This is a genomic window from Saccharopolyspora taberi, from assembly GCF_039534165.1.
Taxonomy (GTDB): Bacteria; Actinomycetota; Actinomycetes; order Mycobacteriales; family Pseudonocardiaceae; genus Saccharopolyspora_D; species Saccharopolyspora_D taberi.
Window position 1 is genome coordinate 823666 of the sequence record NZ_BAAAUX010000014.1, and the last position, 57671, is coordinate 881336.

A 57671-nucleotide genomic window follows, 5' to 3' on the forward strand; every position below is an offset into this window, starting at 1 on the left:
ACGTGTGCACGGCGGTGATGAACCGGCTCGTCGGGGCCGAAACCTCCAGCGACGACATCGCGCTCCTGGTGATGAGCAGGCTCGCGGACCTGTCCGCTTCCTAGTCGGTGGGAAGGTTGACGCCAGCCGCGGACCAGGTTTCCGGCTCGGCCCCGCACCTCTGCGAAGTGCTTCCGTGCGCCTCAGGTCCGCCGCGACTCGGCCCCGGGGGTGAGGAAGATCAGCAGGAGGAGGGCGACGGAGAAGGTGCTGAGACCGGCGTGCAGGAAGTTGCCCGCGGTGTCGGTGTCCAGCCAGCTGCGCCTCGTCGTCCCCGCCTCGACGGCCGAGCCGTAGACGAAGAGCATCAGGTAGACCAGGAACTCCGCGGTGAGGAACCAGCGCAGGGGTCGCCGCCAGGCAAGCAAGGTCGTCGCACCGGCGCCGGTCACGGCGAGCAGGACGCTGTGCGGCATGTTCAGCTGCATCCCGAGCAACTGCGGAACCGGCGGGCCGGTGTTCAGCGCGATCCCGGCCACCCCGAGAGCCAGCAGGGCGATCCCTTGCAACCCGGCCAGGAAAGCGCACCACGCCCGCACCTTTTCCGGGTCTGGATCTCCCTGGCCACCCATCCAGCCATCCCTGAACGAACCCGTTCTCTCCCGTCCGGCCCCTGGTTAGCCGTGGAGCCAGGTGACCAAACCCGGTATGTGAGCTCGAAGTGACCTGATGCTCCCCGCGTCGTCACAGGAAGGAAAAACACCGTGCGCACACTTCCCCTGGAAGAAGTCGGCGCGCGGCGATGCGGCACCACTGCCGGCGTCTCCCGCACGTAGGTGTCAGCGGAGGCCCCAGGTCATGTCCTATCTGAACCCGCCGGAATTCGTCGCGAAGATGATCGACGCGGGCGAGGCCAAAGCGTTCATGTCCACCAGGGACACGGTGATCCGCGCCTACATGGCCGGCGCGATCCTCGCACTGGCCGCGGCCTTCGCGGTGACCATCAACGCGGAGACCGGGCAGCAGCTCATCGGCGCCCTCCTGTTCCCGGTGGGCTTCTGCATGTTGTACCTGCTTGGTTTCGACCTCCTGACCGGAGTGTTCACCCTCGTTCCCCTCGCCTGGCTCGACAAGCGCCCGGGCGTCACGCTGCGCTCCGTCCTGCGCAACTGGGGGCTGGTGTTCGTGGGCAACTTCGCGGGTGCGCTCACCGTCGCGGTCATGATGGCGATGATCTTCACCTTCGCCTTTTCCGTGCCTCCGAACGAAGTCGGCCAGATGATCGGCTCAATCGGCTCGAAGCGAACGGTCGGCTACGCCGAGCACGGGGTCGGCGGAATGCTCACGCTGTTCATCCGCGGCGTCCTGTGCAACTGGATGGTGTCCACCGGTGTCGTCGCCGCGATCATGTCGACCTCGGTGCCGGGCAAGGTGATCGCCATGTGGATGCCGATTCTGGTGTTCTTCTACATGGGTTTCGAGCACTCGGTCGTGAACATGTTCCTGTTCCCGTCCGGACTGATGCTCGGCGGTGACTTCTCGATCGCGGACTACCTGCTGTGGAACGAGATTCCCACGGTGCTGGGGAACCTGGTCGGCGGGCTCGTCTTCGTGGGACTCGCGCTGTACGCGACACATGCCCGTACCGGGCTGGCCCGCCGTCCGGCGATGCAGCAGGAAGCCAACACCACCATGGTCGGGTGAGTGCCCGCGACCAGCGTTACCGTTGGTTGCGATGTCCGGATGGGATTGGGCGGAGTTCACCGCGGCTGCCGGGACGCGGGTGCACGCAGCCGTCCTCGGGCCGTCCGGCGCGCCGGACGTGGTCTGCGTGCACGGGCTTGGTTGCTCGCACCGCTCCTTCCTCCCGCTGGCCCGGTGCCTGGCTCCGGAATTCCACGTGGTGGCGCTGGATCTCCCCGGATTCGGTCGCACGCCTGGCCCGCGCAAGCCGCTGGACGTGCGCGGCCTGTCCGCGGCCCTGGCTTCCTGGCTGCGCGCCACCGGCCGGCAGGGCGCGCCGCTGGTGGCCAACTCCGCCGGCTGCCAGGTCATAGTGGACCTGGCGGCGCACGAGCCCGGCCTGCTCGGTCCGGTGGTCCTCAACGGACCGACCATGGACCGGCGCGCCCGCTCCGCGGCCCGCCAGCTCGGCAGGCTGATCCGCAACAGCCCGCTGGAACCTCCCGCGCTGGTGGCGGTGCTGGCCCGCGACTACCTCGACTGCGGGCCGCGCCGGCTGCTCGCCACGTTCCGCTACCTGCTCGACGATCCGATCGAGCGCAAACTGCGCCACGTGCGCACACCGGCCGTCGTCGTGCGCGGCAGCCGCGACCCCGTCGCGCCACGAGCATGGGCGCAGGAGGTCGCCGCCGAGCTGCCCCGCGGCCGTTACGCGGAGGTTCCCGGCGCCGGGCACACCCTGCACTTCTCCGCACCGGCACAACTCGCCGACATCGTCAGATCGCTCGCCCGTCACGAGTAGGGATGGTCGTTTTCGGCCTGACGCGAGTGGTGGCTGGTCAGATGCTGATGGAGCCCTTCGCGAGCACACCGCCGTCGCAGACCAGCAAGGACCCGGTGATGTACGAGGACTCCCGGCCGAGCAGGAACAACGCCGCCCTGGCGGGCTCTTCGGCATCGGCCAGCCGTCCGAGCGGAACCTCGGCGCGGATGACGTCGCGGTAGCGGGCGCGGTCCTGTTCGGACACTCCCGCCCACATCAGCGGGGTTTCGGTCGGTCCGGGCACGATCGCGTTCACCCGGATCCCGTGCGGGGCGTAGTCGACCGCGAGCGTCCGCACCAGGCTGGACACTCCGCCTTTGCTTGCCGCGTAAGCGCTCGCGCCCCCGGCGGCGAACGCCACCGACGCGGCCGGTGAGGAGCACAGCACGAGCGAACCGGGGGTCGCCGTGCCGACCAGGTGGCGCAGAACCGCCTGCGCCACGAGGAACGATCCGGTCAGGTTGACTTCGAGGACATGGCGCCAGTCGGCCGGGCTCAACGTGTGCGCCACTCCCCCGATGTCCACTCCCGCCGCAGCCACCAGTCCGGTGGGCGGTGCTTCGAGCTCGGCGACCGCCGTGTCCACCGCCGCCCGCACCCGGGATTCGTCGGTGACATCGCAGCCCAGCCCGATCGCCGCGGGCGCGCCCTCGCCTCGGGCCCGGGCCGCGGTGTCGGCGGCGGACGCCTCGTCGAGGTCGAGGAGGCAGACCCGGTACCCGGCCCGCCCCGCCAGCAGTGCCGCGGCCCGGCCGATGCCGTGACCACCACCGGTGATCACCACGAGTCGCTGATCCATGGTCGGCGCTCCGTCAGGCCCGGATCAGCTGTTCGCCGGAGTAGCGGGCGAGCTTGTCCGGATCGAGCGCGATGCCGAGGCCGGGTGCGTCCGGGATCGGCAGCATCCCGTCGGCGTCGAGCCGGAAGGGCTCGGCGGTCAGGTCGTCGACGTAGGCCGAGCCCGTGCGGTACTCCACGAGATCGGTGCCGGGCAGCGCCGAGGCCAGGTGCAGGTCGGCCGCCAGCCCGACCGCGGTGTTCCAGCCGTGCGGGACGAGCCGGCAACCGTGCGCTTCGGCGAGCCAGCCGATCCGCCTGCTTTCGCTGAGCCCGCCCACCTTGGTCGCGTCCGGCTGGACGATGTCGAACGCTCCGGCGGACAGGTAGGGCTGGAACGACTGCCGCCGGGTCAGCACCTCACCACCGGAGATCGGCACCGGCGCCCGGCGGCGCAGCACCGCGAAGTCGTCGACGAGGTCCGGGGCGAGCGGTTCTTCGAACCACGCGACGTCGTGGTCCCGCAGCATCTCGGCGGTGTTCAGCGCCCATTTGAGGTGCCCGCGCCAGTGCGCGTCGCTGCCGCCCGCGTCCACCGCGAGCAGGCTCTCGGCTCCCACCGCCTGCCTCGCGGCGGCGACGATCTGCTCGTCGAGCTTCGCGCTGACCCGGCCGAACGGACCCCAGCCGATCTTGAAGGCCCGGAACCCGTGCTCCGACAGCTCTTCGAGGTTCGCCGCCAGCTTCGACGGCTCGTCGGCCAGCACCGAGGCGTACGGCCGGACGCGATCGCGGTAGCGCCCGCCGAGCAGCCGCCCCACCGGCTGACCGGTGACCTGCCCGAACACGTCCCACAGCGCGATGTTGACGCCGCTGATCACGTGCGTGATCGACCCGCCGCGGCCCAGCCAGAAGGTGTGCTGGTGCAGGTGTTCGGTCACCCGCTCCGGCTCCAGCGCGCTCTGGCCCGCCAGCAGCGGGGTCAGCACCTCCAGCGCCGCCCTGACCAGGTGGTCCGCGGTGAAGGCGCTGCCGATGCCGACCACGCCCTCGTCAGTGCGCACCGCGATCAGCGTGTGCACGACATCGCCGGGCGAGACCTCGGTCGCCCAGCCGTTCTCCGGTGTCGCACCGCGCAGACCCACGGCGCGCACTTCCTCGATCTTCACCAGTGCTTCCTCCCTGTCGGAGGCCCACCGTAAGTCGATTATCGATAATCGACAAGACTCCGCGAAGAGCTGGTCGGGTAAACTATCGATAATCGGCGAAGGAGGACCGTGCCCCCGAAGACATCCGACGCGGCCCGTTCGACCAGGGCGTACGTGGTCGAGCTGCTGCGCGACGCGATCATCGAAGGACGTCTGGCCCCGGGTTCCAGGCTCGGCCAGGACCAGCTGCGGGCCGAGTTCTCGGCCAGCGCGGCACCGGTGCGGGAAGCCCTGCGCGAGCTGGAGAGCGAAGGACTGGTCACCCACTACCCCAACCGCGGGTCCTTCGTGGCCGAGATCGACCCGGACGAGTTCCGCGAGGTGCTGCTGCCGATCCGCCTGCACCTGGAACGCCACGCCGCGCACAAGGTGCTCGCCGATCCCCCGGCCGGGCTCTGGGACGACCTCGACGAGATCGTCACCGGCATGCGCGGCGCTGCCGACCGCGGAGACCTGCGCGCCATCACCGAGGCCGACGTCCGGTTCCACCGCACCCTCGTGGAAGCCGCGCACTCCGCGCACACCGCCCGCATCTGGGCCGGGATCGAGTCCCGCGTCCGGATGCAGTTCAACCGCCTGGGCCGGCCGGAACGACGGCTGAGCGCCATCGCAGACGAGCACCGGAGCCTGCTCGACCAGCTGCGCGGCGGCGACCGGGAGAGCATCGACGCGGAACTGGAGGCGCACATCGTCACCGCGGCCGAACGGCTGCTCAGCGACGCGGAGACGTCCTGACGTCAGCTCCGCGCGGTCGCGGGCAGGTGGCCGTAGTCGGGCAGGTCGATGCCGTTGATCACCTGGAGCATCTTGCGCATGATCAGCGCCTTGCCCGGAACGTGCGGCAGCATCCGGATCATCTGGTGCTGCGCCCAGATCCCGAAGCGGCTGCGCGCGGCGAAGCGCTTCGCGTTGTCCGCGCCCATCTTCTGGTTCGCGGTGACGTAGTCGCGCATCCGCTTCTCGTATTCGGCGAAGGCGATCGCGTGGTCGCCGCCTGCGGCGGCCAGTTCCCCGGCGAGGACGTACGCGCCGATGATCGCCAGCGTGGTCCCCTGCCCGGAAAGCGGTGACGAGCAGAACGCGGCGTCGCCGAGCAGGGCGACCCGGCCCGCCGACCAGGTCGGCAGGTGGACCTGGCTGCACGAGTCGAAGTAGAAGTCCGCGGCGTTGTCCATCTGGTCCAGCAGCCAGGGAACTTCCCACTTCATGTGCCGCATGTGCTTGCGCAGCAACGCTTTCTGGCCTGCGGTGTCGCGGTGGTCGTAATCGGACCGGTCACCGCGGACGCTCAGCATGGCCATCGCCTCGCGGTTGTCCCGGATGCTGCGGACCACGGCCGAGCGGTCCGGCTCGGCGTAGCCGGTCATCCAGTGGTCGAGGCCGAGGCGGTTGGGCACGGTGAAGAACGCGAGCAGGTGGCCGAGGTCGCGCAGGTACCGCGACTCCGGCCCGAACACCAGCGAACGAAGCCCCGAGTGCAGCCCGTCCGCTCCGATCACCAGGTCGAACGCCTCGGACGTACCGCTGTCCAATGTGGCCACGACCCCGTCCCGGGTCTGCTCGACACCGGTGATCGTGTCGCCGAAGCGGTACTCCACGCCGTGCCTGGTCGCCTCGAACAGCACCGCGGCGAGGTCGCCCCGCAGGATCTCGATCTCGGCGATTATCCCGTCGCCGCCGAACATCTCCGCACGCATCCGCGCACGTTCCCGGTTGCTGCTGTCCACGTAGGACACTCCTCGGGTGTCCGTGCAGGCCGCGCGGACCCGCTCGTCCAGCCCCATCCGCCGGACGACCTCCTTGCCGACACCGCGGATGTCCACGGCCTGGCCGCCGGGACGCAGCCGCGGCGCCCGCTCCACCACGGTCACCTCGAACCCGTACCGGTGCAGCCAGTGCGCCAGCGCCGGACCGGCGATGCCGGCCCCGGAGATCAACACCCGCTTGGTCATCGTCCGCCTTTCCACCGGAGCACCGGTTGACCGGTGCTCACCCCCAGCAGGTGCGACCGTACAGCCATCTAGGACAACTGTGCAAGACGTCCGTCTCAGACGGTGCGGTTAGACTGCGGGCCATGGGCAACCGGGAGGACCTGCTGGACGCGGCGATGCAGTGCCTGCGCACCAAGGGCTACGCGCGCACCACGGCGCGGGACATCACCGAGATCGCCGGCACCAGCCTCGCCGCGATCGGCTACCACTACGGCGGCGTCCAGAACCTGCTCAACCAGGCGGTTTTCACCGCGCTGGAGCAGTGGAGCGACCAGGTGCAGGAGCGGCTCCGCACCGAGGCCGCGCCGGAGCGGAGCTACCTGGACCGCTTCGCCGACATCTGGCAGCGCACGATCGAGGCGATCAACACCGACCGCGCCGTCTGGGCCGCGTCGATCGACATGATCGCCCAGATCGACCACGTGCCCGAGATCCGCGACATGCTGCGGCAAGGGGTGCACAGCGCACGTACCGGCAACGTCGCCATGTTCGACGCGGTGGACGAGGACACCGTCGACGAGGAACAGGCCAGGACCGTGGGCGCGCTCTACTACGCGATCCAGGCGGGCGTGGCGATCCAGTGGCTGCTCGACCCGGACAACGCCCCCACCGCCGACGATCTCGTCGCCGGACTCCGCGCGATCACCGCGCGGGCCGCAGCCGACGACGCGTGACCAGGGCCGTCACCATGCGAGCGGCGCGGGTTCAGCGGGCGGCGACGAGTCCGTCCACAAAGGACCGGAGCCCGTCGAGGTAGGTGTCCTCGGCGGTCAGCGGTACCCAGCGGTCCGCCAGCTGCGCCAAGCGGGGCAGCTCGCTCGGGTCGAGGTCGGCGAGGACTCGCTCCCGGTAAGCAGGACGGTCATCGTTCGCGCGCTGGCGGGCCGCTGCCGTGCGGACCACGATCTCCCCGGCGGTGTAGTACCAGATCGCGCGGTACCCGTGCGCGGCCCGCTCGGGGTCAGGCCGCATTCGACCAGGCCGTCGACGATCTGCTCGACGAACCACAGGGCGGATGCCGACATCAGGTCGTCAGCGGTCAGCACCTCCACGATCCAGGGACAGGCGGCGAGCGCGTCGTGGATCGCGGCGGCGGCCAGGACGATCCGCTCGCGCGGCTGGGCAGGCGGATCGGTCCGGCGCAGCGCCCGCTCGGCGTAGTCGTCCAGCAGCAGGACGAGGAGGCCGCCACGATCCGGCGGGCCGTGCCGATGACCTCCTCGCGGGAGATGCGGGGAGGTCGGCCGGGGGCCTTGCGCGGGGTACGCGGACGGTGCTGGCGGCGGTGGCGGTCGCCCAGTTCGCCGTCGCCCTGGACCTGTCGGTGGTCAACGTCGCGCTGCCCGCGATGCGCACCGCGCTGGGCTTCGCGCCGCTCGACCTGTCGTGGGTCGTGCACGCGTACGCGCTCGCGCTCGGCGGTTTCCTGCTGTTGGGAGGCCGCGCGTGCGATCTGTGTGGAACTTGGTCATAGCCCCGATCGTCACCGCCGCGACCACGGGCGTCGCCCCGCACGAGGCCGGTATGGCCTCCGGTCTCATGAACAGCTCCCGCCAGCTCGGCGGCGCCGTCGGCCTGGCCGTCCTGGCCACCATTGCCGCGCACCGCACCGGCGCGGCCACCGACCCCGCCGCGCTCAACGGCGGCTACGCCCTGGGCCTGAGCGTCGCCGCCGGCCTCTTCGTCGTCGCGGCGGTGGTGGCGATCGTCGTGCTTCCCCGCCGCCGGACCGGGACCCCGGCCCCACGACCCGCCGCTCCGCTGGCTCGCAGGGGCTGATCGAATCCGGTCATCACCGGCAACGGAACCAGGAGCACGAGCCCATGACGTGGACCACCCTCGACCACCGACTCGACAGCGGAATCCTCACCGTCACGCTCGACCGGCCCGACCACCTCAACGCCTTCACCCCGACGATGGCCGACGAACTCGAGCAGACGTTCACCGAGGTCAACGACAACGACGACGTGCGGGCGATCATCGTCACCGGCGCGGGACGAGCCTTCTGCGCGGGGATGGACCTCAGCGCCGACGGCAACGTGTTCGGCCTCGACGAGACGCGCACGCCCACCCTCGCCGACATGGACGACCTGAGCAGCCCCGACCTCCGCCGGATCCGGGACACCGGAGGCAGGGTCACGCTGGCGATCCACTCCTGCCGCAAGCCGGTGATCGCCGCGATCAACGGTGCCGCGGTCGGGATCGGGGCGACCATGACGCTGGCGATGGATGCGCGCCTGATGTCGGCGACCGCGCGGTACGGCCTGGTGTTCGGGCGCCTGGGCATCACGCCCGAAGCCGCCTCGACCTGGTTCCTGCCCCGCCTGGTCGGAATGGCCAAGGCGCTGGACCTGGTGTACTCCGCCGACATCCTCGACGCCGAAGCCACCGAGGCCGCAGGACTGGCGAACGCGGTCCACCCGCCCGATCAGCTGCTGGACCGGGCCCGCGACCTCGCAGACCGCTGGACCCTCGGCCGTTCCCAGGTGGCGACCGCGCTGGCCCGGCAGATGCTGTACCGCAATGCGGCCCTGCAACACCCGGAGGACGCGCACCGAGTGGACTCGCTGGCCATGTTCTACACAAGCACCGGTGACGGCGCCGAGGGAGTCGCGGCGTTCCGCGAGAAGCGGTCCCCGGACTTCAAGCAGCAGGCGTCGGGCATGCCGCCGTTCTACGACACCTGGATCAACGGGACGACCCCCTGAGCGAAGCCGTCCTGACCGCCGGGAGGGCGAAAGCTCGGTCGCGGCCGTGAGCACGCGACCTGCCCGTCGCGGTCGTGTGCGGCCAGCAAAGGAGTAGCGCGTCGCGCGGATCAGAACCCCGGTGACCGGGCGATGAGGACCGGGCACGGCGCCACGTGCAGCAGAGCGCGGCTGGTCGAGCCCAGCAGCATCCCGGTCATCCCGCCGCGACCCCGGCTGCCGACGACGACCAGCTGCGCGTTCTCGGCGTGCTCGACCAGGTAGCGCACCGGCCGGTCCCGCTCGACGACCCGGCGCACTGCGACGTCCGGGTACTTCTCCTGCCACCCGGCCAGGCGTTCGGCGAGCAGCGCCCGTTCGGTCTCGTCGATCTCCGCCCACGCCCGGTCGTCCAGGCCGAACCAGGGCTCGGCCTCCACGTCGATCCAGACGTGCACGGCGACCAGCGGTGCGCGCCGGACCGACGCCTCCTCGAACGCCACCCCGACGGCGGCCTCCCCCACCCGCGAACCGTCGACGCCGACGAGGACCGGGCTCGCCGGCGCGGCCACCCGTCCGCGCACCACGGCGACCGGACACCGGGCGTGCACGGCGACGGCCTCAGCGGTGGACCCGACCGGCAGACCGGTCCGCTCACCATGACCCCGGACTCCCACGACGATCCGCCGGGCCTGCTGGGATTCCTCGACGAGAACCGCGCTGGGAACGCCCCGCCGCAGCTCCGAGGAAGTCTCGCAATCCGGAGCGGCCAGCCGCACGGCCGCCGACAACCAGCGGCTCCGCTCGGACTCGTCGGCCGCACGCGCCGCGGCGGGCAGGGACTCCGGCCCGACCGAAACCAGCCGCAGCGGGACGCGGTGCAGCGCGGCATCGTCCGCGGCCCACCGCACGGCATCGAACGCGGGATCGGAGCCGTCCACACCCACAACATTCGCTTTGCGCACAGCAGTTCTCCATGGGAATCACCGCCGGTCGACCAGGGCCGGGCGGCCTTATGTTCCGTTCCCGGCCGGGGTACCCAGAACTCGTAGGCCAAGCCGGAGCTCGCTGAAGGGGACGCCATGGTGGCACCGGACAAACCCGTTGCCGCGGGTGTGGACGGATCGGAAGGTTCCGGCCGAGCGGCGCTCTGGGCGGCTGCGGAGGCCGCCCGCCGCGGGGCCGGGCTCCGGCTGGTGATCGTCAACGACGACCCTGTTCGCGCCGACCACGCCGAGCAGGCGGTGCACGAGATCGCGACCAAATGCCGTGCGCACGCACCGGATGTCGAGGTGACCGCGGAGGTCGTCACCGGCCGTCCCGTGGAGGAGTTGCTGCGTCTCAGCGGCGCCGCGCAGCTGGTGGTCCTCGGCGCACGCGGGCGCGGCGGCTTCACCCAGGCCCTGCTCGGCGGGGTGAGCACCGGCGTTGCCACCCAGGCGTCCTGTCCGGTGGTCGTCGTACGCAGGGACGTCCCCGAGACCGCGGGCCCGGTGGTCGTGGGAGTCGACGATTCGGCGTGCAGCCGGGAAGCGTTGCGGTTCGCCTATGCCGCAGCAGCACGCCTGGGCGCCGACCTGGTCGCATTGGAGGCGTGGCACGAGGAGGGGCTGCTCGCGGTGCCGCTCGCGCCGCCCGATCGGGACCGCGTGCAACACGAGGTCGAGCAGTCGCTGGCCAAGCAGACCGCTCCGCTGCGCGAACGGTACCCGGCGGTCAGGACCCGCGAGGTGGTGCAGCGCGGTCACGCGGTGTCGGCGCTGACCGACGCCGCCCGCGACGCGCGGCTGCTGGTCGTGGGCCATCGCGGCAGTGGCGGGTTCGACAGCCTGTTCCTCGGCTCGGTGGCCGCCGGGGTGCTGCACCACGCCCCGTGCCCGGTGGCCGTCGTCCGCGGCGCGGGCTAGGTCATCAGGTGTTGCGCTCGTCAGCGAGATCGCGGAGGAGCCGGCGAGCGGGCCGCCTGGGGTTTCCGGCGGCCGGGGTGGCGGCCAGCCGACTCGGACAGCGCGCCCACCAGAGCGATCTCGATGTCACCCGGCTCCGCGGCATCGACCACCTCGACGCCGGCCAGCGGCCGGGGTCGCCGAGACTCGGCTCCCGGCGAACCCGCACCCACCAGCCGAGCGCCGCAACCCCGGCACCACGTCCGCCCCAGTTGCCGACAACATCGCTACAGCTTCCCACCGGCGGTGCGCGGGGCGGTCGATTCGTACCTGCTGTCACCGACGGGGTCTCGTTTGAGGTAATCCTCCAAGTCGAACATGTTGCCCTGCGAGCGGTCGGTGATGTTGAGCATCGTGCTCATCCGCGAGAGCTCGTCGACCTGCTCGGACAGGAACCAGCGCATGAACTGCTCCCCGAGGTAGTCGCCCTCCTCCCGCAGGACGCTCGACAACGTGGTGACCTCCTGGGTCACGGTCCGTTCCTGTTCAAGGGTGAGCGCGATCGGCTCGCGAGGATCGGAGAAGTCGTTGCGGACGGTCTGCACCGCCGGGATCTCCACCGCGATGTTGTTGTCCATCATGTACTGGACGACCCGCAGCGCGTGATTGCGCTTGCGCACCGACTGCCGGTAGAAGTAGGCCGCCAGCCGGGGCAGGTCCCGCTGGTCGAACCACACCGCGATCGCCAGGTACTGCTGCGACGCGTTGAGCTCGTTGCCCACCTGGTCTTCCATCAGGTTCTGGGCCCGCGAGGTGCGGGGTTCGATCTTCTTCACAACCGCATCCATGGGAAAACGCTACGACGGGCCGGGCGTGCGCGCGAAAGTTCGCCGCCGGCACGCCCGGGTCGTCTCAGCCGTGCGGCTGAACCGGATGATCAACGGAGGGACGCGGGTTGTCCTGAGTGGATCGTTTGACGACCATGCGGGCACGCCTTGATCGCCGAATCGCGTCCTCCCGCCAGGCGGCGGGCTCCTTCCCCAGGCTGGAGTGTCCGAGTGAGCGTGCTGCCGGAACGCCGGGACCAGCTGCTGGCCGCGTTCGTCACCGCGGGGTCCGTCTTCGGCGACACCGCCGCGCAAAGCGCTCTCGTGCTGGAGTTCCACGACACCGCGTCCCAGCCGTCGTGGGCGATCACGGCGCTGCTGATGGCCGCGGCGGTCCCCGCGGCGATCGTCTTCCCCTTCGTGGGCGCGGTGGCAGACCGGTTCGACAGCCGCCACCTCATGACGGTTTCCGCCGCCGCCAGCGCGTCGTGCTGTCTGGGACTTGCGGCGGCCGACTCGTTCTGGGGAGTCCTGCTGCTGGTTGCGTTGCTCAGCGTGCTGGCCTCGGTCGGCACTACGACCCTCAACGCACTTATGCCCGCATTGGCCCGGCCAGGACGTCTGGCGTCGGTGATGGCCGTGCAGCGCGGCGCCGCGCTGATGGGTGCGACCGCCGGGCTCTCGCTGGGCGGCGTGCTCTCCGGCGCGTTCGGCACCGATGTCGTCCTCCTGCTGGACAGCGCGAGCTTCGCTCTGCTCGGCGCCGGATGCGCCGCGATCCGAACCCGGCGCCGAGCAGGAACGTTGGCGTGCAAGGGTCCTCGTGCCGCCCGAGCTTCGCGGCGACCTGATGCGTCGGCGAAGCGGTTCTGGTCCGCGCACCCGCTGCTGCTGACAGCGACCGTCAGCTCGGGCGCGGTGAGCCTCTTCGCGACGACGACCAACGTCGTGCAGGTGTTCTTCGTCAAGGACGTGGTCGGGACCGACGACGCCGGTTACGGACTGGTCAGCGCGTGCTGGATGGCGGGCATGGTCGTGGCCGTGCCGCTGGCCGGGCGCGTCCCGGACCGCCTCAGGCCGCTGGTGGCCATGACCATCGCCTGCGAGAGCGCTACCGGCCTGGTCTTCCTGGTGTGCAGTGCCTGGCCCACCGTGCCGGTGACCGCGGCCTGCTACGTCGCGGGCGGACTTGCCAGCAGCGGCGTGATCATCGCGCGCGGAACCCTGGTGCAGTTGCTGAGCCGGGAGGAATCGCGTGGGCGAGTCCAGGCCGCAGCCGGCGCCGCGCGCCGATTCGCGGGCGCGGCGGCGCTCGCGCTTGGGGCGGTGTCGTTGGAAATCTTTGGTGCGCGGGGCACTTTCGCCTTCGCGGGGTTGGGTTCCGTCGTGATATCGGCCGTCTGCGGGCTACGTCTGGCCGTCGTTCTCCAGCGCGCCAGCGCCGAGCCCGCCGCCGCACACCCGATCCCGGCCAGGCGGGAACGCCTCTGATGCACTGTCCGCGAAGACGAGAACGGAGAAGAAAATGCTGGAACAGATGGTCGAGCGCGGCGCCCTGCCCGTCGCCGTCGACACCGATCGGGACGTCCTCGTCCTGAGTCCGCTGGCGGAAGCCCGCTTCGACGAACCGAGCTTCGACGGTACGGCCCGGGCCGGAGCCGACGGACGGCTGTACCGCTGGACCCTGGATGACTTCGTCGACCAGGTCGCGAAGTACCGGCCGACCCAGCCGCTCCGGCTGATCGCGCACACCTCGCGCTGCGGGTCGACGCTGCTGGCGAACCTCCTCGGACTCCGGCCGCACCACATGGTTCTCAAGGAACCGGGCTTCCTCGTCCACTCGTCCCAGCGCGCTCTCCGACGCGGGCCGAGCCGGGAGGACGTGCTCCTGCGCGCTCTTCTGCACTACTGCCGCGCGGTGGCGGACGCACACCACCGCAGTCTCGTCGTGAAGCTGACCAGTTGGACCGCACCACTGATCCTGCGCGCGCTGGAGGGCAGTCCCGACGTCCGGTGGCTGTTCCAATGGCGCGATCCAGCCGCAGTGGTCGCCTCCCAGCTGGCCTCCTCACCGCGATGGTGGACGCACGAAGACATTCGAAGCGACGTCGCTCGTTTGCTTGCGCACCAAGATGAAACCGACCCGGCGCGCTTCTACGCCCTGGTGTGGTGCGCAATCACCAACGCGGCCTTGTCGACGCCGATGCCCAGTCTGCGGTACGAGGATCTCGTGTCGGACAAGCTGCGGGCCCTGCTTGCCGCCGAGGAATGGCTTTCTCTGGGAGTGGCGCAGGCTGCCCCGGACGGCTTCGAGGAGCGGAAGTCCCAGTACTCCAAAGGATCCAGCTCTCAGCGTTTCGACCCGGTGGGCGCGCACCGGAGGCCGCAGCTGGAAGAACACCAAGCCACGGCCGTCCAGAGCCTGTCCGGGGAACTCCTGTCCGCCCTCCAGAACACAGCGGTTCCCTTGCTCGGGCCCGCAAAGGCCCGTCCCTGATCTCGGGTTATTCCGGACCTCGCAAGGCGACCAGTCCCGCCCGTGCGAGATCCACCAGCAACTCCCCCACCTGCTCCGAGGAAACGGTGCTTCCCGCCTCGGCAACCAGCTCGGCGAGCGTGACCTCCCTCCCGACGGCCAACCGCTTCAGGACCGGCGTGACCGCGACCGGGTAACGCCGTTCCAACCCACCGGCGCTCAGCAGGACCTCGGCCTGTTCCTCGGTCACGACCGCCCGCCGGGCGCGTAGCTGCGCGCGCATGCCGTCGTCGTCCGGCAAGTGCGGCTCCGCCAGAGCTGTGTGCGGCAGCGCGTATCCGGGGTCGGCCTGCCTGGCCGCGTCGCGGTGCACGGCCATCCGGTCCAGGACAGTCGGATCCTGCAAACGATCAAGCACCAGCCGCCGCAGCTCGGCGAGGTACGCGTGCTGCGTTTGGGAGTCCTCGAACCTCGGGAGATCCGCTCGCACCAGATCCTCGTCCCGCAATGAGCCGGCCACCCATTCCAGCAGGTCGGCACCGGTGGCCCGCCGAAGGCCGAACGTCAGGTGCAGCGACGGACCACTTGTCGCGTTGACCGCGTGCCACCAACCACGGGGCAGGTAGAGCACCTGGCCCGGTTCGAGCACGAACTCGGTGATCGGCTCCTCCGGCGCGCGGACCGACATCTCCATGTCGTCCTGCAGCGGAAGAGGATGCCGTGGGCCGAAGATCTTCCAGGACTTGCGCCCGGCGAGCTGCACGACGAGGACGTCGTGCGGATCGTAGTGCGTGTTGGAGCCGGGGATGTCGGTGCAGGAAGCGTAGAGGTTGACCCCGACGGACTCGCGCAGGTCCCGCTCCAGGGCCGCGGCGAGGTCGCGCACCGGCGCGGACAGCTGGTCCACATCGCGCAGTCGAAGAGTTGCTCCTGCGCGCAACTGCGTGGTCAGCGCTCCCGGGCGCAACCGCTGCCAAGTCTGGCGGAAACGGGTGATTTCGGGGGCGGTGTAGGCGTACTCGGGCACCAACCGTCCCCGGTTCAGCAGCCGCAGCTGGGTTCCGTCCAGCCGGTGTTCGGTCAGCAGGCGGTTGAGCGCGTCCCAGTCGAACAGGTCGGTAAACCGAGACGCGGAATGTTCGCCGAACACCTGGAAGTCGCGCCCGTACACGTTCGCGAAGAACTCCTCGGTTGTCTTCGGCGCCACGAGCCAGGCCAGCCCGGGGTCGTCGACGCGGGAACCCCGGTTCGGAGCACCAGTTCCGGCGGAGGGCTCCTCCAGGTCCGTGACCTCGTTCCTGGATCCGGTGGTCGGCTGTGCTGTCATCACATTGGTCCTCTCCATTTGTCGAACGGGTTTCTCGTTCGGCCCGCGGCAAATCTCTGGATACGATCTTTCCCATGTCTGATCACGCCCCCAGCAATTACGAGACCCGCATCGCCGACTCCTACGACACGTGGTTCCGGGGCCAGCCCACACAGGCCACTGTGGACCGTTTGGCCGAACTGGCCGGGGACGGCCCCCTTCTGGAGCTGGGCGTCGGTACCGGCCGGGTCGCGATTCCCCTGGCCCACCGGGGACTTCCGGTGCACGGTGTCGACGCTTCCGAATCGATGGTGGCCAGGCTTCGGGACAAGCCCGGAGGCGACGAGGTCGCCGTGACGATCGGCGACTTCAGCGAGGTCCCGGTCAGCGGCAGCTTCTCCGTGATCTACGCGGCCACCGCGACCTTCTTCGAGCTTCCGTCCCAGGAGCAGCAGGTGAGCTGCTTCGCCAACGTGGCACGTCACCTGACACCCGGTGGCTTCTTCGTCCTCGACGGTCTGCTGCCCGATGCGCACGTGGACAGCAGCGGCCAGGGAATGCGGACCATGCAGGACGCCGAGCAGTTGGTGATGAACACCCGCACCTTCGACCGCGCCACCCAGCGCCTGCAGTCGCGCTACGTCATCGTCTCCCCGGCCGGGATCGAGTTCATGCAGACCGCGTTCCGCTACGCCTGGCCGGGCGAGCTCGACCTGATGGCGCGGATGGTGGGGCTGGAGCTGCACGAGCGGTACGGGAGCTGGAGCGGAGCGCCGTTCAACCGCGCAAGCACGATGCACGTCTCCGTCTACCGTTCCGCCACCTGATGTCCGATCCGCACCGACGTCAGCCGAACGGATGCGGCGGCGGACGGTGTCCACCCGGTTCGGCCGGGACGACCGCCTTCCGCTCGTCTCCCGGCAGTGCGCGGGCGCCGGGCACGACCACCCGCAGGGCGACCGAGCCCTCCGGCCCCAGACCCGGAACTGTCGTGTCGACCACGACGGCGGCAGAACGCGTGTGCTCGCACAAGGAATCGACCAGCTCGCTCGTGTCGAGCGCCTGACCCGACCGTTCGCGCTCGCCCCCATGCTCCCCTCCGTCGAAGTCGACCACACCCCAAGCTTCCGACCGGCCCACCCGCCGGCACAGGCGACTCCACGGGTTCAGGCCCAAGCGCCCGTGGAACGCGGCCAACCCGTGCTCGACCGCGTTGCGCGGCGGTACCTGCGACGACGCGCCCCACTCGCGCCAGGCGATCTCAGCGGCCTTCGAGGACCGCATGCTCCACCGCAACATCAATGCTTCGTAGCCCGCGGCTTCGACTCCCCTGCACAGTTCGTCGGCGCTGGAATCCACCACGCAACGAGCACCGAAAGCCTGCTCACGCCCCTCGGGCGTGGCCAGGCAGACCACCACGCATCCGGTTCGAGCGGGACCGGCCAGCAACAGCGCACCGGCGCGGAGCCCCATTCCGTCCACTGTGGCTTCCAGATCTCGTGGCAGCGCGATTCGCCGACCGTCCGGGACGTCAGCACCGACGCCGTACCAGGCCCGCCAGACCAGATCCCGCTCCAGGGTCTCCAGCAGGGCATGCCGCACAGCGGAGTCGTGGTCGTGGTGGGCGGCCAGGCCCGTGGAACCCACGTTGATCACCGTCGGCGAGCGGTGCTGGAGGAAAACCGCCCCCGCCGGGACCAACGTCGGCTCGCCGGTGAGCAGGCACTCACCGTTCACCCATTGCAGACGGAACTCGCGGTCCTCGGCGCCTCCACTCCCGTGCCAGGAAGCCGGGTCCAGCGCCGTTCGCCCGGCCCTTCGGAGCTCCGAGAAGGACGCGACCGTCGCCCGGCCCTCCGCTGTGCGCCCGGCGATGATGTTGGCCGCCCGTTCGAACAGTTCGCCCCGGGTGCGCGGCACCACGGACTCCTCGCTGCGGCCCGCGGCTGATCCGACGACGACCTGATCACCGCCCGCTGCCGGGTTCCGCCCGAAAGCCGGGCTTCGGGCGGCGATCCGGCCGAACACGATCTCAGGATTCCCGGGGAACGGGTTGAACAGGTGAACCCGGGTCGGCAGTGCCGGTACCGCTTCCTGGGGCCGGATCGGCATCAGGCGGAAACCCCGTCGTTGACCCGCAGCGCCGCGCGAGCTCCGGCTTCGTCCAACACCAGGCAGCCGTGGTCCGACAGCGCCTCCCGGTGGCGGTGGAGCAGGTTCCTGGCCTGATCCGCTTGCCCGATCAGCTGATCGAGGCGGACCCGCAACGTCTCCCGCTTGGCCGGGAACGTGTCTTCGTCCGCCAGCAAGCGTTCGTAGAGCTCACAACACCGTTCCAGGACGACGAGCTGTTGGAAAAGCCCGGCGAGCGGGCGGGGGTCGGAACGCAGCGGAGTCTCCGACAGGGTTTCCGCAGCGTCGGCGACGAGGAAGGGCCGGACGGCGTTCGCCCCGTTGCACCGGTTGTGCGTTCCCTCGTGCACGAGCGCTTCGGCGCAATGCACCGCGGCTGGGAGTCCGCCCTCGCCGTCGGCGAATCGGCGGCGGTTCAGGAAGACCGCTCCATGAGAGGTGAAATCGGTGAATCCCGCGATCCGGTTGCTGTCCATGAGAACCACTTGACGGACGACCGCGGCCAGCTCGGCGAGGACTTCCGGCCAGAACTCGGCCAACAGGCAAGCCGTGGCGCAGAGAACCGCACGCTCGGATGCGCCCCAGTCGATCGCCTGGGCGGTCGTCGGCGAACCGTCTGCTTTCGGCGGGGTTTGCTTCAAAGCCCGCGCGAGACTGTCCCGCAGATGCGGTTCGGACGGGGCGAGATCCACCTGCCAAGCCGCGCACGCACTCTTCGACGCCCTTTCCGCACTCTCCTCGGACAAGGCGATCAACGTCGCCAGCTGGTCGTCCTGTCCCGGCGCGTGCCCCGAACGACGGGCCGTCTGCACCTGGTAGGCCCATGCACAGCTACCGGGATAGCGCAGATCCAGAAGTCTGAGGGACTCCTCATCTCTGGAGGTTCCGTCGCCGGAAGGGGGAATCCCCAGAACACCGCGGATCACGTCTTGGACCGCTGCCGACTCCCGTGCCGCCTCGCCTGCGTCGGGCTCTATGCGCACCTTGCTCTTCCTCCTGCTCTCCCCGCGGCCGGGCGGGGATCCGTCCAGAAATGCGGCGGGGAGCGAGGAAAGCCCCGCTCCCCGCCGGTCATGACCTCACTCGGCGCAGGACGCTCAGTCCCACGGAATGTCGATCATCAGGGCGTACTCCTGCAGCTCGACCGCGGGAACTTCCTCGATGACGGCTTCGTCGAGCGTGGGGGCGGCAGTCTCACTCATGTGAACCTCCATCGTGTTGGTGTTGCATTGCGAGGCTGACGCTAAGAGGCCGGGCATTCCCCGGCCACGGTCGCCACTCGATCGAATGGACCAGCGGATCACCCTGAACGCGTGCCACGCGGACCTGTGGCCCCGTTCGCATTCGATCAGGAGCCGTCACCGGCTGGATGTCCACACTGGACCTATTTGCCCTGCGCAAGGCCGCGGTCCGGCTACACCAGCCCCCTGCCCCTCAACATCGCGTGCAGCAGCTCCATCGACTCGGGCAGGCTCTTGACCTGCGTGTCAATCCTTAGATCCGGTTCGATCGGGATCTCGTAAGGATCGTCCACTCCGGTGAGGCCGACCAGCGCACCGGAACGCTGCCTGGCGTACAGGCCCTTGACGTCCCGCTGCGCGCACACCTCGACGCACGTGGAGACATGCACTTCCAGGTACTCGGAGCAGGACTGCTCATGACGTTTCCGCACGGCCTCGCGACTGGCCTGATAGGGCGCGATCACCGGTACAAGCGCCTTCACGCCGTTGGACGCAAGCAACTCCGCGACGAAACCGACCCTCTGGACGTGCGTGTCCCGATCTTCCGGGGTGAAACCCAGCCCAGCGGACAGGAACGCGCGCATGTCGTCCCCGTCCAGGACCTCCACCCGATGACCACCCGCCCGAAGACGCCGGGCCAGCGCGTTCGCGATCGTCGTCTTTCCCGAGCTGGGAAGGCCGGTGAACCAGACCGTAGCCCCCAGACCTGTCACGCCCATGTCGTCCTCCCGTTCGACCGAAGCACCGACTCTCTTGTGGACGGTCCTTTGTCCACAAGAGACATCATCTTCGACCTGGCGGACGGCCGCCTCGGTGGTCGGCGATGCATTAGAACTGACGTTCGAATACTTATGCCACTTGTTGCAGTGCTACTCGTTGCATATGCTCCTCGCATGGCGCTGGAACACGCGATACTGGTCTCGCTCCTCGAGCGGTCGAGCACGGGCTACGAGCTGGCCCGGCGGTTCGACCGCTCGATCGGCTTCTTCTGGAAGGCCAGCCACCAGCAGATCTACCGGGTTCTCGGCCGGATGACCGAGGCCGGATGGGTCACCGCGACGACCGTGCCCGGCGATGGCAAACCGGACAGCAAGGTCTACGAGCCCAGCGAGCGGGGCCGCGCCGAACTCTCCCGCTGGCTCGGCGAGCCGTCCGACCCGCAGGTCATCCGGCACGACCTCGCGGTCAAGATCCGCGGTGCCGCGTTCGGCGATCGCGACGCGGTGCTCGCCGACGTGACCCGGCACTGCGAACGCCACGCCGCCCAGCTGGAGCTCTACCGCCAGATCGAGGCGCGCGACTTCCCCGAACCGGACCGGCTCAGCGGTCACGACCTCGCGCAGTACCTCGTGCTGCGCGGCGGGATCATCCAGGAACAGGGATTCCTCGACTGGTACCGCGAGGTCCTCGACGCCCTCGGCCCGCACAGCGGTTCCTGATCCCTCCCCACGCCGTCGAAAGGCACCCATGAGCAGCTATCCGCACCTGCTGTCCCCGCTGGACCTCGGCTTCACCACGCTGCGCAACCGCGTCGTGATGGGCTCCATGCACACCGGGCTGGAGGACCGCGCAGGCAACTTCCCGAGGCTGGCCGAGTACTACGCCGAGCGCGCCCGCGGTGGTGCGGGGCTGATCGTGACCGGCGGCTTCGCGCCCAGCCGCACCGGATGGCTGTTGCCCTTCGCCTCCAAGCTGACCACCAGGGCCGAGGCTCGGCAGCACCGGCAGCTCACCTCCGCCGTCCACCAGGAGGGCGGGAAGATCGCTTTGCAGATCCTGCACGCGGGCAGGTACTCCTACCACCCGCTCAGCGTCTCCGCCTCGGCCGTCAAGGCGCCGATCAACCCCTTCAAGCCGCGGGCGCTCAGCGGGCGCGGAGTGCGCGCCCAGATCGACGCGTTCGCGCGTACCGCCGTGCTGGCCAGGGAGGCCGGCTACGACGGCGTGGAGATCATGGGGTCCGAGGGCTACTTCATCAACCAGTTCCTCGCCCCGCACACCAACCGCCGCACCGACCAGTGGGGCGGATCCCCGGAGAACCGGCGGCGGCTGGCGGTCGAGATCGTCCGCCGGACCCGCGAGGCCGTGGGCCAGGACTTCGTCCTGGTGTACCGGCTGTCGATGCTCGACCTGGTGAAAGGCGGGCAGACCTGGGACGAGGTCCTGGCGCTGGCCGCGGAGGTGCAGGACGCGGGCGCGACGATCATCAACACCGGGATCGGCTGGCACGAGGCGCGGGTGCCGACGATCGTCACCTCGGTGCCGCGCGGCGCGTTCACCTGGGTCACCGCGAAGCTCAGGCCGCACCTGCGGATCCCGGTCGTCACCTCGAACCGGATCACCATGCCCGAGACCGCCGAGGAGGTCCTCGCGCGGGGCGACGCGGACATGGTGTCGATGGCCCGCCCGTTCCTCGCCGACCCGGACTGGGTGGTCAAGGCCGAGCAGGGCCGCAGCGACGAGATCAACGCCTGCATCGGCTGCAACCAGGCGTGCCTGGACCACGTCTTCCAGCGCAGGGTCGCGACCTGCCTGGTCAACCCGCGCGCGGCGCACGAGACCGAGCTGAGGCTGCTGCCCGCGCGCAGGTCGAAGCGGATCGCCGTGGTCGGGGCCGGGCCCGCCGGTCTCGCGGCGGCCACCTCGCTGGCCCGGCGCGGGCACGAGGTGGAGCTGTTCGAAGGGCGGTCGGAGATCGGCGGCCAGTTCAACCTGGCCCGCCGCATCCCCGGCAAGGAGGAGTTCGACGAGACGATCCGCTACTTCACCCGGCAGCTCGACCTCACCGGCGTGAAGCTGCACCTGGACCGCCGGGTGACCGCGACCGAGCTGGCCGAGGGCGGTTACGAGGAGGTCGTGGTGGCCACCGGCGTGACCCCGCGCTCGCCCCGGATCCCCGGGATCGAGCACCGCAGCGTCCTGTCCTACAGCGACTTGCTGCTCGGCGCTCCGGTCGGCGAGCGGGTCGCGATCATCGGCGCGGGCGGGATCGGCGTGGACGTCAGCGAGTTCCTCACCCACACCGGCTCCCCGGCGCTCGCGCCCGAAGCCTGGATGCGCGAGTGGGGCGTGGTCGACCCGGAGGAGGCGCGCGGCGGTCTGGGCGAGCCGCGTCCGGAGCCCTCGCCGCGGCAGGTGTTCCTGTTGCAGCGCAAGAAGTCCAAGATCGGCAAGGGACTGGGCAAGACGACGGGCTGGGTGCACCGGGCGTCGCTGCGCGCCAAGGGCGTGGAGATGCTCAGCGGCGTCCAGTACGACCGGATCGACGACGACGGCCTGCACATCACCCTGGAGTCGCAGCAGTCGCGCGTGCTGGAGGTCGACAACGTCGTCGTGTGCGCGGGCCAGGAGTCGCAGCGCGAGCTTGTCGACGAGCTCACCGCCGCCGGAGTCGCGACGCACGTCATCGGCGGGGCCGACGTCGCCGCCGAGCTCGACGCGAAACGGGCCATCGCGCAGGGGACCGAACTCGCCGCGAGGCTCTAGCCGGCGGCCGTCGGGACTGGCCGGCACGGAGCACGCCGGTCGCAAGCAGCTTCTCGATCTCCACCGCGGCCCCCGATTAATGGGAGGACGTCCCGATTCCAACCGGGATACCGTCCTGCCATGTCCCGCTCAGCCAAGACTTCCCCGTCTCCCGTCACCGCTGATGACCTCGACCTCGCCGTGCACCTCGCGGTCGAGGTCCTCCGCGAGGCACCGCCGGCCGCGTGGGACGGAAAAGCGGGTCCGCTGGAATGGAATTGCTGGGAGACCGTCGAGCACCTCAGCGACGATCTCTTCGCATACGCCGTGCAACTGGGCCCCAGAAATCCGCCCATGGACGGCGAAGTGCCCTTCGTGTGGGAGAGCCGACGGCCCGGCGGCCCCGCGAACGCCATCCACGCGGACGGCGAGGCGGGACCTGAGGGCCTGTTGCAGGTGCTGGAGGCCAGCGGCGCGCTGCTGGTCGCGATGGTGCGCACGACGCCCGCGCACGTTCGCGCCTACCACGTCTTCGGCACCTCCGACGCCGAGGGCTTCGCCGCGATGGGGATCGTGGAGACCTTGGTGCACACCCACGACCTGGCGCAAGGGCTCGGCCTCACCTGGAACCCACCGGCCGGCCTGTGTTCGCGGGTGCTCGCCCGGCTGTTCCCGAACGCCCCGGGGTACGCGGAACCCTGGCCCGCCCTGCTGTGGGCCACCGGACGCGCCGAACTGCCCGGGCGCCCTCGTCTGACCACGTGGCGCTGGGACGGCACACCCCGCGCGAACGGGAACACCTCCGCAGCAGGCTGATCACAGATTCCGGGCCTGCGGAGCCAACGGCACCGCGGGCCGGCGAGCCTTCCCAGCGATCTCCCAGCCTGCGTTCACCTGATCGCCGTCTTGTTCGCTGATGTTCGATGTTGTCCTATTTTGGGGACACGCCTGGCCGGTCGGGGCCGCATCCGGTCCCCGGCCGCTGCGAGTGAGGAGCGACGATGACGTCCACGCGATCCCGCCGAGCGAGGCTGATGGTGTCCCTCGGCGCCGCCGTGACCACCTGCTTGGCGCTGGCGCCCACCGCGTCCGGTGCCCTGCCGGACGACGGCCTGGCCGCGACGCCGCCGATGGGCTGGAACTCCTGGAACACCTTCGGGTGCAACATCAACGAACAACTCATCCGAGAAACAGCCGACGCGATCGTCGCCTCCGGCATGCGCGACGCCGGATACCGCTACGTCAACATCGACGACTGCTGGGCGGAGCCGGAGCGCAACGCGGAGGGCGAGCTGGAGCCGCACCACGAGCGCTTCCCCAGCGGCATCAAGGCGATGGCCGACTACGTGCACGGCAAGGGCCTCAAGCTCGGCATCTACACGAGCGCGGGCACCCGGACCTGCGCGGACACCATGCCCGGCGCGCTCGGCCACGAGGAGGTCGACGCCCGGACCTTCGCCGAGTGGGAGGTCGACTTCCTCAAGTACGACAACTGCAACAACCAGGGGGTTCCGGCGACCGAGCGCTACGCCGCGATGGGCGACGCCCTGCGAGCCACCGGGCGCCCCATCGTCTACTCGGTCTGCGAATGGGGCGAGAACGCTCCCTGGGAGTGGGCACCGGACGTCGGCGCGCACCTGTGGCGCACCACCGACGACATCAAACCCGCCTGGGACACCGGCAACTCCGACGGCTTCCCGATGGGCGTGGTCAACATCATCGAGGCCAACGGCAAGCTCGCCGAACACGCGGGCCCCGGCGACTGGAACGACCCCGACATGCTGGAAGTCGGCGTCCACGACGTGGAGGGCTACCCCGGTCTGACCGACACCGAGGCCGTGGCGCACTTCAGCATGTGGTCGATCATGGCCGCACCGCTGATCGCGGGCAACGACGTGCGCGAGATGCCGGAGAACGTCAAGCAGATCCTGACCAACCGCGAGGTGATCGCGGTCAACCAGGACGCCGCGGGCAAGCAGGGCGCTCCGGTGCGCGATGACGGCGACCAGGAGGTCTGGGTCAAGGAGCTCGCCGACGGCTCCCGCGCGGTCGCGCTGTTCAACCGCGGCGGCGAGGCAGCCACCATCGCCACCACCGCCGAGGAGATCGGCGCCAAGCAGGCCGGGCGGTACGTCCTGCGCGACCTGTGGGCGCACACCGACACCGAGACCGGCGGCGAGATCAGCGCCGAGGTCCCGTCGCACGGCGTCGCGCTGCTGCGAGTCACGCCGAAGCGCTGACCGAGTCGGGCCGCGGCGCGGATCCGCGTCCGCGCCGCGGCCGGGCGCTCAGCACCACGACCAGCACCAGCACTTCGAACAACGGGCTCGGAAATCCCGTGACAAGACCGAGCGCGATGTCGGCGATCGGCGCGAACACCGCCACCGCGAACACCCGCTTCGACGCGGCAGGCAGTTTCCGCGTCGAAGCCCACGGGGTCCTCCGCCACGGCTTGGCCACCGACAGCCACGCTTGGAAAGCGATCGCCGACGCCATCAGCGCGGTCCCGGCCAACAGCGGAAGTGGCGGCGCCGCCCCGGCTTCGGCGTCCGCGGCCGTGGCGCGCAGCGCGCCGGACAGGACGAAGATGCCCGCGTAGAGCTGGACGCCGGTGATCGCGAACTTCGCCAGCACCCACCAGTTCCGGAAGAACCCCCACGGCGTGGCGGCGGCCAGCACGAACCCGGTAAACGCCCCGGCGTTGGCCAGCGGCGCGAGCAGGGCGGTGTCCACGACGTGCGCCATCGATGTCGCCGCCACCCGCACTTCCCGCTCGGCGCTGCCGAAACCGGCCGACAGCAACGTGAACAGCACGAGGGCCTGTGCCATCCAGCCCACCGAAGTGATCACGTGCAACCACACCAGGGCCTGCCGCCACCGCTGAGAACCCACCACGCCCGCAACTGTGCGTCCCGTGCAGCCGCGGCAGGATCCGGAATCGCCCGGAGAAGACCCCGATCCAGGAACGGCTATCCGGACTGGGGTTTTCCCGGGGGAGCCTCATCGCACTCCCACGGACACTGCGAACGCAGCCAGAACTCGTGGAGTGAGACGTTTTTCCGCACGAACCGCGCGAGCCCGCACCAGGTGCGCCCGAAGACCCACATCAGTCTCAGCTTCGTCCGGAAAGGAATTTCCTTCTCGATCAGCGTCACAACAACGTCCCCAACCTGGCTTGACGACGAGCTCTCGGCTTTGTGACCACACCTGGATCATCGGTGCGCTATCGGACACCCTCCTGTTCCGCGGAGACACCGCCGCGCCGCTGGAAGATCCCGTTCAGGCGCCCGTGCGCCGCCATGATCCCGAGGATGACCAGCGCCGCGCCGACCGGCTGGTTCCAGCTGAGGGGTTCGCCCAGCAGCACGATCCCGAGGATCACGCCCACGACCGGCGAGAGGTAGGTGACCGCGGCGCCGTTCACCGCGCCCCAGGCGGAAACGATGTTGTTGTTCCACACGTAGGCCATCCCGGTGCCGAAGGCGCCGAGGACGACCATGCTGAGCACGACCGTGACGCTCAGCCCGTCGACCGGTTCGCTCGCCACCCAGGGCGTCGCGACGATCATGATCACGGCTCCGATGAGGACCTGGACGAACGCGAGCGTGGGCGCCGGCAGGCCGCGGCCCGCGACGAAGCGCCGCAGGTAGGCGAAGGCGAGGCCGTAGCACGCGGTGGCGCCGAGGCAGGCCAGCTGGGAGAGGAAGTCGTTGTGCTCGCCCAGCCCGCTCCAGGGGCCGATGATCGTCACCACGCCCGCGAAGCCCAGGCCGACCCCGAGGGTGCGGGGCCGGTTGAACCTTTCAGTCGGCAGCATGGCCGCGGCGAAGACCATCGCGACCAGCGGCGTGGTGGCGTTGAAGATGCTGGCGAGCCCCGACGAGATCTTCTGCTCCGCCCAGGCGAACAGGGTGAACGGAACCACGCACAGCAGCACGGTGACGACCGTGAGGTGTCCCCACACGCGCGGGTCGCGCGGGAGCGGGCGGCGGGTGATCGCCACGAGCGCGCCCAGCGCCAGCGCGCCGAAGACCATCCGGGCGAGCACCACCTGCGTCGGGGAGAGATCTCTCAGGCCGATCTTGATGAACAGGAAGCTCGATCCCCACGCCATCGCGAGCAGGACGAACTGCGCCACGACCTTGGACTGCGCCCTGCTGGGAGCCTCGACCATGCGGTTGCTTCCTCACGTCTGTCCCGATCCACCCCAGGGGCAGTCAACCTTGCGATCGGTCGTGAGGCTAGCGGATTGCGGACATCGCATTTCCGGCTCGGCGCGGCCGGCCCGAGGGCTCGCCGGGCTCAGCCTGCGACGAACTCGGACACGACTCGGACGAACTTCTCGGGGTCGTCCCGTATGACCCCGTGCCCGCAGTCCGGGAACTCCTCCAGACGTACCAGGTTCGCGGGGATCGCCTCGGCGATGTCGCGCTGCTCGGCGATCGGCGTGATCGGGTCGTCGTGGCCACCGACCACCAGCGTCGGGCAGCGCACCTCCCCGAGCCGCGGACGGATGTCGAACAGCGCGCCCTCCCCGGTCGGGCGTTCGAAGTACGGCAGCACATCCTCGTTGGCGATGGTCCGCTTCGACGCGTCCGGGTCCGGTGCCCGCCTGCTGTAGAGCGGCCCGCACACCCGGCGGTAGTCCGCGAGCGCCTCCGCGGTCCGCTCCGCGAACAGCCGCCGGGTCACCTCCCGCGCCTCGGCGCCGCCGACGCGTTCGAACGCCTCGAACATCCGCTCCAGCCTGCCGCGGTCGCCGGTACCCCTGCCGGACGTGCTGACCAGCACCAGCTTCGACGGGTGGTCGGCGTGGCGCACGGCGTACTCCATCGCCACGTACCCGCCGAACGAGGTGCCGAGGACCACCGGACGCTCGATGCCCAGCCGCTCGCAGAACTCCCGGAGGTCGTCGGCCCACTGCGCGAGCGACCAGCGGTCCGGGGTGCTGCGGTCGCTGCGCCCGTGACCGCGCTGGTCCAGGTAAACGACCTGACCGTCCCCGGCCAGCGCGTCGAAATCCGGGCGCAGCGAGGAGTGGTCCAGGCCGGGACCACCGTGCAGGCACACGATGGTCGGCCGCTCCCGCATGACCGCTCCGTCGGGGACCAGCCGAGCGCCCACCACGTCGAAGAACAGCTCGATACCGCCAACCCGGACGCGCAACCGTCAGTCCCCTCCCCGGCTCATGGCCTCGCGCAGGCTCTTGGGCCGCATGTCGGTCCAGACCTGCCTGATGTAGTCCAGGCACTCCGCCTTCGGTCCCTGCTTGCCGACCTCGGTCCACCCCGCGGGGATCTCCTTGAAGGTCGGCCAGATCGAGTACTGCTCCTCGCGGTTGACCACCACGTGGAAGGTCTCGCCGTGCTGGTTCTCGCTGCCGTTGTTCTCGCTGCCGGTCATCGGGGCACTCCTCTCGTTCGTCATCCCTGCTGGGCGGGCGCGGACACCCGGAACGTCTTCGTCGTGCTGCCGCCGTCCTTGCGGAAGTGGATGAGCTGGTTGTAGAAGCCGTCCACCGGGGAGCCCGGGTCCGACAGCAGTTCCGCGACCCTGCGCTGGATGGCCTCGGAGCGCTCGGCCGAGAGGTGGGAACGCTCCGCGAGATCGTTGCGCAGGATGCGCTGAACTCCTTCGACGGTGTCGAAAGCCGGGTCCAGGTAGGCGGAGCTGGAGCAGCCCGCTTCGCCCAGCCGCGCGGTGATCGACGCGCGTTGTTCCGTGTCCCCGCCGGAGCCCACCGAACGCCAGGTGGCGATGAGGCCGCCGGCGATCGGCGAGAGGTGCTTGGGCAACGCGTCGAGAACCGGCCACACGACGCTGTTGCCGATGTCGCCCAACGTCGCCGGTTCCTCGTCCCGCACGACCGGCGCGTACGGCGTGTTGCACAGCACGTGGTCGAACTGCTCGTCCGGATCCAGCGCCGCCAAGCCGTCGGACTCGCGGAACTCCGTCCGCTCCGCCAGCCCGTTGAGCACGGCGTTGGCCCGGGCGATCGTGACCGCGGGTGCGCTGAGCTCGACGCCGACCGCCTGAACGGCCCCGCGTTCGGCGCACAGCAACGCCTGGATACCGGTTCCGGAGCAGATGTCCAGCGCCCGCTGCCCGGCCAGCGAACGCGGGATGGTCCTGGCGACGACGGCGGTGGAGAGGTCGAACCAGGTGTGGGTCGGTCCGGTGCGCGTGGGGTACGACGGCGGGATGCTGCTGATCACGATCAATCCCTCGGCGGGGACCAGCAGCAGGCTGGGGGTGCGCCAGCCACCGTTGCCGTCGCGGACCAGCAGTTCGGCGTCGAGCAGCGCGGTGACGATCCCGTCCGGAACGGCCGCGCGCAGGTCCTGGTCCTCGACGGTCTCGCCGAGGCGGAACAGCCGGAACAGGACCGCGTGCTCGAACCCGAGGCGCGCGACGACCTTGCGCAGCGGTTCGAACGCCGGGAAACCGGTCATGCTCGGGCCGAGTTCCAACGACATCCGGAGATCGAGCATCGCGTACATCATCTCGTCGAGGTAGTCGCGGACCTTGACGAGCGCGGTGGCGTCCAGCCTCATCTCATGCACCTTCCGATTCTTCCTGCGGGCCGGCACAGTCCCGCACCGCCTGGTCCAGCTGGTGTCGCAGGAGCTCGGCGAGGGAGTGGACCTGGGGCGGTCTGAGCATGCTGTAGTGGTCGCCGGGAACGATGTGCGAATCGACGGATCCGGCCCACGGTCCCCACTGCCTGGCGAGGCCGGAATTCCCCTCGGCGCTTTGGAAGAGGACGATCCGCTGGTCCGTCGGGCGCAGCCGGTGCTGGGCAACTGCCTCGGAGTTGCGGGTGAACACGTCGAGCAGCCGTTGGGTGTCCACCTTGGACGATATTCCCGCGTTTTCCAGGATGTCGGCCAGGCGCAGCGGATCCAGGTCCTGGAGGTCGTCGACGTCGCGGTTCGCGAGCCGCAGCGCGTCCGCGGCGAAGCGCGACAGCACGGGAAGCTCGTCGTGGCCCGCGATCGACGCCCGGTGCGCTGGTGGCACGTGCGTGTCGAGCAGGGCGAGCAGACCGACCTCCTCCCCCTGGCGGTTCAGCTCGCCCGCCATCTCGAACGCCAGCAGGCCGCCCATGGACCACCCGGCGAGGAAGTACGGGCCGCTCGGCTGCGCCCGGCGGATCTCCTCTGCGTAGAGCTTGGCCAGCTGCTCGATCGTCGTCGCCGACGTCTCCTCGGGGGCTTGCACCGCGATGAGCCGCCGCTCCAGTGCCCTGGCCAGCTCGGCGTAGCACAACACCTCGCCGCCCACGGGATGCACGCAGAACAACGGCGGCCCCGATCCCTCGTCGCGCACGGGTACGAGGACCTGCCGAGTCCCGACCTCCTCCAGCATTGACGCGAGATGGGCGATGGTCGGCTTCCGGAACAGCGCGGCCAGCGGTACCGCGGCGTCCAGCCTGTCGCGGACCAGCCCCATCATCCGCACGGCGAGCAGCGAATGCCCGCCGAGCGCGAAGAAGTCGTCGTCGATGCCGATCGGCGCGGTGCCGAGCGCTTCCTCCCAGATCTCGGCGAGCTGCCGCTCCACCTGGTTCCTGGGTTCGCGCGACGGCTCCGCGTCCCGCGCCGGACCGGGCTCGGGCAGCGCGCGGAGGTCCACCTTGCCCTGCGGTCCCAGCGGAAGCGCGGCCAGGACGACCACGGCACCGGGAACCATGTGCGCGGGCAACCAGTATTCGAGGAAGCGCCTCAGCTCATCCTCCGCGCACTCCGCTGTTTCGCCGGGCACGACGTAGGCGACGAGTTCCTTGTCGCCCCGCACCGACTCGCGGGCCACGACGACCGCCTGCCGCACGGACTCGTGCCGCTCCAGCACCGCCTCGATCTCGCCGAGCTCGATCCGGTAACCCCGGATCTTGACCTGGTGGTCGATCCGGCCTGCGAACTCCAACCGCCCGTCCGGCAGCCGGCGTCCGAGGTCTCCCGTCCGGTACAGCCGTTCACCGTCGCCGAACGGATCCGGCACGAACCGCTCCGCGGTGAGGTCCGGCCTGTTCAGGTAGCCGCGGGCGACGGTGGCACCACCGATGTGGATATCACCGAAAACGCCGACCGGAACGGGTTCTCCGGCCTGGTCCAGGACGTGGACCCGGGCGTTCGCGATCGGCCTGCCGAGCGGCACGAGAGGACCCCTGGGCACCTCGTCCGGGTCGACCGGATTCGTCAGCACGCCCACGGTCGTCTCCGTGGGCCCGTAGTGGATGGACACCTCGGCGTCCTCGCCCGCCAGCGGCGCGACCGTTCCGCGGATCCAGTCCCACTGCGATGCTTCTCCGCCCAGGGCGAGGATCTTCCTCGGAAGCAGATCGGGCGACGGGACCGCGTCGAGGAGGGCGGCGAGGTGCGAAGGGGCGATCTTGAGGACGTCGATCGGATGCCGCCGGAAGTGTTCGAGGACGGCGTCGGGGTCCAGCGACTGATCGCGTCCCAGGACGTGCAGCGTGCCGCCGTGCCCGAGGGCCGGGATCAGCACCGTCAGGCACGAATCCACGGCCAGCGGCTGCAACAGCCCGTAGTGGTCACCGGGTTCGAGCCGGAACCGCTCGGTGATGCCGACCAGGTAGCTCGTCGCGTTCCGGTGTTCGACCACCACGCCCTTGGGCGTACCGGTGGAGCCGGACGTGTAGATGATGTACGCGGGATGCCGCGGGTCGGACACCCGCGCGGGGTTGGTGTCGGGGTAGTCCTTCAGAGCCTCGGTGACCTCGTCGAGGCGGACGACGGGCACGCCGGTGTCGACGCGGTCGGCCAGGGAGCCGCGGGTCAGCACGACGCGGACATCGGCGTCGGCCAGCATCTGCCGGATCCGCCCGTCCGGAAAGCCAGGTTCGAGCGGTACGTAGGCACAACCCGCTTTCCACGCACCGAGGACGCTGATCGCGGTTTCGGCGGACGTGTCCAGCAGGATGCCGACTGCGGTTTCCGGCGCGGTGCGGGTCAGGAGCTGGTGCGCGAGCCGGTTCGCCTTCCGGTTCAGTTCGTCGTAGGAGAGCCGATCGGCGCCTTGGACAAGGGCAGTGTCGTCCGGGTGGGCTTGAGCGTGCTGCTCGAACAGCTCGTGGACGGTGTTGTGCGGGATCGGGCGGGCGGTGTCGTTCCACTCCTCTGTCACCCGCCGGAGTTCGGACGCAGGCATCAACGGCAGCGACTTCACCGGCCGGGCCGGGTCGGCGATCACTGCCGCGAGTACTTGTTCCACTGCGGTGATCAGGCGTTGTGCTGTGCCAGGGTCGAACAGGCCGGTGTCGTATTCGAGGTATCCCTCGATGCCTCCGGCGACTTCTCCCAGCGACAGCGTCAGTTCGAACTTCGCTGTCGCTGTCGACACCGGTAACGCCTGTACTTCGACGTCGTTCAGTTCCAGGTCCCCAGCAGGCGCGTTCTGCAGGACGAACATCACCTGGAACAACGGGGTGCGGCCCACGTCGCGCGGTGGAGCCAAGTCCTCCACCAACCGCTCGAACGGAACGTCCTGATGCGCGTACGCTTCCAGCGAGGTTTCCCGTACTCGGCGCAGTACCTCGTCAAACGACGGCGAGCCGGACAGATCCGTGCGCATGACCAGGGTGTTGACGAAAAACCCGATCAGCCCCTCCAACTCGGGACGGGTACGCCCGGCCACCGGAGATCCCACGACCACGTCCTCAGTACCCGCGAACCGGCCCAGCACCACCTGGAACGCGGCCAGCACCGTCATGTACACCGTCGCCCCGGACCTGCGTGCGACGCCGCGAACACCCTCGACGAACTCCGCATCCCATGACACCGGAAGCTGGGCTCCCCCACGGGATTCCTGCCCGGTCCGCGGCCGATCCGTCGGCAACGACAACCCCGCCGGCGCCCCCGACAACTGGGACCGCCAGTACTCCAGCTGCGATTCCAGCACGTCACCGTCGAGCCATTCCCGTTGCCATACGGCGAAATCCGCATACTGCACCGGCAGCTCCGGAAGCGACGACTGCCTACCGGCGACATAATCGCCATACAGAACGGACAACTCCCGCAGCAGCACACCCAACGACCACCCGTCGGACACGCTGTGGTGCAACACCACCACAAGCAGCCATTCGTCCGGGGCGACCCGCAGGACACTCACCCGGAACAACGGACCCCGTTGCAGGTCGAACGACCTCCGGGCTTGCCTGCGCGCCCATTCCCGCACGTATTCCTCGGAGGCGCCGAGCTCCTCGGCCACCTCGATGCCCGCCCGGCCAGCGGTCTCCACCACCTGCACCGGCGCGTCATCCGTGCCCGCGAACCGCGTCCGCAACGACTCGTGCCGCATCACGACCTGATCCAGCGCCCACCGCAGACCGTCGAGATCCACGGCTCCGGACAAGCGGACCATGCCAGGGACGTTGTAGGTCGCCTCGCCCGGGGAAAGCTGGTCGAGGAACCACAACCGCTGCTGCGCGAACGACAACGGGAGGGGTCCGTTGCGGTCGGCGACGGGGATCGGTGGCGCCTGCTCCCGACCTGACGCGCCAGTGACCAGTTCCGCGAGTGCCGCGACCGTGGGTCGTTCGAACAACTCCCGCAGCGACACCGCGACGCCGAAGGTCTCGCGGAGCCGGGTCACGATTTGCGTCGCGAGCAGCGAATGCCCGCCGAGTGCGAAGAAGTCGTCGTGGATCCCGACCTGATCCAGGCCGAGGACACCACCCCACACCTCGGCCACGGCCTGTTCGACCGGACCACGGGGCGCTGCGAATCCGGCCCCCACCACGTCTTCGCGCTCAGGGGCGGGCAAACCGGCGCGATCGACTTTCCCGTTGGGGGTGACCGGGAATTTCTCCAGCACGATCACGGCTGACGGCACCATGTACCCCGGCAACGACCGGCCGACCCAGGCGCTCAGCTCGGCAGAGTTCAGCCCCTCGCCGGTGACGTAGCCGATCAGCCGGGGGCCGCCACCGATGTCCTCGCGCAGCACCACAACCGCCTGCCCCACACCCGGACACCGTTGCAGCACCGACTCGATCTCACCCAGCTCAACCCGATGCCCACGAATCTTGACCTGATGATCAACCCGACCAGCAAACTCCAACCGACCATCCGGCAACCACCGCACCACATCCCCAGTCCGATACAACCGGCCACCATCACCAAACGGATCCGGCACGAACCGCTCCGCCGTCAAGCCCCCGTCACCGACGTAACCGCGGGCCAAACCCCGCCCCGCCACGAACAGCTCGCCGAACACACCGACCGGTACCGGCTCCAACCACTCGTCCAGCACATACACCCGCGTGTTCGCGATCGGACCGCCGATCGGCACCGGGGTCTCGCCGTCGACGTCCGAGACGACTTCGCAGCAGGTGAAGGTGGTGTTCTCCGTCGGACCGTAACCGTTGATCATCCGGCATTCCGGGAACCGCTCCCGAACGGCGCGGACGTGCGCCGGTGCGAGCACATCACCGCCCGCCAGCAGGTTCCTGATCCCGGAGAGCGCGTCGAGATCGTGCTCCACCACCTGGTGGAACAGCTGGGCGGTCAACCACAGCGTGGTCACACCGTGCTCGCGCAGGATCCGGGGCAGCTCGTCCAGGTCGAGCGGATCGCTGTCGGCCACCGCCACCCGGGCGCCGTTGAGCAGACCGGCCCAGATTTCGAAGGTCGCGGCGTCGAACGACGCGGGCGCCAGGTAGAGCGTGGTGTCTTCCGGCGTGATCCGGACGTGCTCGGTCGACAGCGCCAGCCGGACCACCGCCCGGTGGGGCACGCTCACTCCCTTGGGGCGGCCGGTGGATCCCGACGTGTACATGATGTAGGCGAGTCGTTCCTGCGACACGGCCGGGAAGGGGACCGGATCGGTCTCGGCCGTCCCTTCGACGTCGTCGAGCGTGATGATCGGAACGTCGGTTTCCGGTAGTCGGCCGCGCAGCTCGTCGTGCGTGACCAGCACCGCCGCCCCGGAGTTCTCGATCACGAACCGGAGGCGTTCCGCAGGTGCGGCCATGTCCAGTGGCACGTAGGCGCAACCCGCTTTCAGCACCCCGAGCATGGCGACCACGGTGTCGATCGACCGCGTCAGGTACAGGGCGATCGGGGTTTCCGGGGCGGTGCCGTCCAGGAGGTGGTGCGCGAGCCGGTTCGCCTTGCGGTTCAGCTCGCCGTAGGTCAGCCGACGGGTTCCCCCAACCAGAGCGATGTCGTCCGGGCAGGCGCGGGCGTGCTGCTCGAAGAGCCCGTGCACCGTGGTCTCGGGCAGCGGACGGGTGGTGTCGTTCCACTCCTCGATCACCCGCCGGTACTCCGGTGCGGGCAGCAACGGCAGCAATCCCACCGGTCTCGACGAATCCTCGACCACCGCCGCCAGAACCTGTTCCAGCGCGGCGATCAGGCGTTGCGCCGTGTCAGCGTCGAACAGGCTGGTGTCGTATTCCAGATACCCTTCGACGCCTCCCGCGACTTCTTCCAGCGACAGCGTCAGCTCGAACTTCGCCGTGCCCGTCGACACCGACGAAGCGCGCACGTCGGCGTCGCCCAGTTCCAGCTGGCCCATCGGCGCGTTCTGCAGGACGAACATCACCTGGAACAGGGGCGTCCGGCCCGCGTCACGCGGTGGCGCCAGCTCCTCCACCAACCGCTCGAACGGAACGTCCTGATGCGCATACGCCTCCAGCGCGGTTTCCCGCACTCGACGCAGCACTTCGTCAAACGACGGCGACCCCGACAAGTCCGTACGCATCACCAACGTGTTGACGAAAAACCCGATCAACCCCTCCAACTCCGGGCGCGTACGCCCCGCGACCGGAGAGCCCACGACCACATCCTCAGTACCCGCGAACCGGCCCAGCACCACCTGAAAAGCCGCCAGCACCGTCATGTACACCGTCGCCCCGGACCTGCGTGCGACGCCGCGAAGGCCGTCGACTAGTTCGGCGTTCCAGGACACCGGAAGCTGCGCTCCCCCACGGGATTCCTGCCCGGTGCGCGGCCGGTCGGTCGGCAACGGGAGCCCGACAGGCGCGCCGGAGAGCTGCGACCGCCAGTAGTCCAGTTGGGACTCCAGCACACCCTCTTCGAGCCATTCCCGCTGCCATACCGCGAAATCCGCATACTGGATGGGCAGCTCCGGGAGCGACGGCTGCCTGCCTGCGACGTAATCGCCGTACAACACCGACAGCTCCCGCAGCAACACGCCCAACGACCATCCATCGGACACGCTGTGGTGCAACACCACGACCAGCACCCACTCATCGGAGGCGATCCGCAGCATGCTCGCCCGGAACAACGGGCCACGGCGCAGGTCGAACGTCCACCGGGCCCGCTCCCCTGCCCATGCCCACACGTCTTCCTCGGAAGCACCGGGCGCCTCGGTCACCTCGATGTCGACCCTGGCGGCGGGCTCGACCACCTGCACCGGCGCGTCATCCACCACGGCGAACCGGGTCCGCAGCGACTCGTGCCGCGCCACGATCTGATCCAGCGCCCACCGCAGACCGTCGACATCCACGGCGCCCGACAGGCGGACCATGCCGGGGACGTTGTAGGTCGCCTCGCCCGGGGAAAGCTGGTCGAGGAACCACAACCGCTGCTGCGCGAACGACAACGGGAACACGTACCCGTCAGCCGCAGCGGCATCGTTCTCAGCGGTATTTTTCTTTGGCTGCTCCGTGGATTCCGATCGTGTCACCGGTACCTCACTCACCGGGTGTGTCCGCAGGCAGGGAAACGCGCTTGCGCGGCTGCCGCGGGATCGCGGACGGCGCTGGAGCCGTTTCCCCTGCCGTGAGCTGTTCGACGAGTTCGGCGACGCCGGCCACGGTGGGGTTCTCGAACAGCCGCCGCAGTTCGAGCTCGACCTTCACCTTGTCCCGCAGCCGGGTCACGATTTGGGTGGCCATCAGCGAATGCCCGCCGAGCGCGAAGAAGTCGTCGTAGATCCCCACCTGGTCCAGTCCCAGCACCTGGGCCCACACCTCGGCCACAGCCTGCTCCACCGGACCACGAGGTGCCACGAACCCCGCGCCCACGACATCCGAACGATCGGGCACCGGCAGGGCAGCCCGATCGATCTTGCCGTTGGGGGTGACCGGGAACCTCTCCAGCACCACCACGGCCGACGGCGCCATGTACCCGGGCAACCACTGGCCGACCCACGCACTCAGTTCGGCGGAGTTCAGCCCCTCACCGGTGACGTACCCGATGAGCCGGGCGTCGTCACCGATGTCCTCGCGCAGCACCACAACCGCCTGCCCCACATCGGGATGCCGCAGCAACACGGACTCGATCTCACCCAGCTCGACCCGATGGCCGCGCACCTTGACCTGGTGATCGACCCGGCCGACGAACTCCAGGCGGCCGTCCGGCAGCCAGCGCCCGAGGTCTCCCGTCCGGTACAGCCGTTCGCCATCGCCGAACGGATCCGGCACGAACCGCTCCGCCGTCAGAGCCCCGTCACCGACGTAACCCCGGGCCAGGCCCTCACCGCCCACGAACAGCTCCCCGTGCACACCCACCGGAACCGGCTCCAACGAACCGTCCAGCACGTACACCCGCGTGTTCGCGATCGGGCCACCTATCGGCACGCTGGTGACGCAGGTGTCCGACTCGACTTCGAGCGCGACGGAGTCGGCCGACACCTCCGAGGAGCCGTAGAGGTTCAGCAGGGTCCGGCCCGGCAGGCTCTGCTCGAAGCGGCGCGCCACGTCGAGCGGCAGGGACTCGCCGCTGGAGGTCCACTGCCACAGCTCCGGCAGCAGCTCGCCGAGCTTCGGCTCGTCGTCCAGCAGGGCTCGCAGCAGCGACGGGACCAGGACGATGCGGGTCGCCCCGCACTCCCGCAGGGCGCGGACCAGCTCCGGGGGCGACTTCACCACGTCGTCCGGGAGGATCACCGACGGCACACCGCTGACCAGCGGGCCGAAGATCTCCCAGACCGAGTCCACGAAGTTGACCGACGTCTTCACCACGCCGACCTCGTGCGGCTCGAACGCGTACCGCTCCCGCATCCAGGCGATCCGGTTCACCGCTCCCCGGTGCAGTCCGACGACGCCGTTGGGGGTGCCGGTCGAGCCCGAGGTGAAGATGACGTAGGCGGCGCCGTCCGGGCTCACCGGCTGTCGCGGATCGTGATCCGGCCGCGCCTGGATCTCGTCGCGGTGCACGTTGACCAGCTCGACATCACCGCCCAGCACGTCCCGCACGCGGTCGTCCTCCGCGTCGGTCAGCACGGTCGAAATGCCCGCGGTGGACACCATCAGGGCCAACCGGTCGGCCGGGTACCCCGGGTCGAGCGGCACGTAGGCGCAGCCCGCCTTCAGAATTCCCAGGATCGAGGTGACGAAGTCGGTGGAGCGCTGGAGGTGGACCCCGACCGGGGTTTCCGGCGCGGTGCCGGCCAGGAGGTGGTGCGCGAGCCGGTTCGCCTTCCGGTTCAGCTCGTCGTAGGAGAGCCGATCGGTGCCCTGGATGAGGGCGATGGCGTGCGGATGGGCATGGGCGTGCTGCTCGAAAAGCTCGTGGACGGTGTTGTGCGGGATCGGCCCCGAGGTGTTGTTCCACTCCTCGATCACTCGCCGGTATTCCGGCTCCGGCATCAACGGCAGCGACCTCACCGGCCGGGACGGGTCGGCGGCCACTGCTGCCAGGACGCATTCCACGGCGGTGATCACGCGTTGCGCCGTGTCGGCGTCGAACAGGCTGGTGTCGTATTCGAGGTATCCCTCGACACCTCCCGCGACTTCCTCCAGCGACAGCGTCAGCTCGAACTTCGCCGTTTCTGTTGACACCTGCGAGGTGTTGACTTCGACGCCGTTCAGCTCCAGTTCGCCGACCGGTGCGTTCTGCAGGACGAACATCACCTGAAACAGGGGTGTCCGGCCCGCGTCGCGCGGTGGCGCCAGCTCCTCCACCAAACGCTCGAACGGCACATCCTGATGCGCATACGCTTCTAGCGCGTTCTCTCGCACTCGGCGCAGTACCTCATCAAACGACGGCGAGCCGGACAGATCCGTGCGCATGACCAGGGTGTTGACGAAGAACCCGATCAACCCCTCCAACTCCGGGCGCGTACGCCCGGCAACTGGAGAGCCCACGACCACATCCTCGGTACCCGCGAACCGACCGAGCACCACCTGGAAGGCCGCCAGCACGGTCATGTACAGCGTCGCCCCAGCCTCACGTGCGACCTCGCGGAGACGCTCGATCAGCTCCGCGTCCCAGGACACCGGAAGATGAGCGCCCTCACGGGATTCCTTGCCGGTGCGTGGCCGATCCGTGGGCAGCGGCAGCCCAGCAGGTGCGCCGGCCAGCTGGGACCGCCAGTAGTCCAACTGCGGTTCCAGGACTCCGCCATCGAGCCATTCCCGCTGCCATACCGCGAAATCCGCATACTGCACCGGCAGCTCCGGAAGCGACGACTGCCTACCGGCGACATAATCGCCATACAGAACCGACAACTCCCGAAGCAACACGCCCAACGACCATCCATCGGACACGCTGTGGTGCAACGCAACCACCAGCACCCACTCATCGGGCGCCACTCGCAGCATGCTCACCCGGAACAACGGGCCCCGACGCAGGTCGAACGACCACCGAGCCCGTTCGCGTGCCCACTCCCGCACGTGCTCGTCGGAGGCACCGAGCGCTTCGGCCACCTCGATATCCACACCACCGGCGGGCTCGACGACCTGCACCGGCACGTCATCCTTGACCGCGAACCGCGTCCGCAAGGACTCATGCCGCGTGACGATCTGGTCCAGCGCCCACCGCAAGCCGTCGATGTCGACCGCGCCGGACAAGCGCACCATGCCTGGGACGTTGTACGTCGCCTCGCCCGGGGAAAGCTGGTCGAGGAACCACAACCGCTGCTGCGCGAACGACAACGGAAGATCCCCGTCCCGATCCACAACCGGAATCGGCGGCGCCTGTTCACGGCCCGACGCACTCGTCACCACTCCGGCAAGCGCCGCAACCGTCGGGCTCTCGAACAACTCCCGCAGCGACACCGCGACACCGAAGGTCTCCCGCAGCCGCGTCATGATTTGCGTAGCCAGCAGCGAATGTCCACCGAGCGCGAAGAAGTCGTCGTAGACCCCAACCTGATCGAGGCCCAGCACCTGCGCCCACACCTCGGCCACGGCCTGCTCCACCGGACCACGAGGCGCCACGAACCCGGCGCCCACCACATCCGAACGGTCAGGCACAGGCAGGCTGGCCCGGTCGACTTTCCCGTTCGGCGTGACCGGAAACTCCTTCAGCACGACCACGGCCGACGGCACCATGTACCCCGGCAACCACTGCCCCACCCAGTCGCACAGCTCCGCGGAGGACAAGCCCTCGCCGGTCACGTACCCGACCAGGCGGGGACCGCCACCGATGTCCTCGCGCAGCACCACAACCGCCTGCCCCACACCCGGACACCGTTGCAGCACCGACTCGATCTCACCCAGCTCAACCCGATGCCCACGAATCTTGACCTGATGATCAACCCGACCAGCAAACTCCAACCGACCATCCGGCAACCACCGCACCACATCCCCAGTCCGATACAACCGGCCACCATCACCGAACGGATCCGGCACGAACCGTTCGGCCGTCAACGGCCCGTCACCGACGTAACCCCGGCCGACACCCACACCGCCGACGAACAACTCGCCGAACACACCCACCGGAACCGGCTCGAACGCCCCGTCCAGCACGTACAACCGCGTGTTCGCGATCGGAACACCGATCGGCGTGTTCGACTCGGTGATCGCCTCCACGTCCGGGATGGAGCAGTGCGTGACGTCGTCCGAGCATTCGGTCGGGCCGTACGCGTTCAGCATCGGCACCTCGGGCCAGTACCCGAGCCACCTGCGCACGAGGCCGGGCGGCAGCGCCTCGCCCGTCATCAGCAGCCAGCGGAGCGCGGCGAGCCGTGGCGTGGATCCGCCGCGGTGCAGCGCGTCCAGGCTCGTCGCCAGCAGGGACGGCACCATCTCGAGGATCGTGATCCGGTCCTGGTCGGCCCGTTCGAGCAGCCCGGTCGCGTCCAGCGCCACTTCCCGCGGGTAGACCCGCACCTGCCCGCCGACGAGCAGGGCCGAGAGGAACTGCCACACCGAGATGTCGAAGCACTGCGACGCGGTCTGCGCCACCACGTCGTCCTGGCCGAGCCCGAGGTCGTGGATCTTCGCGTAGAGGTGGTTCACCATGCCGCGGTGCTCGACCATCGCGCCCTTGGGCACCCCCGTTGATCCCGAGGTGAAGAACACGTACGCGAGGTGGCCCGGGGTGATGGTCAGCCCGAGGTCCTCTTCGGACTCCGGCCGCGCGCCGAGCGTCGCGATGTCGAGGACCGGCAGGGACTCCCGTTCGGCGACCAGGGTCGACGCGAACTCCGCGGTGCTGATGACCAGCCCGGCCCCGGCCTGCTCCAGCACCTGCACGTGCCGGTTCGCCGGGTGGTCCGGGTCCAGCGGGAGGTAGGCCGCGCCCGCCTTGAACACCGCGAGGATCGCGGTCAGCAGGTCCGGGCCCCGGTCCATCAGCAGGGCGACGACCTCACCGGACCGGAGCCCGGAACGCCGGAGGTGGTGCGCGAGCCGGTTCGCCCGCGCGTTCAGCTCCCGGTAGCTGAGCCGCTGGTCCTCGCAGACGACCGCGATCCGGTCGGGCGTGCGCCGCACCTGCGCCTCGAACAGCTCGGGGAACGCCGTCTCGTGCGGCACGTCGAGGTCGGTGTCGTTCCACCCCTGGAGGACCGCCTGCCGCTGGTCGGGGGTCATCACCGGAAGCTCGCGGATCGCCGCGTCCGGCGTGGCGGTGGCGCCAGCGAAGAGCATCTGCAGGTTGCCGGCCATGCGTTGCGCCGTGGCACCGTCGAAGCGATCGGCGCTGTACTCAAGCGTGCCGCTCACGACGCCGTCGTTGTCCTCCAGCGCCAGCGACAGGTCGAACTTCGCCGTCCCCTCGACCGCGCCGTCCGGCGCGAGCACGAACGGACGCCACGTCGTCCCACCCGTGTCGACGCGCCGGGTCGGGTTGTTCTCCAGCACGAAGCAGGTCTCGAAGAGCGCGACGTCGTCGCCCGCGCCGCCGACCGCCCGCACGGTCTCGGCGAATGGGAGCCGCCCATGCTTGAAACCGTCCGCGGCCACCGAACGCAGCCGCCGGAGCAGTTCGCGGAAGGTCGGCTTCCCCGAGAGGTCGCAGCGCAGCACCACGGTGTTGGCGAGGAAGCCGACGAGCTCCTGCGTCTCGGCCGTCCCGCGGTTCGCGATGATGCTGCCGATCGCGAAGTCCTCCTTGCCGGTGTACCGGTGCAGGAAGGCCGCGTAGCCCGCCAGCAGCGTCACGAACGGCGTGCAGCCCTCCTCGCGGCCGATCGCGAGCAGCCGTGCGCTCGTCCTGCGCGACAGTTCGAGCCGGACCCGGCCGCCCCGGTAGGTCCGCATCGGTGGGCGGGGCCGGTCGCCGGGCAGTTCGAGCCTGGGCAGCCCGGCCAGCTGCCGGCTCCAGAACTCCTCGTCCTCCGAGAGCAGCTCGACCGCGGACTGCTCCCACCTGGCGTAGTCCGCGTACTGGAACCGCGGGTCCGCCGGGAGCAGCGTGTCCTGGACGAGCGCCTCGTAGATCTCGGCCAGTTCCCTGGCGAGGACGTTGGTCGACCAGCCGTCGGTGATCGTGTGGTGCTGGGTCACAAGCAGCACGTGGTCCTCGGCGGCGACGGCGACGAGGTGGAACCGGACGAGCGGTCCGGCGGCGAGGTCGAACGGTTCGGCGGCGAGCGCGGTCGCGACCCGTTCGAGCTCGGCTTCGGGCTCGGCCGCGGTCGTCAGATCGGTCTTCGGCAGATCCACCGGCGCGGGATCGACGACCACCTGCCGGACCTGCCTGCCGACCTCCCGCAACACCGTTCGCAGCGCGGTGTGCCGCCGGACCAGCTCCGTCACGCCGCTCCGCAGCGCGTCCTGGTCCACCGGGCCTTCGATGCGCAGTCCGAAGTGGATGTTGTAGACGGGCGTGTCCGACGCGAGCTGGGAAAGCACCCACAGCCGTTGCTGCCCGGAGGACGCGACCGGCTGGGACTCGCCGGGCACGTGGACCAGCTCCGGCAGACCGCTGCCCGCGTCATCGGCCCCCTCCCACGCGGCGACGACCTGCCGGGCGGCGTCGCGCAGGCTCGGTTGCTGCCAGAGGAATCCCATGTCCAGCGACACCCGCAGGGCGTCCTGCACGGCCCCCTGGATCTCCGCACCGGTCAGCGAGTCGAGACCGAGCGCGGCCGGGGGCGAGTCCAGATCCACCTGCTCGGGACCGCATCCGAGGACTCGGGCGCACTCCCGTTGGACGAAGCGTTCGACGAGGCTCGCGCGGCCCTCCTCGCCCACCACTTCGAGCGCGTCGAGCAGGCCGAACTGAGCACCGGTCGCACGCGGTGGCGGCGGCGGGCGCTCGTCCAGCACCGAGTGCGCCAGGATCTTGAGCCCGCCGGACCGCAGGCCCTCCCGGCAGGCGCCGCGCCGGATCTTCCCGCTGGAGGTCTTCGGGATGCTGCGGGGACTGAGCAGCGCCACGGTGTGCGCGGGCAGGTCGAACTCCCGCAGCACCGCGGCCCGGATCGCATCGATCACGGGTTCCGGGGCCGTGTCGTCGCCCAGGTCCACCTCGGTGACGACCGCCAGCCGTTCCTCCCCGTCGACCTCGACGGCGAAGGCCCCGGACTCGCCGGGGCGGACCGCCGGGTGCGAGCGCTCGACCGCGAGCTCGACGTCCTGCGGGTAGATGTTGCGGCCGCGCAGGATGATGACGTCCTTGATCCGGCCCGTGACGTAGAGTTCGCCGTCGGCGACGAACCCGAGGTCGCCGGTGCGCAGGTAGGTCCGCCGGTCGTCGCCGACGAGGTGGGCGCGGAAGGTCCTCTCGCTCTCCTCCGGCTGGTTCCAGTAGCCGTGGGCGACGCTCGGGCCGCTCACCCAGATCTCCCCGACGGCGTCCGGCTCGCAGCGCTGGTGCGTTTCCGGGTCGGCGATCGCGACCTCGTGCTCGGCGCCGGTGGTGCCGACCGAGACCATCGGCTGCTGCCCCGGATCGGTCGCGTCGGCCACGCGGTTGCGCGCCAGCGCGTCGGCGTCGACCCTGCGCTGGGTGGCCGTGGTGTGCCGCCCGACGCCGCTGACCAGCAGGGTGGCTTCGGCGAGGCCGTAGCAGGGGCACATCGCCTCGGGGCGGAAGCCGAAGTCCGCGAACTTGGCGGTGAAGCGGTCGATCGTGTCCTGCCGCACCGGCTCGGCACCGTTGAAGGCCACCGCCCACCCGCTGAGGTCCAGGCCCTCGCACTGCTCGGGCCGGACCTTGCGGACGCACAGCTCGTAGCCGAAGTTCGGGCCGCCGCACAGCACCCCGCCGTACTCCGAGATCGCGCGCAGCCAGCGCGCGGGCTGCTGCAGGAACGCCTGCGGGGACATCAGCGTGCAGGAGTTGCCGAGGTACAGCGGGTGCAGCAGGTTCCCGATCAGGCCCATGTCGTGGAACAGCGGCAGCCATCCCACCGAGCTCGTCTCCTGGTCGTTGCCGAAGGTCTCCTTGATCAGCCGTTCGTTGTGCAGCAGGTTGCCGTGGCTGACCATCACGCCCTTCGGCGTGGCGGTCGAGCCGGAGGTGTACTGGAGGAAGGCCAGCGACTCCCCGGTGATCGCGGGCCGCTGCCACCGAGCGGCGATGTCCACATCGGACTCCCCGGTCCCGGTCCACCGCGCCGCCGCGAGTTCGGGGACCGCGCGGGTGAAGCGCTCGTTTTCGGCCACCACCTTGTTCGGCGCGAGAACGGCTCTGGCGCCGGCATCGCGCGCGATGCCGTGCAGCCGGGTCGAGGTGGGGTGCGGGTAGGCGGGGACGGCCACGGCTCCGGCGTACAGGCAGCCGAAGAACGCCGCGACGAAGTCCGCGGTCGGCGGGTACAGCAGGATGACCCGCTCACCCCGGACGCCGATCTCCTGGAGCTGTGCGGCGATCGTCCGGGCGCGCAGGTCGAGCTCGCCGAAGGACCACTCCTCGCTCTCACCGTCGACCTCGCCCGAGGTCAGGAAGCGCAGGCCCACCCGGTCCGGGTGCTCGTCGGCTCGGAGGCGCAGCAGGTCGGTCAGGTTCTCGGCGGATTCGGGGATCATGACCACGCACTCCTTCGTCAGGCCGTTCCAGGCAGATCCGGTGCCCCGGCGAGCGGCGCCGGCCGCAGCCGCACGAGCCGCTGCTCCCACATCCGGCGCAGCTCCGGCAGCAGGGAGTCCAGCTCCGCGTCCTTGGCCAGTTCCGCGAGGGTCTGCTCGCCGTCGAGGCGCAGGAGCAGTTCGGCCAGTTCGGGCGAGATGCCGACGCTGAGCTCGGCGTCGAAGGTGGTCCGCAGCTCGGTCCTGATCTCGGACCGGTCGGGCTGGGCGAACACCTTGGTCTGGCGGACCTGGACGTACTGCGGCAGCGACAGCGCGAGCGCCCGCCAGCTCTCCCGTTCCGGTTCCCGCTTGCCGATCACGAAGTCGCCCACGACGAGGTGGTCGAGCTTCGTGGTCAGGAAGGACACCACGGCGTCCTCCACCGACTCCACGATCGGCTCCACGTTGTTGTTGAACGACGTGTTGAGCACGACCGAGACCCCGGTGAGGTCCTTGAACGCCTTGATCAGTTCCCAGTAGCGCGGATTGGCCTCGCGGGAGACGGTCTGCAACCGCGCCGTACCGTCCACGTGGGTCGTCGCGCCGAGCAGCGCGCGCTTGTCCTCGTGCACGTTCACCACGAACAACATGTACGGGAACTCGTCCATGCTCTCGGGCAGGTCGAAGTACTCCCGGGCGTCCTCGGCCAGCACCGACGGCGCGAAGGGCCGGTAGCCCTCCCTGGTCTTGATCATCCCGTTGATCCGCCGCCGGTTCTCCACCGGCCGCGGGTCGGCCACGATGCTGCGGTTGCCCAGCGCCCGCGGCCCGAACTCCGACCGGCCCTGCACCCATCCGACGACGGCGCCGTCCGCGACGAGCCCGGCGACCTCGCGGGTCACGTCAGCCGATCGCCGGGTTTCCAGGAACCCGCCCCAGGGTTCGAGCTGCCTGGCGACGTCGTCCTCGGCACCGATGTCGGTGCCCCAGTAGACGTGCTGGAGCTTCTGGGCGCGGGGCGGCTCCTCCCCGTTCTGCGAAGCCAGCAGAGCGGCGCCGAGCGCGCATCCGGCGTCATGCGCGGCCGGTTGCACGAAAACGTCGTCGAACAGGCCGGAATGCGCGATCTTCCCGTTCATCGTGCCGTTGAGCGCGACCCCGCCGCCCATGCACAGCCTGGAGAGGTCGGTTTCCCGGCGGTAGTGGCGCAGGACGTGCAGGACGATGGTCTCCAGCGCCTCCTGGAGCGTCGCCGCGAGGTTCTTGTGGTCCTGGGTGATGGGCTGCCCGGACTTGCGGACGTCGATCCGGTCCAGCAGCGCGGGCACGATCCCGTCCAGGTCGAGGTCGTAGTTCCCGCCGGGCAGCAGTTCGTAGACCTCGGCCAGCGCCGCGCGGTACGGCGCCGGATCCCCGTACGGCGCCAGCCCCATCACCTTGTACTCGTCGAACTGGCGGTACCCGATGAACTTGATCACTTCGAGGTAGAGCAGGCCGAGCGACTTGCGCTGCGGGAAGGTGGCGATCTCGGTCAGCGACATCCCCTCCGCCCGCGCGACCAGACCGGACAGGAAGTCCCCGTAGCCGTCGATGGCCAGGACCAGGCTGCGGTCGAAACCGGAGACGCAGGACGCGCTGGCGGCGTGGGCCATGTGGTGGCGGGTGAACACGATCCGGTCCGGGTCCACCTCCCCGCCGAGTTCCTGCGAGAGCAGCCCGGCGAGCGCGGTGCGCGCGTCGAGCCGGGGCATCTCCGGCTTGGTCAGGAACAGGTTGGTGAGCAGGGCGTTGCAGTACTCCTCGGTGGCGTAGAAGGCGAACCGGTCCACGTCCTGGACCCGCGCCCCGCGCCGCCGCAGGCAGTAGCGCAGCGAGTGCTCCGGGAACTTGTTGGAGTGCTTGATCCGGTTGAGCCGTTCTTCCTCGATCGCCGCGACGACCGCACCGTCCTCGACCAGCGCCGCGGCGCCGTCGTGGGTGAAGGCGCGGGGAAGTTGGTAGGGGTTCTCGTGGGCGCGGTTCAGCCCGCCGCTGAAGCCCAGGCAAAGCATGTGAATCTCCTTGGAAGAAGGGCACGAACTCGGATCGGGCGGTTACCAGGACCGGTGCGTGAAGGACTCGTCGCCGAGCGCGGCCTCGCCGTACCGGCGCTCGATCGCGGCGCTGACTTCCGGTCCGAGCGGCCCGAAGGCGACCTCCTGGGAGAGGCGTTCCAGGACGTGGCCGCCGGCGTAGCTGCGAGCGCCCACGATCCGCCGCGCCGCGGTGACGATCTCCTCCGCGCAGCGCGTCCCGACGTACTTGGCGGCTCTCGCGTCGTTCGCGGCCCTGCGCAGCGCCTCCTCGTCGTCCGGCAGCCGCCGGACCGTCGCGAGGGTTTCGCCCGCCTGCAGCACGGTGAAGCAGGCGCTGCGGTGGTCCAGCGCGAGCCGTCCGACGTCGACCACCATGCCGTCGAGCTCGGCCAGCGGTTTGCCGTCCCGCCCGGTGGTCCCGCGCAGGAACGTGCGCACCGCTTCCAGCGCGCCCGCCGCGGCGCCCAGGTACAGCGCCGGGATCAGGAGCTGGTGCCAGGCCATCTCGTGCTCGATGAGCAGCCCGGCCTGCGGGTTCGCCGGGCTCAGCAGCAGGTCGTCCTCGGTGAGTTCGAGGTCGTGGAAGGTGATCTGCCTGGTGTCGGAGTCCTGCATGGCGGAGGGGAACAGGTAGGGACCGATCTCGACCGCCGGGTTGCCCTGCATCGGGTCGATCACGAAGATCGCGTGGCCCTCGTCCTCGATCCGCGTGAGGAACACCAGGACGTCGCCCTCGGTCGCCAGCGAGGTGTACGAAGCCCTGCCGGTGACCACGAACCGGTCGGCCTTGCGCCGTGCCACGGTGCCGATCTGCCCGAGCTTGTTGCCCTGGATCTTCGAGTTCGTGTTGGCGACCAGCGCGCGACGAGCGCCGAGCTTGTCCAGCACGGCATGGCGCCGCTGTTCGAGCAGCACGTCGTCACCGGCCGGGAACGTCGCGATCGCCGAACTCACGTAGAAGTGGTTCTCCACGGCGAGCGCGGTCGCGGGCGACAGCGCGCCGAGCCGTTGCAGCGTCTCGAAAACCAAGCGGAAAAGGGTTCGCGGGTCGTCCCGGAAAGTCACCGGGAGCAACGGCAGGTCCGTTTCCCGGAACGTGCGGTAGAAAGCGGAGAGGTCGCCGTGCGGTAGCGCTTCCGCGAGCTTGCCGGTGATCTGGTCCAGTTGGCCGCGGAAGCGGACCGCGTCGTGATTCGTCATGAACTCCTCGCACGCAGGGACAGCATCCGCTCCGCCCACAGCTGTCGGATCTCGGCCAGGATCTGCTCCCGGTCCGGGGCGGAGATCGCGCTCATCAGCTCGCCGAGGGGCGTCTCGGCGTTGACGGTCCCGAGCAGGGCGCCGAGTTCGGGGGACACGCGGCGGCGCACCTGCGGCTCGTAGGAGGTGCGGAGCTCGCAGCGCGTCGTCGCCCGTTCGCGCTCGGCGTGGCCCTTGATCTGGAAGAGCTTGACGTGCGGAGGAACCGACAGGCCGAGGGCGAGCCAGTCCTGCTCGGCGGGCTCGCGCCTGCGCACCACGAAGTCGCCCACGACGAGGTGGTCGATCTCGGTGGTGAGGAAGGAGACCACCGCGTCCTCGGCCGAGTGGACCGTCGGCTCGACGCTGTTGTTGAACGAGGTGTTGAGCAGAACCGGGACGCCGGTGATGTCCCGGAAAGCGCTGATCAGCTCCCAGTAGCGGAGGTTCGCCTCCCGGGAGACGGTGTGCAGCCGGGCGGTCCCGTCCGCCTGGGTCGTCGCCGGCAACGCCGCGCGCCGGTCCGCGCGCACCTCCACGGCGAAGGTCATGAACGGCGACTGCGCCATTCCCGGTGGCAGGACGAAGTACTCGTGCGCGTCCTCCGCCAGCACGGACGGTGCGAGGGGCCGGTACACCTCCGCCCGGCTCAAGGCCTTGTTGACGCGGGGTCTGCTCTCGGGGTTCCGCGGGTCCGCCAGGACGCTGCGGTTGCCCAGCGCGTGCGAGCCGAACTCGGACCGGCCCTGCACCCACCCGACGACGGCGCCGTCCGCCAGCAGCTGCGCCGCATCGCGCGCGACATCCGGGGAGCGGTGCGCGCTCACGAATCCGCGCCACCGGTCCAGAACAGCGGCCACCTCCGGCTCGGAACCGACGTCGGGGCCCCAGAACACGTGCACCGGGCGCTCCTGCCGCACCGCGTCGGCCCCCTCGCTCGACGCCAGGAGCGCGGCACCGACCGCGCACCCCGTGTCGTAGGCGGCCGGGTGGACGAAGACCTCGTCGAACAGCCCGGAACGCAGGACCTTCCCGGCCAGCCCGGTGTTCTCGATCATGCCGCCCGCCATGCACAACCTGCGGTGGCCCGCTTTCTCCCGGTAGTGCCGCAACTGGTGGAGCACGATCCGCTCCATCGTGTGCTGCATCGAGGCTGCGACGTCGCGGACCGCCTGGTCCGGTGGATCGGTGCGAGGTCCGGTCCCGACGAGGTCCGACACCGCTGCCGCCCGGTCGAGCCGGAGCGCGTAGTCCCCGCCGGGCAGCAGCTCGCAGAGCTGGTCGAAGACCGGGGCGAAGGTCGCCGGGTCGCCCTGCGCGGCCAGCGCCACCATCTTGTGCTCGTCGAACATCCCCAGCCCGATGGCGGGGAGCAGGGTCTGGGAGAAGTGGTTGAGGGACTGCCGGTGCGGCCACGCCACCAGCTCGTCCAGCCGCAGGCCACCGCGTTCGTCCCAGCTCCCGGAGTACAGGCCGCTCGCGCTGTCCACGACGTGCACGAGACCGTCGTCGAACCCCGAGTGCGCCATGGCGCTCGCGGCGTGGGTGAGCTTGTGCTGGAAGAAGGCGAGGCGACCCGGATCGATCTCGCAGCCGAGGCCCCGGCTCAGCGTCCCGGCCAGCAGCGTCCGGGCGTCGACGTCCCCGGCCAGCTCGGGCCGGGCGAGCGCCAGCCGGGACAGCAGGACGTTCGCGGCTTCCTCGTTGACGTAGTAGCCGATCCGGTCCAGATCGGTCGCGCGCAGCCCGAAGCTGTCCAGACAGAACCGGATCGACTCGAACGGGAACTTGTTGGAATGCTTGATCCGGTTGAGCCGTTCCTCCTCCACGGCCGCCACCACCCGGCCGTCCCGGACCAGAACGGCGGCGCCGTCGTAGGTGTAGTTCTCCGGGACGTCCAGAACTTGTTCGTGGACGGGATCCAGCCCACCGGAAAGACCGAGCGTCAGCATAGGTAGAGGTCCAATCTCAGGGCTTTTCGGCCAACGGCCGAACGCCACCCGGCAACTCCCCGCCCCGCGTCCGTTCGGAGCAATCAGCGGTCGACGGTCGGATCCATTCCCAGGGTCACCTTCCCGATGTATTCGAGCGCCTCGTACGGTGCGTACGGCTGCATGAACGGTCCGGCGCGGGAGTCGCGGTACAACCTCGCCAGCGGATGCCTTCCCATGTACGCGCCACCGCCGGTCACCGTCATCGCGCGATCGACCACCTCGATGGCCTTGCGGTTGACGACGTATTTCATGCACTGGGTTTCCTTCATCAGCGCATTTCCCTCGGCGGAGGGGGCGTCGGTGGTCGCGTAGCGCTTGAGGAACTCGTCGGCGATGCGGCCGACCCGTTCCACCATCGCCCGGCACACGGCGAGATCGATTTCTATCTCCGCGACGAGTTGCTGGATGGGAATTCTGTCCCCCAGCGCTTTCTTCTTCGGCCCCTTGCGCTTGGTGGTGGCGTGCAGCGCGTGGTCGCGGGCGGCCTCGGCGATCCCGAGGAAGGTGGAGATCAGCGGCAGGTTCGCGGTCAGCGCGAAGTCGGCGAAGCCCTGACCGGCCCTGGCGTAGTTGTCGCGCACCGCGAACAGCATGTCCTTCGGGACGAAGCAGTCGGTGAACGTGATGTCGTTGCTGCCGGACGCGCGCATGCCCAGCGCGTCCCAGTTGTCCTCGACCTGCAGCCCGTCGGCCTCCCTCGGGATCGCCGCGGTCGCGGTCAGGTAGCCGCCGTCGTCCTTGGGCACCCGGACGCTGGGGAAGAACAGGTCGGCGGCGGGCGAGATCGTGCCGAAGATCTTGCGGCCGTTGACCAGGTAGCCGCCGTCGACGGGCGTCGCGGTCGTCATGGGGCTGGTCAGGTCCGTCCCGCGCTCCGTCGTCGGGTAGCACATCACCGTCGACCCCGAGCCGACGCGGGACAGCAGGTCCTCGATCACCGCCGCGGCCCCGGCATCGCCCTCCGCCCTGGCCCGGCGCAGCAGGCGGCCGATCACCGCGGCGCCCGCGAGGTGCATGTTGGCGGCGATGGCCGTCGAGGCGTCGCCCCTGGCCAGCCGGTTCATCGCCACCATCATGTCGTGCAGCGAATCCAGCCCGATGCCACCGAATTCGGCCGCCACCGTGCACGCCATGAATCCGCTGCGCTGCATTTCCGCGAAGTTCTCGTGCGGAAAAGTCCCGTCCCGATCATGCTCCTCGGCGCGGGCCAGGAACTGTTCGGCGTGCTTCTCGGCGAGCGTGACCGCTCGGTGGCCGGCATCGGTCGCGGGTGAAAGTTCGAAAGCCGGTGCGTTCGCCACCGGTTCAGCAGGGATGCTCATTCAAATCCCATCAGATCTCGGTCCGGCCCATTATTGTCCCCGAGCCACCACCAGCGTCGCTTATGCCCCTCGGAATATGAATCAACGACGGCATCACCATAACAGTCACATCAACGCAATGAAAATGCTACAAACGGCCGAATCCGAGCGGGCCGCCGCCCCGGCCAATACCACTGGGCCGAACGAGTGGTCTCGGGGGCAGCTCTTGCGTGTCCCGCCACGGCGACGTAACACTTGGCCACCGGTGCACCGGCGAATGGTGCCCGGATTCTTACCTGTGACGATTGCCCGCTCAATGTGCACGAATTTCTTCCGCCGATCGCACCGGTTTTCCCGCATTGCCCCCGGCCGCTGACCCGCGGCCGCGACGGCGCCCCGCGCCATATCGGGCAAAACGTGCACATCCCCTCGCGCCAAAGATTGAGTAGCTGATGATCTTCAGGCACGTTTATGACGTCGTCGTGGACAACGTGTTTCTCGAACTCGGCGGTTTCGTCCAGGACGCGGACGTATACGTCAAACTGGAGGGGCTCAATCCCGCCGGCTCCATCAAGCTCAAGACCGCGGTGGCGCTGATCGACAGCGTCGAGGCGACCGGTGCGCTCCGGCCCGGCACCCGGCTCATCGAGTCCACCTCGGGGAACCTGGGGGTCGCCCTGGCCGTGATCTGCGCGGCAAGGAAGTACTCGCTGACCCTGGTCACGGACCCGAACACGAGCAGGCAGGCGGTCCGGATGATGAGCAGCCTCGGCGCGGAGGTCGTGGAGGTCACCGGCGAGAACAGCAGCCAGGGGTTCCTGCAGGCCCGTTTCGACTACGTCCGCAGCCGGATCGCGGTGGAGCCCGAGCTGGTCTGGCTCAACCAGCACGCCAACGCGGCCAACGTCGAGGCGCACAGCAGCCGGACCGCGCGGGCCATCCACGACGAGTTCGGGCACGTCGACGTGCTGTTCGTCGGTGCGGGCACGACGGGGACCCTGATGGGCTGCGTGGACTACTTCAGCAGGCACAGTCCCCGCACGCGGATCGTCGGGGTCGACTCCGTCGGGTCGGTGACCTTCGGCGGTCCCCCGAGCACCCGCCACATCCCCGGCCTCGGCGCGGCCCGCCGCCCGGACATCTTCGTCGACGACGGGTCGTTCGAGAAGGTGCTGATCCCCGAGACCGAGACGGTCGCGATGTGCCACCGGCTGACCCGGGACTACGGGCTGCTGGCCGGTGGTTCGACCGGGACCGTCCTGGCGGCTGTCGACCGGATCTCCGGCTCCCTCCCGCCGCGGTCCAGGGTCGTCGCGATCTCACCGGACCTCGGGGAGAAGTACGTCGACACCGTGTACTCGATGGCGTGGGTCGCGGACAAGCAGCTGGATGCCCTGTTCACCACCAGCGGCCAGTAGGAGGAGCCATGACACGGCGGCCACGCCGACCCGGCGGCAGGAGATGACATGATCACGCACGAAGAGCCGGTCGCGGCGCGGGAAAGCCGGCCGATACGGGTTGTCGGCATCGGCGGATCCACGCACGCGGGCTCGAACTCCGAGAAGGCGCTGCGGGTCGCGATGCGCGCGCTGGAGTCCGGCGGCGCGGAGACCGAGCTGTTCCTCGGCCGGACCCTGATGTTCCCGATCTACGACACCGAGAGCAGCGATCGCTGCCCGCAGGCGACGGCCCTGCTGGAGGCGGTCCGCCGGGCCGACGCGCTGGTCGTCTCGTCCCCCGGCTACAACGGCACGCTGTCCGGGATGATCAAGAACGTCTTCGACTACTTCGAGGACCTGCACGCCGACCCCCTCCCCTACCTGCACGGCATGTCCGTGGGCTGCATCTCGGTGGCGCGCGGCTGGCAGGCCGCCGTGTCCACGCTGCACTGCCTGCGCACGGTGACGCATGCGCTGCGCGGCTGGCCGACGCCCATGGGAGTGGCGATCAACTCGTCGGAAACGGTCATCCCCGAGAACGGGACCGCCTCGGCGTCCCCGGTGGGATCGAAGCTGAAGGCGATGAGCGACCAGGTGATCGAATTCGCGCACGCGCGGCGGATCGCCGGGCTGGCGCGCACGACGACCGACCACGACGAGCTCGCAGCGTCGGTTCTCCCGGCCAAGGATCGTTGACCCGCGGATCCCGTGCTCCTGGCGGCGACGGCCTGCCGCGGGCACCGCGACTGCAGGAGGACGTGTGCCCACACGAGCGGACCTGAACTCCGTCGTGGTCGTCGGGGACGACCACGGCTGCTGCGGGGCTGCGGGTTCCGACCGGTCGAGCGCCGAGGTGTGCCGGGTCCTGCGGGCCGAGGGGATCCGGGTCGTGGCGATCAGCTCGAACCCGGCCACCGTCCTGACCGATCCCGGGCTCGCGGACGCGGCCTACGTCGAGCCGGTCACACCGGATCACCTGCTGGCGGTCCTGACCAGGGAACGCCCGGACGCGCTCCTGCCGGTCCGCGGCAGCGGTCCCGCGATGGAGGCCGTCATGGACCTGGTCAAGTCGGGGGTGCTGAAGGCGCACGGGGTCGACCTGCTCGGCGTCGGCGCCACCGAGTTCGACTCGGCGAACGCCGCGGGCACCTGCCGGTCCGAGCCGTCGACCGCACCGGACTGGCCGCCGAGGTCGACGGCGGGGTGGCGCGAGTACGAGCTGGTGGTGCTCCGGGACGACGCCGGCTCGGTGCTGGTCGCGGATCTGGTCGAGAACATCGACCGCACCGCGGGCGGGTCGGCCGCCGCGTTCTCCGTGTCGCCCGCGATGACGCCGGAGCCACGGGATCGCGCGATGTTGTCCGACACGGCGCGGGCGATGGTCGCGAACGGCACCGGGAGCGCCGGTGCGTACCGGGTTCGCTTGCTCCAGGACCCGCGCGGGGGCGAGATCCTCCCCACTCGGCTGGACCGCTGGCCGCCCTGCTTCTTCGAGCTGCGGGCTCGTCCGATCGCCGGAGCCGTGACGCGTCTGGTCCTCGGCCACCGCCTCGACGAGATCGCGCTCGGCCCTCCCGCGTCCGACGACCACGTGGCGGTTCGGATGCGCTGGCCGGGCGGGCACGTCGTCGGGCTCGCGGGTTCCTTCCCCGAGGCGTTGCAGAAGGCGCTTCGGTCCGCCGAGGACGGCGCGCTGTCGTGGTCGGTTCCTCCTCGGGGACCAAGGCGATTGCTCCGCCTCGCGCGGAAATCCGGCCCCGGCCAGTGGAATCGGATGCTCCAGGCGCTGCGCGCCGGAACGAGCACCGGAGCGGTGGCCCGCGCGGCGGGGATCGACGTCTGGTTCGCCGGGCAGCTGGCGGCCCTCAACCGGATCGCCGACGATCTCGCCGTCCGCCCCGATCTCGATCCGGCGCTGCTGCGTTCCGCCAAGCGGCACGGCTTTTCGGACGAGCAGATCGGGGACATCCGCGGGACGTCCGGCAAAGCGGTGCGCGTGCTGCGGGACGGGCTGGGCATCCGCCCGGGGCAACGACTGCTGGGAACCGGACCTGATCTGGTGAGCTACTCGACCTACGCTGAAGCGGCGACACCGAACCGCCCGCTCACCACGCTCGTCGTCGGCTCCCCCGGCGGGAACTTCACCCACTCCTGCGTTCAGGCCTACCGGGCGCTGCGCGGCGCGGGCCACGAAGTGGCGGTCCTGCACAGCGATCCGGCCTCGCTTCCCGCGTGGGTTCGGACCTGGGTCGCGCCGTGCACCGCCGAGGACGTGCACGACGTCGTCGCGATCCACGATTCGCGTCCTGAGGTCGTCACCCAGTTCCGCGGGCCGGGGGGCCGACTCGAACCACCGGCGCACGAGTACTCGGTGGAGGCGCTGTTCGACGGAACGGACCTGCACGTCGGCGGCGTCATCGAGCACATCGATCGTTCCGCCTGCGTTCATCCTCCGATCCACCTCGGAAGTGCCGATGTGCGGCAGCTGCGGGCCGCAACCGAGAGCGTGGCCCGCGCACGGAACGCACGCGGGCCGCTCCAGGTTCGCTTCACGTGGGACAACGGTCCCCATGTCGTCTCAGTGGCATCGCTGGCGTCCGCGGCGCTTCCGTTCCTCACCAAGGCGACCGGGGTTCCCCTCGCCGGAGCCGCCGCGCGCGTCATCGCGGGATCCTCGATTTCCGAACTCCGCAAGCAGGGCGTCCTGCCCAGCGGTGGCCGCGATTGCTGCGTCGCAGTGCGGGAAACCGGTACCAGCCACGAGGTCATGGGGATCTCCGACGCGTTCGGCGCCGCGTTCGCGAAGACGCAGGCCGCCGTTCACCGCCCGCTGCCGACCACCGGACGCGTCTACCTCGCGGCGGTCGGCGGGGACAAGCGGACCATGCTGTTTCCGCTGCGAACACTCCAGGATCTCTGCTTCGAGATCTTCGCACCCGAAGAACTCGCCGGACTGCTGCGGCGCAGCGCCATCGACGTCACCGCCGTCGGGGAGCGCGATCAGCCGACGACCACCGAGCTGTTCCGCGACAGCGGAGTCGACCTCGTGGTCGACATCCCCCGGAGCGGGGCGACACCACCCGAAGGGTCGCTGCACATCGAGAGCTGGGAACGCCTGACCGCCGCGACGCTGGGCATCCAGAGCCTGCACCAGCACGCGCCGGACGTGCGCACGGTCGAGGAAATCCGCCGCGGTCGCGAACTATGACGTGGGCTCGCCCAGCTCGACATTGCCCTCGCGGAGGCAGCGCAACAGCTCGTCGTGCGGCAGCGCGGGCGAGCGGTGGCCGTCCCGCCCGACCATCGTCTCGTTCACGACCAGGGCGTTGAGCACGGCCTCCTCCACGCACTGGATGACCGCCTCGTAGAACGGGTTGATCCCGCCCCACGGCACGAACCGCAGGGTCTCGTAGGTCCGGTCGGAGTCGAACTCGCTGGTCAGCGCTCCCTCGTTCGCCGTGGAGAAGGCGAGGAACAGGTCGCCGGAGAAGTGCGAGCCGATGGTGCCGGTCCGCCCCAGCCCGAGCGGCACCCGCCGGGCCAGCGCCTTGCACTGCCCCGGCAGCAGGGGCGCGTCGGTGGCGACGACCACGATCACCGACCCCGCGCCCGGTGGCGCGAGCCAGCCGCGGTCCTCCATGGGGTTCTCCGCCGCGATCCGGAGCCCCACGGGACGGCCCGCCACGGTCAGGTGGCGACGGGCACCGAAGTTGGCCTGCACGAACGCGCCGACCGCGTACTCGTCGGCGCCGTGCCGGACCAGCCGCGACGCGGTCCCGCTGCCGCCCTTGAAGCCGTAGCAGTTCATGCCGGTCCCGCCGCCGACGGAGCCTTCCGCGATCGGGCCGCCCGCAGCGGACTCCAACGCGCTCACCGCGTGTTCGGCCCGCACGTGCCCGCCGTTGATGTCGTTGAGGTAGCCGTCGAAGGTCTCCGCGACGACCGGCATCAGCCAGCCGCGGGCGGGTCCCCGGCCAACCATCCAGTCGATCGCGCCCTGGTGGCACGGCCCCACCGCGTGGGTGTTCGTGATCAGCACCGGCGTGGTGAGCGCGCCGACCTCCTCGATCCACGACGTCCCGGTCATCTCGCCGTTCCCGTTGAGCGCGAACCACCCGGCGGCGCAGGGCTGCGCCGGTTTGCTCCGGCCCCGGGGCAGGATCGCGGTGACCCCGCTGCGCACCGGTCCTTCGCCGCTGCGCAGCGGCCCCTCCCCGTGGACCAGCGTGGTGTAACCGACCTCGACCCCTGTCACGTCGGTGATCGCGTTGACCGGGCCGGGTCGGCCGGCGAACGGGATCCCCAGCCCACGCGCCCTGGGGCGACCATCCACAGTGGACGAAGCAGGAGCAGGCATCGCGCATCCTTCCCATGGGGCCGAACGGTCAGTAGACCAGAACCGGACCACGTCGTGGTAGTGGGAGAAACGAGTCGGCTGATCAGACCCTTTTCGGGCGACGGTCGGGCCGTGGGAAAGTGATCGAAGACCCATCGCCAGCGAGGAGCAACCATCCCATGACGGTCTCGGCCCGGTTGAACGTCAGCCCGGAATTCCCGGCGGTGCTGGAACGAATCGACGCGCTGTCCGGGCTCCTCGAATCGAACGCGGGCGCGGCCGAGGAGCTCGGCCGCCTCACCGAGGACACCGCGCGGAGGTTGCTGGCCGCGGGAGCTGTCCGGGCCGGGCTGCCGAAGAGCCTCGGCGGCCACGAGTTCTCCCCGCGCCAGCTGATCGAGATGATCGAGCGGATCAGCTACCACGACGCCGCGGCCGGATGGACGATGATGGCGATGCAGCACATCACCGGCACCACCGCGGCCTACCTCGGTGCCGAAGCCACCGCCGACCTGTTCGCCGACGTCGCGGGCGGCGACCACGCGTTGGTGGCCGGGCACGGCACCAGGCCCGGCCGTGCCGTCCCGGTCGACGGTGGCTACCTGGTGAGCGGGAGTTGGCAGTTCGCCTCCGGGATGGCGTTCGCCACCCACATCCACAGCGCGATCCTGGTCGAGGGCACCGGGGA

The 57671-nt window shown here is 69.8% G+C and carries 43 protein-coding genes (1 of these 43 running past the window's edge); 20 read left to right on the plus strand and 23 right to left on the minus strand.

Translation table 11 applies throughout. The features are described 5' to 3' along the window. The coding region (locus ABD691_RS18090; RefSeq protein ID WP_344681334.1) for a hypothetical protein at positions 1-104 on the plus strand (104 nt) is incomplete at its 5' end. Between the two features lie 78 nt (positions 105-182). Here the strand turns inward: ABD691_RS18090 and ABD691_RS18095 are convergent. Next, complete coding sequence (locus tag ABD691_RS18095; RefSeq protein WP_344681151.1) at positions 183-611, minus strand: DUF4383 domain-containing protein; 429 nt, start codon at positions 609-611, stop codon at positions 183-185. A gap of 226 nt (positions 612-837) precedes the next feature. Here ABD691_RS18095 and ABD691_RS18100 point away from each other — a divergent pair, with 226 nt between their 5' ends. Together ABD691_RS18100 and ABD691_RS18105 are read left to right on the plus strand one after the other, a co-directional pair. Beyond that, entirely contained in the window at positions 838-1683 is an 846-nt protein-coding gene (locus tag ABD691_RS18100; RefSeq protein ID WP_344681152.1) for a formate/nitrite transporter family protein, read from the plus strand. Between the two features lie 31 nt (positions 1684-1714). Beyond that, positions 1715-2464 carry an alpha/beta fold hydrolase gene (locus ABD691_RS18105; protein WP_344681154.1) on the plus strand — a complete coding sequence of 250 codons (750 nt, stop codon included), beginning with the start codon at positions 1715-1717 and terminating at the stop codon, positions 2462-2464. A 37-nt stretch (positions 2465-2501) separates the two neighbouring features. On the opposite strand, the gene ABD691_RS18110 is transcribed toward ABD691_RS18105, so the two are convergent. Beyond that, positions 2502-3284: an SDR family NAD(P)-dependent oxidoreductase gene (locus ABD691_RS18110; RefSeq protein WP_344681156.1), complete on the minus strand. Its 783-nt coding sequence runs from the start codon at positions 3282-3284 to the stop codon at positions 2502-2504. A gap of 13 nt (positions 3285-3297) precedes the next feature. Continuing rightward, positions 3298-4431, minus strand: coding sequence for a mandelate racemase/muconate lactonizing enzyme family protein (locus ABD691_RS18115; RefSeq protein WP_344681158.1), 1134 nt, complete (start codon positions 4429-4431; stop codon positions 3298-3300). A gap of 108 nt (positions 4432-4539) precedes the next feature. Between ABD691_RS18115 and ABD691_RS18120 the strand changes: the two genes are divergently transcribed. Continuing rightward, positions 4540-5205, plus strand: coding sequence for a GntR family transcriptional regulator (locus ABD691_RS18120; protein ID WP_344681160.1), 666 nt, complete (start codon positions 4540-4542; stop codon positions 5203-5205). 2 nt (positions 5206-5207) lie between these two features. Here ABD691_RS18120 and ABD691_RS18125 read toward each other — a convergent pair whose 3' ends face one another. Then, positions 5208-6422 (minus strand): FAD-dependent monooxygenase, encoded by a 1215-nt coding sequence (locus tag ABD691_RS18125; RefSeq protein WP_344681162.1) that lies wholly within the window; start codon positions 6420-6422, stop codon positions 5208-5210. 122 nt (positions 6423-6544) lie between these two features. Between ABD691_RS18125 and ABD691_RS18130 the strand changes: the two genes are divergently transcribed. Then, positions 6545-7135 carry a TetR/AcrR family transcriptional regulator gene (locus ABD691_RS18130; RefSeq protein ID WP_344681164.1) on the plus strand — a complete coding sequence of 197 codons (591 nt, stop codon included), beginning with the start codon at positions 6545-6547 and terminating at the stop codon, positions 7133-7135. Between the two features lie 31 nt (positions 7136-7166). Here ABD691_RS18130 and ABD691_RS18135 read toward each other — a convergent pair whose 3' ends face one another. Next, positions 7167-7433 carry a hypothetical protein gene (locus ABD691_RS18135; RefSeq protein WP_344681166.1) on the minus strand — a complete coding sequence of 89 codons (267 nt, stop codon included), beginning with the start codon at positions 7431-7433 and terminating at the stop codon, positions 7167-7169. 313 nt (positions 7434-7746) lie between these two features. On the opposite strand from ABD691_RS18135, the gene ABD691_RS18140 reads away from it, so the two are divergent. From ABD691_RS18140 to ABD691_RS18150, 3 genes are read left to right on the plus strand one after another with little or no spacing between them, the layout of a single operon-like run. Further along, positions 7747-7935: a hypothetical protein gene (locus ABD691_RS18140; RefSeq protein ID WP_344681168.1), complete on the plus strand. Its 189-nt coding sequence runs from the start codon at positions 7747-7749 to the stop codon at positions 7933-7935. Continuing rightward, on the plus strand, positions 7908-8240 hold the full coding sequence (locus ABD691_RS18145) for a hypothetical protein (RefSeq protein ID WP_344681170.1): 333 nt from the start codon (positions 7908-7910) through the stop codon (positions 8238-8240). Before ABD691_RS18140 ends, ABD691_RS18145 begins: the two co-directional genes overlap by 28 nt. Positions 8241-8284: 44 nt before the next feature. After that, positions 8285-9169, plus strand: coding sequence for a crotonase/enoyl-CoA hydratase family protein (locus ABD691_RS18150; RefSeq protein WP_344681172.1), 885 nt, complete (start codon positions 8285-8287; stop codon positions 9167-9169). Between the two features lie 110 nt (positions 9170-9279). Here ABD691_RS18150 and ABD691_RS18155 read toward each other — a convergent pair whose 3' ends face one another. Further along, the gene (locus ABD691_RS18155) at positions 9280-10113 is read right to left on the minus strand and encodes a universal stress protein (protein ID WP_344681174.1); all 834 of its coding nucleotides are present in this window, start codon (positions 10111-10113) and stop codon (positions 9280-9282) included. Between the two features lie 117 nt (positions 10114-10230). On the opposite strand from ABD691_RS18155, the gene ABD691_RS18160 reads away from it, so the two are divergent. Then, positions 10231-11055, plus strand: coding sequence for a universal stress protein (locus ABD691_RS18160; RefSeq protein WP_344681176.1), 825 nt, complete (start codon positions 10231-10233; stop codon positions 11053-11055). A 266-nt stretch (positions 11056-11321) separates the two neighbouring features. On the opposite strand, the gene ABD691_RS18165 is transcribed toward ABD691_RS18160, so the two are convergent. Then, positions 11322-11882 carry a ferritin gene (locus tag ABD691_RS18165; protein WP_344681178.1) on the minus strand — a complete coding sequence of 187 codons (561 nt, stop codon included), beginning with the start codon at positions 11880-11882 and terminating at the stop codon, positions 11322-11324. 210 nt (positions 11883-12092) lie between these two features. Between ABD691_RS18165 and ABD691_RS18170 the strand changes: the two genes are divergently transcribed. Both ABD691_RS18170 and ABD691_RS18175 read left to right on the plus strand, forming a co-directional pair. Continuing rightward, the gene (locus tag ABD691_RS18170) at positions 12093-13352 is read left to right on the plus strand and encodes an MFS transporter (protein ID WP_344681180.1); all 1260 of its coding nucleotides are present in this window, start codon (positions 12093-12095) and stop codon (positions 13350-13352) included. Between the two features lie 34 nt (positions 13353-13386). Further along, positions 13387-14358, plus strand: coding sequence for a hypothetical protein (locus ABD691_RS18175; RefSeq protein WP_344681182.1), 972 nt, complete (start codon positions 13387-13389; stop codon positions 14356-14358). 7 nt (positions 14359-14365) lie between these two features. Here the strand turns inward: ABD691_RS18175 and ABD691_RS18180 are convergent, their stop codons facing one another. Continuing rightward, positions 14366-15664, minus strand: a complete 1299-nt coding sequence (locus tag ABD691_RS18180; RefSeq protein ID WP_344681184.1) for a cupin domain-containing protein — start codon at positions 15662-15664, stop codon at positions 14366-14368. A gap of 74 nt (positions 15665-15738) precedes the next feature. On the opposite strand from ABD691_RS18180, the gene ABD691_RS18185 reads away from it, so the two are divergent. After that, a complete protein-coding gene (locus ABD691_RS18185; protein ID WP_344681186.1) occupies positions 15739-16470 on the plus strand; it encodes a class I SAM-dependent DNA methyltransferase in 732 nt (243 codons plus the stop codon). Between the two features lie 19 nt (positions 16471-16489). Here ABD691_RS18185 and ABD691_RS18190 read toward each other — a convergent pair whose 3' ends face one another. The 3 genes from ABD691_RS18190 to cysC form a co-directional block, all read right to left on the minus strand. Then, positions 16490-17755: a YcaO-like family protein gene (locus ABD691_RS18190; RefSeq protein WP_344681188.1), complete on the minus strand. Its 1266-nt coding sequence runs from the start codon at positions 17753-17755 to the stop codon at positions 16490-16492. Continuing rightward, a complete protein-coding gene (locus ABD691_RS18195; protein WP_344681190.1) occupies positions 17755-18759 on the minus strand; it encodes an aKG-HExxH-type peptide beta-hydroxylase in 1005 nt (334 codons plus the stop codon). The genes ABD691_RS18190 and ABD691_RS18195 overlap by 1 nt, the downstream gene beginning before the upstream one ends. A 431-nt stretch (positions 18760-19190) precedes the next feature. Further along, positions 19191-19736 (minus strand): adenylyl-sulfate kinase, encoded by a 546-nt coding sequence (gene cysC, locus ABD691_RS18200; protein WP_344681192.1) that lies wholly within the window; start codon positions 19734-19736, stop codon positions 19191-19193. Positions 19737-19910: 174 nt separating this feature from the next. On the opposite strand from cysC, the gene ABD691_RS18205 reads away from it, so the two are divergent. The 4 genes from ABD691_RS18205 to ABD691_RS18220 all read left to right on the plus strand — a co-directional run bounded on the left by ABD691_RS18205 (position 19911) and on the right by ABD691_RS18220 (position 24722). After that, the gene (locus ABD691_RS18205) at positions 19911-20456 is read left to right on the plus strand and encodes a PadR family transcriptional regulator (protein ID WP_344681194.1); all 546 of its coding nucleotides are present in this window, start codon (positions 19911-19913) and stop codon (positions 20454-20456) included. Positions 20457-20484: 28 nt separating this feature from the next. After that, a complete protein-coding gene (locus ABD691_RS18210; protein WP_344681196.1) occupies positions 20485-22503 on the plus strand; it encodes an oxidoreductase in 2019 nt (672 codons plus the stop codon). A 120-nt stretch (positions 22504-22623) separates the two neighbouring features. After that, positions 22624-23298 (plus strand): DinB family protein, encoded by a 675-nt coding sequence (locus ABD691_RS18215; protein WP_344681198.1) that lies wholly within the window; start codon positions 22624-22626, stop codon positions 23296-23298. 185 nt (positions 23299-23483) lie between these two features. After that, positions 23484-24722 carry an alpha-amylase family protein gene (locus tag ABD691_RS18220; RefSeq protein ID WP_344681200.1) on the plus strand — a complete coding sequence of 413 codons (1239 nt, stop codon included), beginning with the start codon at positions 23484-23486 and terminating at the stop codon, positions 24720-24722. On the opposite strand, the gene ABD691_RS18225 is transcribed toward ABD691_RS18220, so the two are convergent. The 11 genes from ABD691_RS18225 to ABD691_RS18275 all read right to left on the minus strand — a co-directional run bounded on the left by ABD691_RS18225 (position 24706) and on the right by ABD691_RS18275 (position 51229). After that, on the minus strand, positions 24706-25377 hold the full coding sequence (locus ABD691_RS18225) for a hypothetical protein (protein WP_425565101.1): 672 nt from the start codon (positions 25375-25377) through the stop codon (positions 24706-24708). The two genes, ABD691_RS18220 and ABD691_RS18225, sit on opposite strands and share 17 nt — an antisense overlap. 328 nt (positions 25378-25705) lie before the next feature. Then, a complete protein-coding gene (locus ABD691_RS18230) occupies positions 25706-26656 on the minus strand; it encodes a DMT family transporter (protein ID WP_344681202.1) in 951 nt (316 codons plus the stop codon). Between the two features lie 128 nt (positions 26657-26784). Then, entirely contained in the window at positions 26785-27648 is an 864-nt protein-coding gene (locus tag ABD691_RS18235; protein WP_344681204.1) for an alpha/beta fold hydrolase, read from the minus strand. A 3-nt stretch (positions 27649-27651) separates the two neighbouring features. Further along, complete coding sequence (locus tag ABD691_RS18240) at positions 27652-27885, minus strand: MbtH family protein (RefSeq protein ID WP_344681207.1); 234 nt, start codon at positions 27883-27885, stop codon at positions 27652-27654. A 20-nt stretch (positions 27886-27905) separates the two neighbouring features. Continuing rightward, complete coding sequence (locus ABD691_RS18245) at positions 27906-29036, minus strand: methyltransferase (RefSeq protein ID WP_344681209.1); 1131 nt, start codon at positions 29034-29036, stop codon at positions 27906-27908. Position 29037: 1 nt separating this feature from the next. After that, entirely contained in the window at positions 29038-36072 is a 7035-nt protein-coding gene (locus ABD691_RS18250; RefSeq protein WP_344681211.1) for an amino acid adenylation domain-containing protein, read from the minus strand. A 91-nt stretch (positions 36073-36163) separates the two neighbouring features. After that, positions 36164-44617, minus strand: a complete 8454-nt coding sequence (locus ABD691_RS18255; protein WP_344681213.1) for an amino acid adenylation domain-containing protein — start codon at positions 44615-44617, stop codon at positions 36164-36166. A 17-nt stretch (positions 44618-44634) separates the two neighbouring features. Further along, positions 44635-46650 carry a carbamoyltransferase family protein gene (locus ABD691_RS18260; protein ID WP_344681215.1) on the minus strand — a complete coding sequence of 672 codons (2016 nt, stop codon included), beginning with the start codon at positions 46648-46650 and terminating at the stop codon, positions 44635-44637. Positions 46651-46692: 42 nt separating this feature from the next. Next, positions 46693-47874: an acyl-CoA dehydrogenase family protein gene (locus tag ABD691_RS18265; protein WP_344681217.1), complete on the minus strand. Its 1182-nt coding sequence runs from the start codon at positions 47872-47874 to the stop codon at positions 46693-46695. Beyond that, complete coding sequence (locus tag ABD691_RS18270) at positions 47871-49865, minus strand: carbamoyltransferase family protein (RefSeq protein WP_344681219.1); 1995 nt, start codon at positions 49863-49865, stop codon at positions 47871-47873. The genes ABD691_RS18265 and ABD691_RS18270 overlap by 4 nt, the downstream gene beginning before the upstream one ends. Before the next feature lie 83 nt (positions 49866-49948). Beyond that, the gene (locus ABD691_RS18275; protein ID WP_344681221.1) at positions 49949-51229 is read right to left on the minus strand and encodes an acyl-CoA dehydrogenase family protein; all 1281 of its coding nucleotides are present in this window, start codon (positions 51227-51229) and stop codon (positions 49949-49951) included. Between the two features lie 431 nt (positions 51230-51660). On the opposite strand from ABD691_RS18275, the gene sbnA reads away from it, so the two are divergent. The 3 genes from sbnA to ABD691_RS18290 all read left to right on the plus strand — a co-directional run bounded on the left by sbnA (position 51661) and on the right by ABD691_RS18290 (position 55855). After that, positions 51661-52626, plus strand: a complete 966-nt coding sequence (sbnA, locus tag ABD691_RS18280) for a 2,3-diaminopropionate biosynthesis protein SbnA (RefSeq protein WP_344681223.1) — start codon at positions 51661-51663, stop codon at positions 52624-52626. A gap of 48 nt (positions 52627-52674) precedes the next feature. Beyond that, positions 52675-53343, plus strand: coding sequence for an NADPH-dependent FMN reductase (locus ABD691_RS18285; protein WP_344681225.1), 669 nt, complete (start codon positions 52675-52677; stop codon positions 53341-53343). A 64-nt stretch (positions 53344-53407) separates the two neighbouring features. Next, a complete protein-coding gene (locus ABD691_RS18290; protein ID WP_344681227.1) occupies positions 53408-55855 on the plus strand; it encodes a carbamoyl phosphate synthase preATP-grasp domain-containing protein in 2448 nt (815 codons plus the stop codon). Here ABD691_RS18290 and ABD691_RS18295 read toward each other — a convergent pair. Next, complete coding sequence (locus ABD691_RS18295) at positions 55850-57004, minus strand: DmpA family aminopeptidase (protein WP_344681229.1); 1155 nt, start codon at positions 57002-57004, stop codon at positions 55850-55852. The two genes, ABD691_RS18290 and ABD691_RS18295, sit on opposite strands and share 6 nt — an antisense overlap. Positions 57005-57162: 158 nt before the next feature. Here ABD691_RS18295 and ABD691_RS18300 point away from each other — a divergent pair, with 158 nt between their 5' ends. Continuing rightward, a protein-coding gene (locus ABD691_RS18300; RefSeq protein WP_344681231.1) for an acyl-CoA dehydrogenase family protein crosses the window boundary here: on the plus strand, positions 57163-57671 show its 5' portion. Its footprint extends 673 nt past the window's final position; only the first 509 of its 1182 coding nucleotides appear in the window; it begins with the start codon at positions 57163-57165; its stop codon lies beyond the right edge, outside the window.

Bases quoted from the DNA above. Each gene is read 5' to 3' on its own strand.
- ABD691_RS18100 (WP_344681152.1), top strand. From the start codon at position 838: ATGTCCTATCTGAACCCGCCGGAATTCGTCGCGAAGATGATCGACGCG.
- ABD691_RS18255 (WP_344681213.1), bottom strand. From the start codon at position 44,617: ATGATCCCCGAATCCGCCGAGAACCTGACCGACCTGCTGCGCCTCCGA.
- ABD691_RS18110 (WP_344681156.1), bottom strand. From the start codon at position 3,284: ATGGATCAGCGACTCGTGGTGATCACCGGTGGTGGTCACGGCATCGGC.
- ABD691_RS18180 (WP_344681184.1), bottom strand. From the start codon at position 15,664: ATGACAGCACAGCCGACCACCGGATCCAGGAACGAGGTCACGGACCTG.
- ABD691_RS18130 (WP_344681164.1), top strand. From the start codon at position 6,545: ATGGGCAACCGGGAGGACCTGCTGGACGCGGCGATGCAGTGCCTGCGC.
- ABD691_RS18230 (WP_344681202.1), bottom strand. From the start codon at position 26,656: ATGGTCGAGGCTCCCAGCAGGGCGCAGTCCAAGGTCGTGGCGCAGTTC.
- ABD691_RS18095 (WP_344681151.1), bottom strand. From the start codon at position 611: ATGGGTGGCCAGGGAGATCCAGACCCGGAAAAGGTGCGGGCGTGGTGC.
- ABD691_RS18275 (WP_344681221.1), bottom strand. From the start codon at position 51,229: ATGAGCATCCCTGCTGAACCGGTGGCGAACGCACCGGCTTTCGAACTT.
- ABD691_RS18265 (WP_344681217.1), bottom strand. From the start codon at position 47,874: ATGACGAATCACGACGCGGTCCGCTTCCGCGGCCAACTGGACCAGATC.
- ABD691_RS18165 (WP_344681178.1), bottom strand. From the start codon at position 11,882: ATGGATGCGGTTGTGAAGAAGATCGAACCCCGCACCTCGCGGGCCCAG.
- ABD691_RS18295 (WP_344681229.1), bottom strand. From the start codon at position 57,004: ATGCCTGCTCCTGCTTCGTCCACTGTGGATGGTCGCCCCAGGGCGCGT.
- ABD691_RS18210 (WP_344681196.1), top strand. From the start codon at position 20,485: ATGAGCAGCTATCCGCACCTGCTGTCCCCGCTGGACCTCGGCTTCACC.
- ABD691_RS18240 (WP_344681207.1), bottom strand. From the start codon at position 27,885: ATGACCGGCAGCGAGAACAACGGCAGCGAGAACCAGCACGGCGAGACC.
- ABD691_RS18185 (WP_344681186.1), top strand. From the start codon at position 15,739: ATGTCTGATCACGCCCCCAGCAATTACGAGACCCGCATCGCCGACTCC.
- cysC (WP_344681192.1), bottom strand. From the start codon at position 19,736: ATGGGCGTGACAGGTCTGGGGGCTACGGTCTGGTTCACCGGCCTTCCC.
- ABD691_RS18205 (WP_344681194.1), top strand. From the start codon at position 19,911: ATGGCGCTGGAACACGCGATACTGGTCTCGCTCCTCGAGCGGTCGAGC.
- ABD691_RS18105 (WP_344681154.1), top strand. From the start codon at position 1,715: ATGTCCGGATGGGATTGGGCGGAGTTCACCGCGGCTGCCGGGACGCGG.
- ABD691_RS18270 (WP_344681219.1), bottom strand. From the start codon at position 49,865: ATGCTGACGCTCGGTCTTTCCGGTGGGCTGGATCCCGTCCACGAACAA.
- ABD691_RS18260 (WP_344681215.1), bottom strand. From the start codon at position 46,650: ATGCTTTGCCTGGGCTTCAGCGGCGGGCTGAACCGCGCCCACGAGAAC.
- ABD691_RS18125 (WP_344681162.1), bottom strand. From the start codon at position 6,422: ATGACCAAGCGGGTGTTGATCTCCGGGGCCGGCATCGCCGGTCCGGCG.
- ABD691_RS18175 (WP_344681182.1), top strand. From the start codon at position 13,387: ATGCTGGAACAGATGGTCGAGCGCGGCGCCCTGCCCGTCGCCGTCGAC.
- ABD691_RS18215 (WP_344681198.1), top strand. From the start codon at position 22,624: ATGTCCCGCTCAGCCAAGACTTCCCCGTCTCCCGTCACCGCTGATGAC.
- ABD691_RS18160 (WP_344681176.1), top strand. From the start codon at position 10,231: ATGGTGGCACCGGACAAACCCGTTGCCGCGGGTGTGGACGGATCGGAA.
- ABD691_RS18285 (WP_344681225.1), top strand. From the start codon at position 52,675: ATGATCACGCACGAAGAGCCGGTCGCGGCGCGGGAAAGCCGGCCGATA.
- ABD691_RS18150 (WP_344681172.1), top strand. From the start codon at position 8,285: ATGACGTGGACCACCCTCGACCACCGACTCGACAGCGGAATCCTCACC.
- ABD691_RS18190 (WP_344681188.1), bottom strand. From the start codon at position 17,755: ATGCCGATCCGGCCCCAGGAAGCGGTACCGGCACTGCCGACCCGGGTT.
- ABD691_RS18245 (WP_344681209.1), bottom strand. From the start codon at position 29,036: ATGAGGCTGGACGCCACCGCGCTCGTCAAGGTCCGCGACTACCTCGAC.
- ABD691_RS18135 (WP_344681166.1), bottom strand. From the start codon at position 7,433: ATGCGGCCTGACCCCGAGCGGGCCGCGCACGGGTACCGCGCGATCTGG.
- sbnA (WP_344681223.1), top strand. From the start codon at position 51,661: ATGATCTTCAGGCACGTTTATGACGTCGTCGTGGACAACGTGTTTCTC.
- ABD691_RS18220 (WP_344681200.1), top strand. From the start codon at position 23,484: ATGACGTCCACGCGATCCCGCCGAGCGAGGCTGATGGTGTCCCTCGGC.